This is a genomic window from Streptacidiphilus carbonis, from assembly GCF_000787775.1.
Taxonomy (GTDB): Bacteria; Actinomycetota; Actinomycetes; order Streptomycetales; family Streptomycetaceae; genus Streptacidiphilus; species Streptacidiphilus carbonis.
Map to the genome: position 1 here is coordinate 1 of NZ_BBPM01000004.1, position 54,698 is coordinate 54,698.

Sequence of the window (54,698 nt, forward strand, 5' to 3'; positions counted from 1 at the left end):
ACCGGCGCCATCGGCATGGTGCTCACCCTGGTCATCGTCACCGACGAGGGCAGCGCCTACGACGCGCTCAAGGCGGCCGGCGAGGCCTCCCGCGAGCACCCCTCGCGCATCCTCGCGGTCATCCGCAGGCCCGGGCGTTCGCCCCGGGCCCGCGCGGAGGCCCGCCTGGACGCCGAGATCCGGGTCGGCTCCGACGCCGGCACCGGCGAGACCGTGCTGCTCCGGCTGCACGGCGAACTCGCGTCGCAGGCCCAGTCGGTGGTGCTGCCCCTGCTGCTGCCCGACGCCCCCGTGGTCGTCTGGTGGCCGGAGAACGCACCCGAGAACGCCGCCAAGGACCCGCTGGGCGCACTCGCCCAGCGCCGGATCACCGACGCCGTCTCCGCCGAGTCCCCGGTCGAGCAGCTCGGCGTCCGGGCCGCCTCCTACACCCCCGGCGACACCGACCTCGCCTGGACCCGGATCACCCCCTGGCGCTCCATGCTGGCGGCGGCCCTGGACCAGCGGCGGGTCAAGGTCGCCTCGGCGGTCGTCGAGGGCGAGTCCTACAACCCCAGCGCGGAACTGCTGGCGCTGTGGCTCGCCGACCGGCTGAACATCAAGGTGGACCGGGTCGTCACCGACGGCCCCGGCCTGACCGCCGTACGCCTGCACACCGCGGGCGGCGACGTCACCCTGGAGCGTTCGGACGGCCTGCTGGCCAAGCTCTCCATGCCGGACCAGCCGGACCGGATGGTGGCGCTCAAGCGCCGCGAGACGGCCGAGCTGATCGCCGAGGAGCTGCGCCGGCTAGACCCGGACGACATCTACGCGGCGGCGGTGCGCTACGGCGTGGAGAAGCTGCACCAGGACGGTTCGCCGGTCGGGCACGAGGTCGTCGACGCCAGGACCGCGGCCGGTCAGGCCCGGTCCGAGCAGGCGGAGGCGAAGTCGGCGGAGAAGGCAGCCGCCAAGCCCGCCACCATGGCCCCGGCCAAGAAGTCCGCCGCCTCGGCGAACCGGACCCAGAAGTGACAGCGCCGCAACTGGTGGTCCACCGCGACAAGGAGCTCATGGCCCTTGCCGCGGCGGCCCGGCTGATCACCCGGATCGTGGACGCCCAGTCCGCCCGCGGCACCGCCTCGGTGGTGCTGACGGGCGGCCGCAACGGCAACGCGCTGCTCGCGGCGCTGGCGTCGTCACCGGCCCGGGACGCGGTGGACTGGTCCAGGCTCGACCTGTGGTGGGGCGACGAACGCTTCCTGCCGGAGGGCGACCCGGAGCGCAATGTCACCCAGGCCCGCGACGAACTGCTCGACGCGGTGCCGCTCGACCCGGCGCGGGTGCATGCCATGCCCGCGTCGGGCGGGGTGGACGGCGACAACGCGGAGGCGGCGGCGGAACGATACGCCGCCGAACTCGCCAAGGCGGCACGGCCGGGTGACCACGCGGGCGTGCCCAGCTTCGACGTGCTGCTGCTGGGTGTCGGCCCCGACACCCACATCGCCTCGCTGTTCCCCGAACACCCCGGCGTGCGGGAGACCTCCCGCACCGTGGTGGGCGTCCGGGGAGCGCCCAAGCCCCCGCCGGTCCGGGTCTCGCTGACTCTGCCGGCGATCCGGGCGGCACGCGAGGTGTGGCTGCTCGCCGCGGGCGAGGACAAGGCCGAGGCCGTCGCCCTGGCCCTGAGCAGCCCCGGCGAGATCCAGGCCCCCGCCTCCGGCGCCTACGGCCAGCAGCGCACGCTCTGGCTGCTGGACCGGGCGGCGGCGGCGAAGATCCCGGCGGAGATGTACCCACCGGCTTCCGCCTGACGGCTCGTCAAAACCCTGATGGCCCGGTGCCGCCGTGAACGGCGGTCGCCGGGCCGTCGGCGTTTCCGCCCCGTCGACAGCTCGACCGCGCCGCGCCTACGATCGGGCCATGGGGGATTCAGGGATCACCGTCCGTCCGGCCGTCGAGTCCGACATCGAGGAGGCGGCCGGGACGCTGGCACTGGCCTTCCACGACGATCCGCAGTGGTTCTGGTCGCTGCCGGACGATCGGACCAGGCCGAGGCGGCTCCGCGGGATCTTCCGGACCATGCTGCGCCACGAGGTGCTGAAGCACGGCGGGGTCGAGGTGGCCTGCGACGAGGGCGGCCGGATCGTCGGCGCAGCGCTCTGGCTGCCGCCGGGGAAGGCCAGACCCAGCACGCCGGACCAGCTCGCCGCCGTCCCCGGCTACCTGCGCGCCTACGGACGCCGGATCCGGTACGGCGACGCCCTGCAGTCCGCCTGCTTCAAGGCCCACCCGCAGGACGAGCCGCACTGGTACCTCTTCATCCTCGGCGTCGAGCCCGACCTGCACGGCAAAGGCGTGGGCGCGGCCCTGCTGCGCTCCCGGCTGGACCGGGTGGACCAGGAGGGCCTGGCCGCCTACCTGGAGTCCAGCAACCCGGCCAACGTCCCGCTGTACGAGCACTTCGGCTTCCAGGTCACCGGCGCCCTCAAGCTCCCGAAGCACGCCCCCCGGATGGACACCATGTGGCGGCCCGGACGGTAGGTCGGTGCCCTCGCTGCTGGGGGTGAGCGGTCATCTGCTGACTGTTGCCGTGCATTACTGATTATCAATCAACTACCTTTCGGTCATGGGTAGATCAGCTACCGGACCGATGCTTGGACTACGATCCGAGCATGAAGCCTCCAGCCACCCAAGGCACGACATGGGACCTCCTCACCGAGGCGCACCAGGCACTGCGCACCGCTGTCATGGGCATCCCGGCCGACGGCTGGGACCGCCCCACCCCCGCCGAGGCCTGGAATGTCACCCAGGTGCTGCAGCACGCGGCGGGTGACCAACTGGCCTACGCGTCAGCCCTGACCGGTGGGCCGAAGCCGGCGGAAGACCCCTTCTCGCCCTCCGGGTCGTTCGAGGGCAGCCCGGCCGAACTGCTGGAGCCGGCGCTGGCCGCCGTCGTCGCGGCGTTCGGGACGGTGGACTCCCCGGACACCGAGATCGGCGTGCCGCTGCCGCCGTTCAAGCTGCCCGCCGGGGTGGGCGTGGCAGCGGCCTCGCTGGACGCGGCGATCCATGCCTGGGACATCGCGGTGGCCACCGGGCAGCCCTCCCCGCTGCGGCCGGGGCTCGCGCTCGCGCTGCGGCCGGCCGCCGACGCCCTGGTGGAGCCGCTGCGCGGGTTCGCCTTCGGCCCGGCGATCGAGCCGGCCATCGACGCGGACGAGGCCGACTCGCTGCTCAACTTCCTGGGCCGCAGGGCGGACTGGAGGGCCTGAGGGTTCGGACTAGGACTTGCGCGCCCCGTAGACCGGCGCGGGCGGTTCGGCTGCTGCCAGCAGCTTCCGGGCCGCCTCGCCCGCCTCGACCGGGGTCCAGCGACCGGCGTTGCGCGCGGCGGGGCCGGCCCGCCAGCCCTCCATCACCGTGATCCTACCCCCCTCCACCTCGAGCACCCGCCCGGTGACCCCGGCGCTGGCGTCGCTGCCGAGCCACACCACCAGCGGGGACACGTCCTCGGGTTCGGGCAGCGCGGTGGCGATCGCACCCTCGGTCATCCTGGTCCTGGCGGACGGCGCGATCGCGTTGACCTGCACGCCGTAGCCGGCGAACTCGGCCGCGGCGACGAAGGTCAGCCCGAGGATCCCGGCCTTGGCGGCGGAGTAGTTGCCCTGGCCGACACTCCCCTGCAGCCCGGCCCCGGAGCTGGTGTTGACGATCCGTCCGGCCACCGGCCGCCCGGCCTTGGCCTCGGCCCGCCAGTGCGCGGCGGCCTGCCGCAGCGGCAGGAAGTGGCCGCGCAGATGGACCCGCATCACCGCGTCCCAGTCGTCGGCGTCCAGGTTGACCAGCATCCGGTCGCGAAGGAACCCGGCGTTGTTGACCAGGGTGTCCAAGCGGCCATAGGTGTCGAGGGCGAGGGCGACCAGGTCGGCGGCGCCCTGCTCGGTGGTGATGTCGCCGCCGTGGGCGACCGCCCGGCCGCCGAGCGCCTCGATCTCGGCGACCACGGCTGCGGCGGGGCTGTCCGGGTCCGGGGTCCCGTCCCTGCCGACGCCCAGGTCGTTGACCACGACCGCAGCGCCCTCGGCAGCGAAGGCGAGCGCATGGGCGCGGCCGAGCCCGCGCCCCGCGCCGGTGACGATGACGGTACGGCCCTCGGCCAGTCCTGGCATGGCGGGAGACTCCTTCGGGAGTGGGAGGTCAGTGGTTGGCGGTGGCGGCGTCGAGGAAGGCGGGGCGTTCGCCGCCGCCGTGCAGCAGCAGCGAGGCGCCGCTGATGTAGCCTGCCCGGGGCGAGGCCAGGAAGACCACCGCCTCGCCGACCTCGTCCGGCTCGGCGAGGCGGCCCAGCGGGACGGTCCGGCCGACCGCGGCGACTCCCTCCTCGTCCCCGTAGTGCAGCGCCGAGGCCTCGGTCCGCACCATGCCGAGGACCAGGGTGTTCACCCGCACCGCCGGGGCCCACTCCACGGCGAGGGTGCGGGCGAGGTGGTCGAGTCCGGCCTTGGCCGCGCCGTAGGCGGCGCTGCCGGGCGAGGGGCGCGAGCCGCTGACGCTGCCGATCATGACGATCGATCCGCCGTCGGGCTGCTTGCGCATCACCGCGTGCGCGGCCCGCGACAGCAGCAGCGGCGCGATCAGGTTCAGCTCCAGGACCCGGCGGTGCCGTTCGGCATCGCCCTCGGCCAGCGGCAGGTAGGGCGTCCCGCCGGCGTTGTTGACCAGCAGGTCCAACCGGCCGTGGTCGGCGGCGACCTGCGCCAGCAGCGCCGCCCCGGCCTTCGGGTCGCGTACGTCCAGCGCACGGAACTCGGCCTTGCCGCCCGGCACTTCGACGCTGGTCGCCGGGGGCCTGCGGGACGCGGCGACCACGACCGCACCGGCCGCGAGCAGCGACCTGGCAATGCCTGCGCCCACCCCGCGGGTGCCCCCGGTGACCACGGCGACACGGCCGGACAGTTCCTGACGGTGTGTCATCCGGGGCTCCCCTACCGCTGGTTGCACTGCTACCGTCGACCCTGACGTACCTAACTAACGTTTGGTGGAAAGGTAGCCGAGAATCCCATGGGTGTCTCCACCTCGATCGCCGACAGCACCGGACCGGACGCCGGCATCGCCGTCGTCACCGTCTCCTACCCGCCCGTCAACGCCCTGCCGGTGGCCGGCTGGTACGAGCTCGCCCAGGCGCTTCGGGAGGCCGGGCAGGACCCCGCCGTCCGGGTGGTGCTGCTGGAGGCGCCCGGGCGGGGGTTCAACGCCGGGGTCGACATCAAGGAGATCCAGCGCGACCCCGGACCGCAGGCGCTGATCGGCGCCAACCGGGGCTGCGCCGAGGCCTTCGCCGCCGTCTACGAGTGCCAGGTGCCGGTCGTCGCCGCGGTCCAGGGGTTCTGCCTCGGCGGCGGGATCGGCCTGGTCGGCAACGCCGACGCGATCGTCGCCTCAGAGGACGCCGTCTTCGGCCTGCCCGAGCTCGACCGCGGCGCGCTGGGCGCGGCCACCCATCTGGCCCGGCTGGTGCCACCGCACCTGATGCGCCCGATGTACTTCACCGGACGGACCGTCAGCGCCCAGGAGCTGCACCGCTTCGGGACGGTCTGGGAGGTGGTCCCGCGCGAGCGGCTGCAGGACGCCGCCTTGGCCCTGGCCCGGCAGATCGCCGCCAAGGACGGCTATCTGCTGCGGCTGGCCAAGGAGGCCATCAACGGCATCGACCCGGTCGACGTCCGCCGCAGCTACCGCTTCGAGCAGGGGTTCACCTTCGAGGCCAACCTCGCCGGCGCCTCGGACGCCCACCGCGAGGCCTTCATCGCGACCGGGACGAGGGGCGAGTGAGCGCCATGGACAAGAGGATGAACGCCGACGAGGCCGTCTCCCGGCTCAGCAGCGGAATGACCGTGGGGATCGGTGGCTGGGGTTCACGGCGCAAGCCGATGGCCCTGGTCAGGGCCATCCTGCGGGCCGGCCTGCGGGATCTCACCGTGGTCTCCTACGGCGGCCCCGACATCGGCCTGCTGGCCGCGGCCGGACGGATCCAGCACCTGGTCACCGCCTTCGTCACGCTGGACTCGATCCCGCTGGAGCCGCACTTCCGGGCCGCCCGGGAGAGCGGGGCGCTGGAGCGGCTGACCGAGTACGACGAGGGCATGCTGCTGCAGGGGCTGACCGCCGCCGCCCACCGGCTCCCCTTCCTGCCGACCCGGGCCGGCCTGGGCTCGGACGTGCTGCGGGTCAACCCGGAGCTGCGGACCGTCGTCTCGCCCTACCCCGACGGCGAGGAACTGGTCGCCGTACCGGCGCTGCGGCTGGACGCCGCGCTGGTCCACCTCAACCGCGCGGACCGGCTCGGCAACGGCCAGTGCCTGGGCCCCGACCCCTACATGGACGACCTGTTCTGCGCGGCCGCCGACACCGCCTACCTCAGCTGCGAGCGGCTGGTCGACACCGCCGAGCTGCAGAAGGAGGGTCCGCCGGGATCCGTGCTGGTCCCCCGCTGGTCGGTCACCGGCGTGGTGGAGGCGCCCGGCGGCGCCCACTTCACCTCCTGCGCCCCCGACTACGACCGCGACGAGTCCTTCCAGCGCGCCTACGCCCAGGCCGCCGCGGACCCCTCGGCGTGGGCGGCCTTCGAGCAGCGCTTCCTCTCCGGGGACGAGCAGGACTACCGGGCCGCCGTGGCGGCCCTGCGGGCGGAGGCGAACCGGTGACCACGTCGACGACCGGCACCGAACCAGGAGTGAGCAGGGCCGAGTACTGCGTGATCGCCTGCGCCGAGGCCTGGCGCGGGGACGGCGAGGTGCTGGCCGCGGCGATGGGGGTGGTGCCGACCCTGGGCGCCCGGCTGGCCAAGCTCACCTTCGAACCGGACCTGCTGATCACCGACGGCGAGGCGCTGCTCGCGGCCGACGTCCCCGCGCTCGGCGCGACCCCGGCGGCGGTGGAGGGCGCGCTGCCCTACCGGAAGCACCTGGAGCTGGTGGCGATGGGCCACCGTCATGTGATGATGGGCGCCGGCCAGCTGGACCGGCACGGCAACCAGAACATCTCCGCCATCGGCGACTGGTCCCGGCCGGCCCGGCAACTGCTGGGCGTGCGCGGCGCTCCCGGGAACACCGTCAACAACCCCACCAGCTACTGGATCCCGCGCCACAGCACCCGGGTGTTCGTAACCGGACGGGTGGACGTGGTGAGCGGAGTCGGACACGGGCGGCTGCACGGTACCGCGGGGCGGTTCCAGGACCTCCGACGGATCGTCACCGACCTGGCCGTACTGGACTTCGGCGGCCCGGAGCGGGCGATCCGGCTGGTCTCGGTGCACCCGGGAGCGACGGTCGAACAGGTGGTGGCCGCGACCGGCTTCCCCCTGGTCCTGCCGGATGCGGTTCCGTCCACCCGCGAACCCTCCGCCGAGGAGCTCCGGCTGATCCGGGACGTACTCGACCCGCGCGGGGCCCGCGATCGGGAGGTGCGCGGATGACCCCGGCCTCCCCGTTCCGGCTGGACACCCCGCTCACCCGGCTGGCCGGAATCCGCCACCCCGTCGTCCAGACCGGTATGGGCTGGGTCGCCGGCCCCCGCCTGGTCACCGCGACGGCCCGGGCCGGCGGGCTGGGGATCCTCGCCTCGGCGACCATGACGCCTGATCAACTACGTTCCGCAGTACGAGAGGTGAAGGCCCGCACGGATGCGCCTTTCGGGGTGAACCTGCGCGCCGACACGGGCGACGCGGCCGAACGCGCCGAGATCATCGCCACGGAGGGCGTCCGGATCGCCTCCTTCGCGCTGGCGCCCTCGCGCGAGCTGATCGCCAGGCTCAAGGACGCCGGGGTGGTCGTCATCCCCAGCATCGGCGCGCGCCGGCACGCCGAGAAGGTCGCCGCCTGGGGCGCGGACGCCGTCCTGGTCCAGGGCGGCGAGGGCGGCGGGCACACCGGCGCGGTCGCCACCACCGTGCTGCTCCCCCAGGTCGTGGACGCCGTCGACATCCCGGTCATCGCCGCAGGCGGCTTCCGTGACGGCCGGGGCCTGGTAGCCGCGCTCGCCTTCGGCGCGGCCGGCATCGCCATGGGCACCCGCTTCCTGCTCACCTCCGACAGCACCGTCCCCGACGCGGTCAAGTCCCGCTACCTCGCCGCCGGAGTCCATGACGTCACCGTCACCACCAAGGTGGACGGCCTGCCGCACCGGATGCTCCGCAGCGACCTGGTCACCGCCCTGGAGCAGGCGGGCCGCACCCGCGCACTGGCCCGGGCGCTGCGGCACGCCGCCGCGTTCCGCGCCGTCTCGGGGCTCTCCTGGTCCGCGATGATCCGCGACGGCCTGGCCATGAAGCACGGGCAGCAGCTGAGCTGGAGCCAGGTGCTGCTCGCCGCCAACACCCCGATGCTGCTCAAGGCCGCCATGGTCGACGGCCGCACCGACCTCGGCGTGATGGCCTCCGGCCAGGTCGCCGGACTGATCGAGGACCTGCCCTCGGTACGGGAGCTGATGGACCGCATCATGGGGGAGGCGGAGGCCGCGCTGTCGGGTGTGGCGGGGGCGGTGGTGACTGTGTAGTCCTTCGGGCGCGGCCTGTGCCTGGTCGATCGCGCAGTTCCCCGCGCCCCTGGGGGCTGCAACTGACCCACGGCGGGCAAGTTGCACTATCAGGGGCGCGGGGAACGGCGCGACCAGCCATGCACGGCCCGCACCCGAAGGCTCAACCCAGCAGCCCGTCCCCCGCCTCGGTCCGCCGGTACACCACCCGCCGTCCGACCCTGGTACCCACGACCAGTTCGGCCTCCCGCAGAACGCCGAGGTGACCGCCGATCGTGCCGAGCGACTGCCCCAGCTGTACAGCGAGCTCGCTGCTCGTGGCCGGCCGGTCCAGCTCCCGCAGGATCCCCGCACGACCGGCGCCGATCAGCCGGTCCAGAGCCCGCCGGGGCCGGCCCTCCACGGGGCCCGAGGCCGCCCCGCGGGCCGGGTAGACCAGGGCGTACCGGTCGTCCGCGCTCTCGCAGAGCCAGGTGCCGCGGGACAGGGTCACCGGGACGAACAGGATGCCGTCGTCGCCGATCATGCGGTCGGGGTAGGTCTGGCGGCTGAAGCGGATCGCGTCGGCGCCGACCCAGGCGCTCTGGCGGCTCATGAACTCCAGCGCCCGGGGCCAGCCGTAGGCGGCCAGCAGCCCGGCCCGGTAGGTGACGTCCCGCTCCAGCAGCGCACGCCGTCGCGGCCAGTCAGGTTCCACGTAGGTGGTCCATACGTGACGGAACACCTCGACGGCGCGGTCGAACCAGTCCCGGCCGGTGAGCCAGCGCGACAGGTCGTGCTGCTCCCAGCTCTTCGCCACCGACTCCTCCAGTTCGGCACGTACCTGCTGGTCGGAGAAGGGCGGGAGGGCCGCGACCTCGTCGTCGAAGGCGGTGCGCATCCCGCCGCGCGGCGGCGCTACGACGAAGCCGGGCAGCCACTTGGTGGAGCTGATCAGCCGGACGAAGCCCTTGGCGAACGGGTCCGCGTCCAGGACGGCCGTGAACGCGTCGTGATGGCGGGTGTACCAGGCCGCCATCCACGGGTCGCAGTGGTCCGCGTGCAGCACCTTGATCGAGCCCAGCGTCTCGGCCAGCGGGGACAGTGCGAACCGGGACCGCGACAGGGCCAGCGGGGTCAGCCGCAGCAGGGTCATCTTTCGCCTCCTGCCGAAACAATAGTGCGCGTCCCTCCGGGCCCCGCAGACTGCCGCCCATGCCCTCCCTCTCCCTCCAGCGCTTCGCCCTGCTCGGGCTGCCGAACTTCCGCTGGTTCTTCAGCGCACAGCTGGTGTCCCTGCTGGGTTCGTCGATGGCGCCGGTCGCACTGGCGTTCGCGGTGCTCAACGCCTCGGGGAGCACCGGCGACCTCGGCATCGTCGTCACCGCCCGGATGGTCCCGCTGCTGGGCTTCCTGCTGCTCGGCGGTGCCGTCGCCGACCGGTTCCCGCGCCGGACGGTGCTGCTGACCGCCAACCTCGGTTCGGGGGTCACCCAGGGCGGGGTGGCCGTGCTGCTGCTGACCGGGCGCTACTCACTGGCTCCGATCGCCGTACTGAGCCTGCTCAACGGCGTCCTGGACGCCTTCACCACCCCGGCGCTGCGCGGGGTGGTGCCGCAGTTGGTGGGCCGGGGCCAGCTGCGGCAGGCCAATGCGCTGCTGGGGTCGATGCGCAATGCCACCAAGATCCTCGGCCCCAGCCTTTCCGGCGTCCTGGTGGTGGCCTTCGGCGGTGGTCCGGCCATCGCCTTCGACGCCCTCACCTTTGTGCTGGCAGCGCTGTGCCTGGTCCGACTCGACCTCAGCGACCGGATGCCGGCCGCGCGGGGCACCGGGATTCTGACGTCCCTGCGCGAGGGCTGGACCGGGTTCCGCCGCATCCGCTGGGTCTGGACGGTGGCGCTGTCCTTCTGTGCGATCAACCTGGTGCAGGTCGGCACCTGGCAGGTCCTCGGCCCCTCGCTCACCAGGCAGGTCAGCGGCGAGGCCGCCTGGGGCTTCGTGCTCAGCGCCCGGGGCGTCGGGCTGCTGCTGACCAGCGCGCTGATGTACCGGTTGACGGTCCGTCACCTGCTGCGGCTGGGGCAGTCGGTGACGGTCCTGGGGGCGCTGCCGCTGCTGGCGCTGGGTGCCGGGCTGCACGCCCCATGGCTGATCGCGGCCTCGTTCGTCGCCGGTCTGAGCGCCTCCGTGGTCGGCATCGGCTGGGACACCTCGCTGCAGGAGCACGTCCCGCCCGAGGTGCTGTCCCGGGTCTCCTCCTACGACGATCTGCTGTCCTATCTGGCCATTCCGATCGGCCAGTTGAGTGTGGGACCGCTGGCGCACGCCTTCGGCGGCTTCCGGGTGGCCACCGTCGCGGGCATCGTCTACGCCCTCGCGGCCGTGGCCCCGCTCGGCTCGGCCGCCGTGCGGCGGCTGCCGCACGGCATGGCGAAGGACTCCGGTGGAACGGCCGCCGAACCGCCGACGGCCTCGCTGCCTACAACCGCTCGATAATGGTCACATTGGCCTGGCCGCCGCCCTCGCACATGGTCTGCAGGCCGTAGCGGCCGCCGGTGCGCTCCAACTCGTGCAGCAGGGTGGTCATCAGCCGCACGCCGGTCGCACCCAGCGGGTGCCCCAGGGCGATGGCGCCGCCGTTGACGTTCACCCGGGCCGGATCGGCGCCGGTCTCCTTGAGCCAGGCCAGCACGACCGGGGCGAAGGCCTCGTTGATCTCCACCAGGTCCATGTCGTCGATGGTCATGCCGGCCTTCTTCAGCGCGTACGCGGTGGCCGGGATGGGGGCGGAGAGCATCCGGATCGGGTCCTCGCCGCGCACCGAGAGGTGGTGCACCCGGGCGCGCGGGGTCAGGCCGTACTCGGCGACGGCGCGCTCGGAGGCGATCAGCATCGCCGAGGCGCCGTCGGAGACCTGGGAGGAGACGGCGGCGGTCAGGCGGCCGCCCTCGGTCAGCGGCTTCAGTCCGGCCATCTTCTCCAGGGTGGTGTCCCGGCGCGGGCCCTCGTCCTGCCGGACCTCCCCGTACGGGGCGATCTGGCGGTCGAAGCGGCCCTCGTCGATGGCGCGGGCAGCCCGCTGGTGCGACTGCAGGGCGAAGCGCTCCATCTCCTCGCGGGAGATGTCCCACTTCTCGGCGATCATCTCGGCGCCGTGGAACTGGTCCACCGGCTGGTCGCCGTAGCGCTCACGCCAGCCGATCGAGCCGGCGTACGGGCCCTCGGTGAGCCCCAGCGGCAGGGCGGCCTCGCGCGAGGAGTAGGCGATCGGGATCTGCGACATGCTCTGGGTGCCGCCGGCCACCACCAGGTCGCTGGTCCCCGACATCACGGCCTGCGCGGCGAAGTGCACCGCCTGCTGCGAGGAGCCGCACTGGCGGTCGATGGTCACACCGGGCACCTCCTCGGGCAGCCCGGCCGCCAGCCAGCTGGTCCGGGCGATGTCCCCGGCCTGCGGGCCGACGGTGTCCAGGCAGCCGAAGACCACGTCCTCGACCAGCGCCGGGTCCACTCCCGACCGCTGGACCAGCGCCTTCAGCACATGGGCGCCCAGGTCGGCGGGGTGGGCGGACGCCAGGCCGCCGCGGCGACGGCCGACGGGGGTGCGGACGGCTTCGACGATGTAGGCCTCGGGCATGGTGGTCGTTCCTCCTGCTGGGTGGGGGCTGTGGGCTGGGACGGGGGGCTGCGGCCGGGGCTGCGGCCGGGGGCTGGGACGGTCTCAGGGGCGGGTCGTCGTCGAGATGCCGTCGAGCAGCATGCTCAGGTACTGCCGGGCGATCTCGGCGGCGTCGTGGCGGCCGCCCGGCCGGTACCAGGAGGCGGCCACCCACACCGTGTCGCGGACGAAGCGGTACACCAACCGTAGGTCGAGGTCGGCCCGGAAGGCCCCCTCGGCGACGCCACGCTCCAGCGTCCCCTGCCAGGCGGCCTCGAAGCGGTTCATCGAGTCGGTCAGGTAGCCGAACCTCGGCTGCCCGGCGAGATGGCGTTCGCGCTGGTAGATGGCGACGGCGTCGCGGTGCCGGTCGATCTCCCGGAACGACTCGACGACCAGTGCCTCCAGGGTCTCCCGGGGGCCGAGACCTGCCGAGAGCACCGCGTCGTAGCCGGTCCAGAGCTCGTCGAGGAAGCCGGAGAGGATCTCGTCCAGCATCGACTCCTTGGAGTCGAAGTGGTAGTAGAGGCTGCCGGCCAGCATGCCGGCGGCATCGGCGATCTCGCGAACGGTGGTGGCGTCGTAGCCCTGTCTGGCGAACACCTGAGCGGCTGTGGCCAGCAGCTCGTCCCGCCTGGTGGCCGGGGCGGCCGCTGCCGTTGTCGGCCGGGACGTCGTCATCGCGGGTCTGCTCCTCGTAGCGGGTGCTGGGTCAAGGTTGCTGGGTCACGGGTGCTGGCTGCTGACGGAGACGACCTCGCCCGTCAGATAGGACGAGTATCCGCTCGCCAGGAAGACGATGACGTTCGCCACCTCCCACGGCTCGGCCCAGCGGCCGAAGGCCTCCCGCGCGGTCAGCTCCTCCAGCAGCTCCGGCGTGGTGACCTTGGCCAGGTGCGGGTGCATCGCCAGGCTCGGCGCGACCGCGTTGACCCGTATCCCCAGGTCGGCGGCCTCGACGGCGGCGCAGCGGGTCAGCGCCATCACCCCGGCCTTCGCCGCCGCGTAGTGGGACTGCCCGGCCTGGGCCCGCCAGCCCACCACCGACGCGTTGTTGACGATCACCCCGGCACCCGCCCCGGTACTCGGACCAGTACTCGCTCCGGCGGCGCCGCGGGCCCGGAACCGGCGCAGCGCCGCGCGGGTGCAGCGCATGGTGCCGGTGAGGGTGACGTCCAGGACCCGGTCCCACTGCTCGTCGGTCATCTCCTCCAGGGTCGCGGTGCCGCCCAGGCCGGCGTTGTTGACCAGGATGTCGAGCCGGCCGTGCCGTGCCTCGGCCAGCTCCAGCAGCGCGGCCACCTGCTGCTCGTCGGTGACGTCGCAGACCGTGCCGGCCACCCGGTCCGCGCCGAACTCCCCGGCCAGCGCCTCGACGGTCTCCTTGAGCCGGCGCGCATGGGCGTCGCCGAGGACGACCTCGGCGCCCTCCTCCAGGAACCGCCGCGCGGTGGCGCCGCCGATCCCGGCCCCGGCCGCGGCCGTGACCACGGCGCTGCGACCGTTCAGCAGCCCATGTGCTGACGGGTAGTCAGGTGATGCGTTCGCCACCGGGCCCACCTCTCGACGGCCGACTCCTCGCACGTTAACCTACCAAACACTTGTTAGGGAAGGAGGACCTGCGGTGATGGACCTTCGGATCAGCGGCGCGGACCAGGAGTTCCGCGACGAGGCCAGGGACTGGCTGCGCCGGCACGTCCCCGCGCACCGGCTGCCCTCGCTGGAGACCGGGCCCGGATTCGCCGCCCACCGCGCCTGGGAGCAGGAACTCCACGCGGACCGCTGGTCCGTGGTCTCCTGGCCGCGGCAGTACGGCGGCCGGGACGCCTCGCTGCTGCGCTGGCTGCTCTTCGAGGAGGAGTACTACGCCGCCGGGGCGCCGGGGCGGGTCAGCCAGAACGGCATCAATCTGCTGGCCCCGACCCTGTTCGAGCACGGCACCGGCGAGCAGCGGGCCCGCATCCTCCCGGAGATGGCGAGCGGGGCGACCGTCTGGGCCCAGGCCTGGTCCGAGCCGGGCGCCGGCAGCGACCTGGCCGCGCTGCGCTCCACCGCCCGCCGCGCCGACGGCGGTTGGCTGCTGGACGGGTCCAAGACCTGGTCCTCCCGGGCCGCCTTCGCCGACCGCGCCTTCGGCCTGTTCCGGTCCACCCCGGTCGAGGAGTCCGGGGCCCGGCACCGCGGCCTCACCTATCTGATGTTCCCGCTGGACGCACCGGGGGTGACGGTGCGCCCGATCGGACGGCTGGACGGCAAGCCGGCCTTCGCCGAGATCTTCCTGGACGGCGTGTTCGTGCCGGACCGCGATGTGATCGGCGAGGCCGGGCGGGGCTGGCGGGCCGCGATGAGCACGGCCGGCAACGAGCGCGGACTGACCCTGCGCAGCCCGGGGCGCTTCCTGGCCGCGGCGGACCGGCTGGTGGCTCTGTGGCGCCGGCTCGGCGACCCCGGTGACGCCGCGCTCGCCGAGCGGGTCGCCGACGCCGTGATCGGCGCGCGGGCCTACCAGTTGTCAGCCTTCGCGGCGGCCTCCGGCGAGGGCGGGCCGACCGGGGCCGCGTCCAGCCTCAACAAGCTGCACTGGTCCGAACTGGACCTGACGCTCCATGAGACGGCGCTCGACCTGCTGGGCCCGGAGGGCGAGTTGGCCGATGCGGAGGAGTGGTCCGAGGGCTATGTCTTCGCCCTCGCGGGGCCGATCTACGGCGGCACCAACGAGATCCAGCGGGACATCGTCGCCGAGCGGCTGCTCGGCCTGCCGAAGGGACGGCGCGGATGAGGTTCCTCCTCGACGCCGAGCAGCGGGGCTTCGCCGCCAGCCTGGACGCGCTGCTCTCCGCCGCCGACGTCCCCGCCGTGATCCGGTCCCGCGCGGCGGGCGACGACGCACCGCTGCGGGCGCTCTGGCGGCGGCTGGCCGACGTCGGGGTGTTCGCGCTCGCGGTGCCCGAGACGTACGGCGGCACCGGGCTGCTGCCGGTCGAACTGGTGCTCAGCTGCGTCGAACTGGGACGCCACGGGATGCCGGGACCGCTGGCCGAGACCTTCGCCGCGAGCACCCTGCTGGAGTCGGTCGGGCAGACGGCGCTGCTCCCCGGGGTGGCGTCGGGGCAGGTGATCCTTTCCCTGGCGGCCGAGGGCGGCTACGCGGCCGACCCCGACCTGGCGGACGCGGTGCTGCGCGTCGGCGAAGGAAAGGCACCGCTGCGGCAGTCCCTGGACCCGGCCCGCCGGGTCGGACTGCCCGAGGACGCGATCGCCGTGGAGTCCGGCGCCGAACGCGCCACCGGGCTGGCCGCCCTCTGTACCGCGGCGCTCGCCCTGGGGACCGGGCGCCACCTGCTCGCCGCGACCGTCGAGTACGCCAGGACCCGCACCCAGTTCGGCACCCCCATCGGCGGCTTCCAGGCGGTCAAGCACCGGCTCGCCGACGTACTGCTCCAACTCGACTTCGCCGAACCGCTGTTGTACGGCGCGGCGGTGGCCCTGCAGGATGCCCTGCCGAGCGCCGGCAGCGATATCGCCGCGGCGAAGGCCGCCTGCGGCGAGGCCGGCTATGCCGCCGCCCGGGCCGCGCTGCAACTGCACGGCGCGATCGGCTACACCGACGAGTTCGACCTCTCGCTGTGGATCCGCCGGGCCCGGGTGCTGCGCAACGCCTGGGGCACGCCGTCCGCCTGCCGCCGCAGGGTCCTGGCCGGCCGGATCGACGGATGAGCGGAAAAGCCACAGGGGCTCCGGCCCGGACCGCCTGGTGAGGTAGGTGTCCGGGGCGGCGCCCCTGCGTCAGTCCTGCTTACCGCTGTTGCTGCTTGCCCTTGTTGCTGCTTGCCGCTGCTCAGATCTCCCCGCGCAGCTTCGCCAGCGCCTCAGCGAGGATCGCCTCGCCGTCGGCGTCGCTGCGGCGCTCGCGGACATACGCGAGGTGCGTCTTGTACGGCTCGGTACGCGGCGGGGCCGGCGGGTTCTCCTCGTCCTGCCCGGCCGGGAATCCGCAGCGCGGGCAGTCCCAGGTGTCCGGGATCTGTGCGTCGGAGGCGAACGACGGGCGGGTCTCATGCCCGTTGGCACACCAGAAGGAGATACGGAGCCGAGGAGCGGACTCGCCGCGCTCGGCTTCCCCCATGGGGCCTGCCCCGACCCTGCTGCCACGGATGGCGTTGCCACTTGCCACGGTCTGACTCCCTGCGTGCTGGTGCGTTGCGATAGTCACGTGGGAGGAATCCGCGCCCCCGAGGCCCGGCCCCCACAGTGTCCCGTCGCCCCCCTTCTCCGACGGAGTCGTCCCAGTGTACGGACCGCATAAGTACCGCCCGACACCGCCACCGGTGACAACTGTCACTCATGATAGGCGGCCGGGCGACACTCCGTCAGCTTTCGGGGCAGGGGTGCTCCGCAGACGTTCTGCCGCCAGCGGGCTGATCAGCCGTTCTTGGCCTTCAGCAGCAGCGACAGAATGATGATGCAGGCGAACCAACCGACACCCATGAAGATGGTGATGCGGTCGAGGTTGCGCTCGGCGACGGCGGAGCCACCGCCGGTGGAGGACATACCGCCACCGAACATGTCGGAAAGGCCGCCGCCCTTGCCCTTGTGCAGCAGGACGAGGACGACCATCATCACGCTGAAGAAGATCAACGCGATCGAGAAGCCGAGGATCACGGCGGGACCAATCTCTCGTAATCGATGTGTGGAGTTGTACTCCAATGTGCCACAGGGCCGGGTCGGCAGGCACCGCCTGTCCGTCCCGGCCCTGCATACTCTAGACCGAGGTCAGCCTACTGCCTGGTCCCGGTAGCGAACGATCTTCACGAACTCCTCCGGGTCCAGCGCCGCGCCGCCGATCAGGGCGCCGTCGACGTCCGGCTTGGCCATGATCCCGGCCGCGTTCGAGGCCTTCACCGATCCGCCGTAGAGCACCCGGACCTTGTCCGCCAGCTCCTGGCTGTAGAGCTCGGCCAGCCGGCCCCGGATCGCGCCGCAGACCTCCTGGGCGTCCTCGGGGGTGGCGACCTCGCCGGTGCCGATGGCCCACACCGGCTCGTAGGCCACCACGATCGACTCGGCGTCCTCGGCCGGCACGCCGTCGAGGGCGCCGTCCAGCTGCGCCAGGGTGTAGGCGACCTGGTTGCCGGCCTTGCGCACGTCCAGGCCCTCGCCGACGCAGAGGATCGGCACGATGCCGTTCCGGAACGCGGCCTTGACCTTGGCGTTGACGATCGCGTCGGTCTCGCCGTGGTACTCGCGCCGCTCCGAGTGGCCGATGGCCACGTAGCTGCACTTCAGCTTGGCCAGCATCGGCCCGGAGATCTCACCGGTGTAGGCGCCGGAGTCCTGGGCGGAGATGTCCTGGGCACCGTACTTGATCTTCATCTTGTCACCGTCGACCAGGGTCTGCACCGAGCGCAGATCCGTGAACGGCGGCAGGACGCAGACCTCGACGGCCGCGTGGTCCTTGTCGTTGAGCGCGAAGAAGAGCTTCTGGGCGTGGGCGATGGCCTCGAGGTGGTTGAGGTTCATCTTCCAGTTGCCCGCCATCAGCGGGGTGCGTGCATCAGTCATGTGCTTCAGTTCTCCAGTGCGGCCAGGCCGGGGAGGGTCTTGCCCTCCAGGTACTCGAGGCTGGCGCCGCCACCCGTCGAGATGTGTCCGAACTTCTTCTCGTCGAAGCCCAGGATGCGGACGGCTGCGGCCGAGTCGCCGCCGCCGACCACCGAGAACGCGTCGCCGTCGGCCAGCGCCTCGGCGACGGCCCGGGTGCCCGCGGCGAAGTCCGGGTGCTCGAAGACGCCCATCGGGCCGTTCCAGAACACCGTCGCCGCGTCCGCCAGCTTGGCCGCGAACAGCTCGCCGGTGGCCGGGCCGAGGTCCAGGCCGATCTTGCCGGCCGGCATCGCGTCGGCGGCGACCACCTCGAAGTCCTCGACCGGGGTCTTGGCCTTCAGATCGGGGAAGCTCGCGGAGACCGCGACGTCGACGGGGAGCACGAACTCCACGCCGTTCTTCTCGGCGCGCGCCAGGTACTCCAGCACGACCGGGATCTGGTCCTCCTGCAGCAGGCTGCTGCCGACGTCGTGGCCCTGCGCCTTGAGGAAGGTGAAGGCCATGCCGCCGCCGATGAGGATCCGGTCGGCCTTGCCCAGCAGGTTGTCGATCACGCCGAGCTTGTCGGAGACCTTGGAGCCGCCGAGCACCACCACGTAGGGGCGCTCGACCTGCTCGGTGAGCCGCTTGAGCACGCCGACCTCGGTGGCGATCAGCAGGCCGACGGCGTGCGGCAGCCGGGCCGGCAGGTCGAAGACGGAGGCGTGCTTGCGGTGCACGGCGCCGAAGCCGTCGCCGACGTAGAGGTCCGCCAGGGCCGCCAGCCGGTCCGCGAAGGCGCCGCGCTCGGCGTCGTCCTTGCTGGTCTCGCCCGCGTTGAAGCGCAGGTTCTCCAGCAGCGCGACCTGGCCGTCCTTGAGGGCGGCCGTGGTGGCGGCGGCGCTGTCGCCGACGGTGTCGGTCGCGAAGGCGACGTCCTGGCCGAGGATGGCGCCTAGGCGCACCGCGACCGGCGCCAGGCTGTACTGCGGGTCGGGCGCGCCCTTGGGACGGCCCAGGTGGGAGGCGACGATCACCTTGGCGCCGGCCGCGGCCAGCTTGGCGATGGTCGGCGCGACGGCGCGGATCCGGCCGTCGTCGGTGATGTCGGTGCCGGACAGCGGCACATTGAGGTCGGCGCGGACGAACACCCGCTTGCCTGCGACGTCGAGGTCGTCGATGGTCTGCACGTCAGAACGCTCCTGGGGAGGTGGTACGACGGATGGAGGTGGGTCATGAGAACAGGACCCGGACCTTTCGAAGTCCGGGTCCTGCTCCGTCTACTTCTCTTCCGCGCAGCTCGTCAGAGCTGGCCACCGACGAGGGTGGTCAGGTTGACGAGGCGGTTGGAGTAGCCCCACTCGTTGTCGTACCAGCCGAAGATCTTCACCTGGTTGCCCTGGACCATGGTCAGCGGGGCGTCGAAGATGCAGGAGAACGGCGAGTTGACGATGTCGCGGGAGACGATCGGGTCCTCGTTGTAGTACAGGTAGCCCTTGAGCGAGCCCTCGGACGCCTTCTGGAAGGCGGCGTTGACCTCGTCCTTGGTGACCTCGCGCTCCAGGTCCACGACCAGGTCGGTGATGGAGCCGGTGGGGACCGGGACGCGCAGCGACGTGCCGTCCAGCTTGCCCTTGAGCTCCGGAAGCACCAGCGCGGTGGCCTTGGCGGCACCGGTGGAGGTCGGGATGATGCTCAGGGCCGCGGCGCGGGCGCGACGCAGGTCCTTGTGCGGGAAGTCCAGGGTGACCTGGTCGTTGGTGTACGCGTGCACCGTCGTCATCATGCCCTTGACGATGCCGAAGGCCTCGTGGATGACCTTGGCCATCGGCGCCACGCAGTTGGTGGTGCAGGAGGCGTTGGAGATGATGGTGTGCTTGGCGACGTCGAGCTTGTCGTCGTTGACGCCCATCACCACGGTGATGTCCTCGTCGCTGGCCGGAGCCGAGATCAGGACCTTCTTGGCGCCGCCGACCAGGTGCTTCTTGGCCTGCTCGGCCTTGGTGAAGAAGCCGGTCGACTCGATCACGATGTCGGCGCCCAGCTCGCCCCACTTGAGGGCGGCGGGGTCGCGCTCGGCGGTGACCTTGAAGCTCTTGCCGTCGACGGTGATGCTGTCGTCGGTGTGGGTCACCTCGGCGTGCAGGGTGCCCAGGGTCGAGTCGTACTTGAGCAGGTGCGCCAGGGTCTTGGTGTCGGTCAGGTCGTTGACACCGACGATCTCGATGTCCGCGCCCTGGGCGATAACCGCACGGAAGAAGTTACGACCAATGCGGCCGAACCCGTTGATGCCTACCCGGATCGTCACGAACCGATCTCCTCGCTGGTACGTCGGCGCTGTACGCCGACGAGCTGGAATGGGATGTCCCCGACCGCTTAAAACCCTACCCCGCGCCAGTGGCGGAGAGCACATCAGACCTGCCTGACACGACGACGCCGCCCCTGGACGTCGAGTCCAGGGGCGGCATTCACCCCGGTTTCACGGGGATTTCACCGGTATTTCCGTGGATTACCGCGGTGCCCGATGCGCGAACGGGTGTACGTCGGCCTCAGTGCGCGGCCAGCTCCTGTGCGCCGTAGGCGCCGGACCGGTGCGGCTCGCCGCCGTACCCGTCGCCGCCGTAGGAGTCGCCACCGTAGGAGTCGCCCTCGGAGAGGTTGTGCTCGGTGCTGGGCAGCCCCAGCTCCGAGGCCCGTTTGTCGGCCATCGCCAGCAGCCGGCGGATCCGCCCGGCCACCGCGTCCTTGGTCAGCGGCGGGTCGGCCAGCGAGCCCAGCTCCTCCAGCGAGGCCTGCTTGTGCTCCATCCGCAGCCGTCCGGCGGCGGCCAGGTGCTCCGGGACCTCCTCGCCGAGGATCTCCAGCGCCCGCTGCACCCGCGCGCCGGCGGCCACCGCGGCACGGGCCGAGCGGCGCAGGTTGGCGTCGTCGAAGTTGGCCAGCCGGTTGGCGGTCGCCCGGACCTCGCGGCGCATCCGCCGCTCCTCCCAGGCCAGCACCGACTCGTGCGCGCCCAGCCGGGTCAGCAGCGCGCCGATGGCGTCGCCGTCCCTGATCACCACCCGGTCCACCCCGCGCACCTCGCGGGCCTTGGCCGGGATGCCGAGCCGCCGCGCCGCGCCGACCAGGGCCAGCGCCGCCTCGGAGCCGGGGCAGGTGATCTCCAGCGAGGAGGACCTGCCGGGCTCGGTGAGCGAGCCGTGCGCCAGGAAGGCTCCGCGCCAGGCCGCCTCGGCGTCGCAGGTCGCCCCGGACACCACCGCCGGGGGGAGGCCCCGGATCGGCCGTCCGCGCCCGTCCACCAGCCCGGTCTGCCGGGCCAGCAGATCGCCGTCCTTCACCACCCGCACCACGTACCGGCTGCCGCGTCGCAGACCGCCGGGGGCCATCACCACCAGGTCGGAGGAGTGTCCGAAGATCTCCAACAGGTCCTTGCGCAACCGCCGTGCCGCAACGCCGGTGTCCAGCTCCGCCTCGATCACGATGCGTCCGCTCACCAGGTGCAGACCGCCCGCGAACCGCAGGATCGCCGACACCTCCGCCTTGCGGCAACAGGCCCGGGTGACGGGGAGCCGGCTGATTTCGTCCTTCACCGCTGCCGTCATCGCCATGGCGCGATCCTTCCATGCATCCTGAAGATCCGGTCGTACGCTGCGGCCAGAAGCTCCGGGTCGTGTCGCCCGGAGGAGCCGTCCGTGGCTGCGACGTTGTCGAGTACCAGTTCGGCTCCGAGACGCTTGGCCGCGCTGCGCAGAGCCTCGGGGTCGGCCACCGTGCCCGCGTTGGCGAGCACGAAGTCCACGGTGAGGTCCGGGGCGTGGGCCCCGAGCACCTCCAGGTGGCGCTGCGGCGAGAAGCCCTCGGTCTCCCCCGGCTGCGCCACCAGGTTGAGCGCCAGCACCTTCCGGGACCGGGTCTGCACCAGGGCGTCCCGCAGGTCCGGGACCATCAGGTGCGGCAGCACGCTGGTGAACCACGAGCCCGGGCCGAGCACCACCCAGTCCGCCTGGAGCACCGCGGCCACCGCCTCGGGCACCGCCGGCGGGTCCTGCGGCAGCAGCCGCACCGACTCCACCTCCCCCGGGGTGACCGCGACTTCGGCCTGCCCGCGGACGGTGGAGAGCCGCTCGGGACGGTCCGGGTCCAGGCCGCGCACGGTGGCCTCGATGTCCAGCGGCACCGCGGACATGGGCAGCACCCGGCCGTGCGCGCCGAGCAGTCTGCCGACGTACGCCAGCGCCTCGACCGGGTCGCCGAGCTTCTCCCACAGGGCCACGATCAGCAGGTTCCCCACCGCGTGGCCGTGCAGTTCGCCGTCGCTCTGGAAGCGGTGCTGGATCACCTCGGACCAGGTCCGGCCCCAGTCGTCGTCGCCGCACAGCGCGGCCAGCGCCTTGCGCAGGTCACCGGGCGGCAGCACGCCCAACTCGGCACGCAGGCGCCCGCTGGAGCCGCCGTCGTCGGCGACGGTGACCACCGCGGTGAGGTCGCCGGTCAGTCTCCGCAGGGCCCGCAGCGAGGCCGCCAGACCCTGACCGCCGCCCAGGGCGGTGATCATCGGAGCGCCCCGGCGTCGCGCCTGCTGCCGTCCAGCAACGATGTGTGACGCCACTCGTGCCCCTCGTCCGTCCGCGCTGCAGTTTTCTTCGGGGCCGTGCCCGGGCTCCGGCCGCTACTCGCGCCCCATGTCCCGGTGCACCAGCACCGTCTCCAGCCCGTCGGCGATCAAGCGCTTCGCCAGCCGCTCCGACATCGCCACACTGCGGTGCTTCCCTCCGGTGCAGCCTACGGCAAGTGTCATATAGCGCTTGCCTTCCCGGCGATAGCCCTCGGTGACGATCCGGAGCAGATCCGCGTACTGGTCCAGGAACTCCTTGGCGCCCGGCTGGTCGAAGACGTAGCGGGCCACCTCCTCGTCCGTGCCGGTGCGCGGGCGCAGTTCGGGGACCCAGTGCGGATTGGGCAGGAAGCGGCAGTCCACCACCAGGTCGGCGTCGACCGGCAGGCCGTACTTGAAGCCGAAGGACATCACCGTGGCCCGGAGCTGCGGCTCCTGGTCGTCGGAGAACTGGGCGTCCATCTTGGCGCGCAGCTCATGGACGTTGAGGCTGGAGGTGTCGATCACCAGGTCGGCCTCGCCGCGCAGGTCGCGCAGCAGGGTGCGCTCCTGTTCGATGCCGTCCACGATCCGGCCGTCGCCCTGCAGCGGGTGCGGCCGGCGCACGCTCTCGAAACGGCGCACCAGGGCGTCGTCGGAGGCCTCCAGGAAGAGCACCCGCAACCGGACGCCGCGCCGCTCCAGGTCCTCCAGGGAGGCCAGCAGGTCGTCGAAGAAGCTGCGGCCGCGCACATCCACGACGGCGCCTATCCGCGCCACCGCGCCCTGCGAGCGCGCGCCGAGGTCGACCATCGTCGGTATCAGCGACGGCGGCAGGTTGTCGACGACGAACCAACCGAGGTCCTCCAGGCACTTCGCGGCCGTACTGCGGCCGGCCCCGGACATACCGGAGATGATCACCAGCTCGGGTACGTTCTCACCGCCGGACTCACTCACGTGGGCTCCCCTGTTTCGGACATGTCGTCCTTCTTCTCATTGGTGTCAACGCCCGGCACGGGCTCCGGCTTCCCGTTTTCACTCGCATGAGTGACATGGTCACCGGGTTCCTCGAGGATCTCACCGGTCGCCGTGTTGACCGCAGGGGCCGAAGGCCGCTTCTCGGCCAGCGCCGCGGCCACCGCCTCGGCGGTCCGCCGGCCGACGCCGGGGACCTCGCAGATCTCCTCCACTGTCGCCGCCCTGAGCCGCTTCAGCGACCCGAAGTGCTTGAGCAGCGCCTGCCGCCGGCTCTCCCCGAGCCCCGGCACCGAATCCAGGGCGCCGGTGGTGAGCCGCTTGGCGCGCTTCTGCCGCTGGTAGCTGATCGCGAAGCGGTGCGCCTCGTCCCGGACCCGCTGCAGCAGGTAGAGGCCCTCGCTGCTGCGCGGCAGCACCACCGGGTCGTCCTCGTCCGGCAGCCAGACCTCCTCCAGCCGCTTGGCCAGGCCGCAGAGCGCCACATCGGTGACGCCCAGCTCGGTCAGCGCCCGCTGGGCCGCCGCGACCTGCGGCTCGCCGCCGTCCACCACGATCAGCTGCGGCGGGTAGGCGAACCGGCGCGGCTTGCCGGTCTCCTCGTCCCGCTCGCTCGGCTGCTCCTGGTGCCGGAAGCGGCGGGTGATCACCTCGTGCATCGAGCGGACGTCGTCCTGGCCCTCGAAGCCCTTGATGGCGAACCGGCGGTACTCGGACTTGCGGGCCAGCCCGTCCTCGAACACCACCATGGAGGCGACCACGTCCTGCCCCTGGAGGTGGGAGATGTCGTAGCACTCGATCCGCAGCGGAGCGGTCTCGAGATCGAGCGCGTCGGCGATCTCCTGGAGTGCGACGCTGCGGGTGGTCAGGTCCGCGGCGCGCTTGGTCTTGTGCAGGGCCAGGGCCTGGGCGGCGTTGCGCTCCACGGTGACCATCAGCTCGCGCTTGTCGCCGCGCTGCGGCACCCGCAGGTCCACCGCGCCGCCCCGGCGTTCGCCCAGCCACACCGCCACCGGCTCCAGCGGCTGCGGCAGCGCCGGCACCAGCACCTCGCGCGGGACGGCCTCGCCGGTCTCCTCCCCGTACAGCTGCAGCAGCGCGTGCTCGACCAGGCCGGCCGTGTCGACGTTCTCGACCTTGTCGGTGACCCAGCCGCGCTGCCCCCTGACCCGGCCGCCGCGGACGTGGAAGATCTGGACCGCGGCCTCGAGTTCGTCCTCGGCGATGGCCAGCAGGTCGGCGTCGGTGCCGTCGGAGAGCACGACCGCGTTCTTCTCCATGGCGCGGTTCAGCGCCTCGATGTCGTCGCGCAGCCGTCCGGCCCGCTCGTACTCCATCTCGGCGGCGGCCTCCTTCATCTCCCGTTCCAGCCGGCGGAGATAGGTGCCGGTGCGGCCGGCCATGAAGTCGCAGAACTCCTCGGCGAGTTCACGGTGCTGCTCCGGGGTGACCCGGCCCACGCAGGGCGCCGAGCACTTCCCGATGTAGCCCAGCAGGCAGGGCCGGCCGACCTGTTCCGCACGCTTGAACACCCCGGCGGAACAGGTGCGCACCGGGAAGACCCGCAGCAACAGGTCCACCGTCTCCCGGATCGCCCAGGCGTGACCGTACGGGCCGAAATAGCGCACCCCGCGCTTCTTGGGCCCGCGCATCACCTGCACCCGGGGGAACTCCTCGTTCAGCGTCACCGCCAGCGAGGGGTAGCTCTTGTCGTCGCGGTACTTGACGTTGAAGCGCGGGTCGAACTCCTTGATCCAGCTGTACTCCAGCTGCAGCGCCTCGACCTCGGTGCCGACCACGGTCCACTCCACCGAGGCGGCGGTGGTGACCATCTGCCGGGTACGCGGGTGCAGGTTGGCCAGGTCCTGGAAGTAGGAGGACAGCCTGGGCCGCAGGCTCTTCGCCTTGCCGACGTAGATCACCCGCGAGTTGGCGTCACGGAACTTGTAGACGCCGGGCGACGTCGGAATCTGCCCCGGTGCTGGACGGTACGTGGACGGGTCGGCCATGGGATTACCGTACCTACTGGCGGTGACATTCCCGCTTGTCCACCCTGCACAGAGCGCGGGGGTCCTGATAGGACGGTCAGGACGTTCAGGCGGTGACGACCAGCTTGCCGTTCTGCACGGCCACTGTCCTGGCGGGGAGCGCGCTGGTCGCCGGGCCGTTGGCGACGGAGCCGTCGGCGATCTTGAACTGGCTGCCGTGGCAGGGACACTGGATGGTGCCGTCCTGCACGCCGTCGACCAGGCAGCCGGCGTGGGTGCAGACGGCGCTGAACGCCTTGAACCGGCCGGAAGTCGGCTGGGTGACCACGACCTTCTCGTCCTTGTAGACCTTGCCGCCGCCCACCGGGACGTCGCTGGTCGGGCCCAGCGTGGTCGGCCCGGAGGCGGCGTTGGTGCTGCCGGAGGAGGACGAGCAGGCGGCGAGCGCCAGGCCGGCGACACCGGCCACGCCCACCGCGGCGGCGCCGCGCAGCAGTCCGCGCCGGTCGGTGCCGCAGCCCTCGCAGGCGGCGGTCTCCTGGGCAGGGGCGGGGGCGGCGTCGAACTGGGTCATGATCGTGGGGCTCCGTCGGCAGGTGCGGCGGTGCACCACGCCCAACGCGGTGCACCCGGGGCGGCTTGCGGCCCCGGGTGCACCCTATGCGGCGTTGCTGTGACTACTTCTTACCGGAGGAGGCCTTCTTGGCGACGGCCTTCTTCGCCGGCGTCTTCTTCGCCGGCGCCTTCCTGGCGGGTGCCGCCTTCTTGGCCGCCGGGGCCTGCTGCTTCGCCGCCGCGGCCTCCTCCTCCGCGAAGACCCGGTCCCCCAGGATGTCGCGCAGGAACTTGCCGGTGTGGCTCTCGGCCACCGTCGCGATGTGCTCAGGGGTGCCCTCGGCGACCACCAGGCCGCCGCCACTGCCGCCCTCGGGACCCATGTCCACGACCCAGTCGGCGGTCTTGATCACATCCAGGTTGTGCTCGATCACGATCACCGTGTTGCCCTTGTCGACCAGACCGGTCAGCACCTGGATCAGCTTGCTGATGTCCTCGAAGTGCAGCCCGGTGGTGGGCTCGTCCAGGACGTAGACGGTGCGCCCGGTGGAGCGCTTCTGCAGCTCGGAGGCCAGCTTGACGCGCTGCGCCTCACCCCCGGAGAGCGTCGGCGCGGGCTGGCCGAGCCGGACGTAGCCGAGGCCGACGTCGGTGAGGGTGCGCAGATGGCGGGCGATCGGCGGCACGGCCTGGAAGAACTCCAGGCCCTCCTCGATCGGCATGTCCAGCACCTCGGCGATGGACTTCCCTTTGAAGTGGACGTCCAGGGTCTCCCGGTTGTAGCGCGCCCCGTGGCACACCTCGCAGGGGACGTAGACGTCCGGCAGGAAGTTCATCTCGATCTTGATGGTGCCGTCGCCGGCGCAGTTCTCGCAGCGGCCGCCCTTGACGTTGAAGGAGAAGCGGCCCGGCAGGTAGCCGCGCACCTTGGCCTCGGTGGTCTCCGCGAACAGCTTGCGGACGTGGTCGAAGACACCGGTGTAGGTCGCCGGGTTGGACCGCGGGGTGCGGCCGATCGGCGACTGGTCGACATGGACCACCTTGTCGACCAGGTCGGTGCCGGTGACCCGGGTGTGCCGGCCCGGCACACTGCGGGCGCCGTTGAGCTCGCGCGCCAGGTGGGTGTAGAGGATGTCGTTGACCAGCGTGGACTTGCCGGATCCGGAGACGCCGGTGATCGCGGTCAGGGTGCCCAGCGGGAAGCTGACGTCCACGTCCTGCAGGTTGTGCTCGCGGGCGCCCTGGACGGTGATGTGCCGCTTGGGATCGATCGGGCGGCGCACCTCCGGGGTGGGGATGGAGCGGCGGCCGGAGAGGTAGGCGCCGGTCAGCGACCGCTCGTTGGCCAGCAGGCCCTCGCGCGATCCCGAGTGCACCACAAGGCCGCCGTGCTCCCCCGCGCCCGGGCCGATGTCCACCACCCAGTCCGCGGTGCGGATGGTGTCCTCGTCGTGCTCCACCACGATCAGGGTGTTGCCCAGGTCGCGCAGCCGCACCAGGGTCTCGATCAGCCGGTGGTTGTCGCGCTGGTGCAGCCCGATCGAGGGCTCGTCCAGCACATAGAGCACGCCGACCAGGCCGGAGCCGATCTGGGTGGCCAGCCGGATCCGCTGCGCCTCGCCGCCGGACAGCGTCCCCGCGGCGCGGTTCAGCGAGAGGTAGTCCAGGCCCACGTCGACCAGGAACTTCAGCCGCTCGTTGACCTCCTTGAGGACCCGTTCGGCGATGGTCTTCTCCCGGTCGGAGAGCTCCATCGCACCGAGGAAGTCGGCGCAGTCGCTGATCGACATCGAGGAGACCTCGGCGATGGACTTCCCCGCCATGGTCACCGCGAGCACCACCGGCTTGAGCCGGGTGCCGTGGCAGGCCGGGCAGTCCACCTCGCGCATGTAGCCCTCGAAGCGCTCGCGGCTGCTGTCGGTCTCGGACTCCGAGTGCCGGCGCTGGACGAAGGGCACCGCGCCCTCGAAGCCGGTGATGTAGGAGCGCTCACGGCCGAAGCGGTTCCGGAACTTCACCTCCACCTGGGAGTTGTGCCCGTACAGCAACGCCTTCCTGGCGCGCTGCGGCAGCCCGGCCCAGGGGATGTCGGTGCGGAAGCCCAACTCCTTGGCCAGCGCGCTGATCAGCCGCTGGTGGTACTCCCGGGTGTGGCCCAGCGACCAGGGGTGGATGGCGCCCTCGTCCAGGGTCTTCTCCTCGTCGGGGACGACCAGCTCCGGGTCCACCTCCATCCGGGAACCGAGTCCGGTGCACTCCGGGCAGGCGCCGAAGGGCGAGTTGAAGGAGAAGGAGCGCGGCTCCATCTCCTCGTAGGAGATGTCGTCGAAGGTGCAGTAGAGGTGCTCGGAGTACATCCGCTCACGCTCGGGGTCGTCCGCGGGCAGGTCCACGAAGTCCAGCACGACCGTGCCGCCGGAGAGCTTGAGCGCGGTCTCGACCGAGTCGGTGAGCCGGCGCTGGGCGCTCTTCTTCACGGTGAGGCGGTCGATGACCACCTCGATGGTGTGCTTCTCCTGCTTCTTGAGCACCGGCGGCTCGGTCAGCTGGACCGTCGCGCCGTCGACCCTGGCCCGGGAGTAGCCCTTGGTCTGCAGATCGGCGAAGAGGTCGACGAACTCGCCCTTGCGGGCCCGGACCAGCGGGCTGAGCAGCTGGAACCGGGTGCCCTCGGGCAGCTCCAGCACCTTGTCCACGATCTGCTGCGGCGACTGCCGGGCGATCGGGCGCCCGCAGACCGGGCAGTGCGGGTGGCCGATGCGGGCGAACAGCAGCCGGAGGTAGTCGTAGACCTCGGTGATGGTGCCGACGGTGGAGCGGGGGTTGCGCGAGGTGGACTTCTGGTCGATCGAGACGGCCGGGGAGAGGCCCTCGATGAAGTCGACGTCGGGCTTGTCCATCTGCCCGAGGAACTGCCGGGCGTAGGAGGACAGCGACTCGACGTAGCGGCGCTGGCCCTCGGCGAAGATGGTGTCGAAGGCCAGCGACGACTTGCCCGACCCGGAGAGGCCGGTGAACACGATGAGGGAGTCACGCGGCAGGTCGAGCGAGACGTTCTTGAGGTTGTGCTCGCGAGCACCGCGGACGATGAGGCGGTCTGCCACGCTTCTGCGCCTTCCGGATTGTGTGGGGACGTCGGGCGGCTCTGGATGGGGCGATCCGGCACCGCCCGACGCTCAGACTCTATGGGAGCACGTGTTCGATTTCTGAGGCAATCGAGAACCGTCACCCGAAGGGATGAACACGACGCTAGCGTGAGACCTTCCCCACCGTGGGAAACGAGAGAAAACGAAGCGGGACACGCACACCCGGACCCGCACCGGACGTGACGGGAGACACAATGACCGCCCCCGACCGAATCCCCACCCGGACCATGGCCCAGGCCGCCGAGTCCGCGGCACGACTGCTGCGCAGCGTCGAGGAGATGGCCCCCGAGCAGGTCCAGCAGCGCTCCGCACTGCCCGGCTGGACCCGCGGCCATGTGCTCACCCACATCTCGCGCAACGCCGACGCGCTCTGCAACCTGCTGCGCGGTGCGCGCATCTCGCAGTCCGTCCCGATGTACCCGAGCCCGGAGGCTCGCGAGCGCGACATCGAGGACGGCGCCAAGCGGCCGCCGGCCGACCAGTTGGCCGACCTGCGCGCCTCCGGGCTGCGTTTCACCGCCGCCACCGAGGCGATGCCGGACGAGGCCTGGTCGTTCGAGGTCCCGCACCGGCTCGGCCCCTTCCCCGCCTTCGGCGTCCCGTACAAGCGGGTCTCCGAGATCGAGTACCACCATGTCGACCTGGGCCTGGACTACACCCCGGCGCACTGGCCGACCGAATTCGTCACCCGTGAGCTGACCTCGCTCACCAACCGCTTCCGCGACTCCGCGGACCTGCCGTCGCTGCGGCTGCACGACTCCGACGCCGACACCACCTACCGCATCGGCGCCGGTCCGCAGCAGGGACCCGAGCCGCTGCGGCTCTCCGGACCGGCCCGGGCGCTGGTCGCCTGGCTCTCCGGCCGCGCCGACGGCTCCGCGCTGGGCGCGGCCGCCGCCGACCTGCCGGCGCTCCCGCCGCTAGGCTGACGCCATGTCGTACCACGGAGCGGTGAAGGTCGGCGGGACACCCGCGGTGCGGGAGCTCCCGCAGCTCATGATCACCAAAGTGGCCGTCGGGCCCATGAACAACAACGCGTACCTGCTACGCTGCCGGTCCACCGACCAGCAGTTGCTGATCGACGCCGCCGCGGACGCACCGGTCCTGCTGGAGACCGTCGGCGGCAGCCTCTCCACCGTGGTCACCACCCACCGGCACCAGGACCACTGGAACGCCCTCGCCGCCGTCGTCCAGGCCACCGGCGCCCGCACGGCGGCCGGCCGCCTGGATGCCGAGGGCATCCCGGTCCCCACCGACCTGCTCCTCGACGACGGCGACGCACTCCGCTTCGGCGAGGTCGAGCTCGCCGTCCACCACCTGGCGGGCCACACCCCGGGCGCGATCGCCCTGGTCTACGACGACCCCAAGGGCCACCCCCACCTCTTCACCGGCGACTGCCTCTTCCCCGGCGGCATCGGCAACACCTGGGGCGACCCCGCGGCCTTCACCAGGCTCCTCGACGGCGTCGAGGCCAAACTCTTCGCCCGCCTCCCCGACGAGACCTGGGTCTACCCCGGCCACGGCGACGACACCACCCTCGGCACCGAACGCCCCCACCTCACCGAATGGCGCACCCGCGGCTGGTAGCCGCTCCGCGAGCGCCTGCAGCAGCCCTCGCAACCCCCGGGACGGTGCCCCGCATCCACGCGACCCGGGGCACCGGTACGCGACCGGGGGATGCGCGCACACCAAGATCTTGTCCATGCTCCGGCAATTTATGCACGGCAGTACTGCCATGGTTGCCGCGGCAGCCGTCCGGCTGTCCGGAGCGCGCCTCCGCTAGGCTCTGACGTGCCGCCTCGCTGACACATGCGCGGGGAATATATATTGAGACGTGTACACGCCATGCTTGCTTCAACTACCTTGCTCCAGTCACCGTTGGCGCATCGGAGATGACATGGGCACCCGTTCAGACATAGCCGTACTCCTGATGGACGGCTCCAGGACCGCAGAGGTCATGCTCACCGGCCGCGTTGACCGGCGGGCCGACGCGATGCTGGCCGAAGCCCTGGAGCTGCTGCTCACCGATCCGCAGGTGGAGCGCATCGAGATCGACACCGCCATGGTGAACTTCTGCGACCGCGGGGGGCTCACCGTGTTCATCCGGGCGCAGCGCCAGGCCGCCCACTTCGGGGTCCCGCTGTACATCGTCCGGGCGGCGCCGCTGGTGCAGCACGTGCTGATGTCCACCGGGCTGACCGCCATGCTCACGTCGGCCTAGACCGCGGCGGCGCGTGGAGCCCGGGCCGCCCGACAGGCGGGAACGCGGCGGCGGAGGGACGATGGCTGCCACCGCAACTGCCGCGCGAGAGGTTGCCGACCATGAGCGTCTCCTCCGATCCGTACTCCGGTCCGCATCGTGACCGTCCCGCTGCGGGCACCCGTTCGGGGCTCACGGTGGAGGCCCTGGCCAACGCCGCCTGGCAGGTGCTGGCGGCCGCCGGCGCGGCCTCGATCGTCCTGGGCGTCCTGGTCCTGGTGTGGCCGCACGTCACCCTCGCCGTCGTCGGCATCCTCTTCGGTATCTACCTGCTGGCCAGCGGCGTCTTCCAGATCGCCGGGGCGTTCGGCAACCATGTGCCGGGTGCACTGCGCGCTGTCGGCTTCGTCAGCGGCGCGATCTGCATCATGCTGGGTCTGATCTGCTTCCGCGGTGCCGCCGAGTCCACCTTTCTGCTGGGGCTGTGGATCGGCTTCGGCTGGCTGCTGCAGGGCGTCATGCTGACGGCCGTCGCGCTGTCCACCGAGGGACTGCCGGCCCGCGGCTGGCAGCTGTTCCTGGGCGTGATCACCGCCGCCGCCGGCATCGTGCTGATCGTCGCCCCGTTCCACTCGCTGACCGTGCTCACCGTGGTGGCCGGGATCTGGCTACTGGTGCTGGGCGCTACCGGCATCGTCCACGCGTTCCAGCTGCGCTCGCTCACCAGGTCGCTCAGCGGATCGCTCAGCGGATCCTGAACACCCGTCAGCACGGCCGCCCGGCCCGGGCCCTGGCCGCGGCCTTTCGCCGAACCATCGATCGTCATATGCTGACTGCGCTGCCTCGGACCCCGACTGTGCGCACCTGAAGGGCGTGGATGCCCAGCCTGGCGGGACCAGGAGGAGAAGGCAGCCCTGCACGGCGGCACCTTCTGTCACCCGGTTCCACTCCACCGCTTCGGCGGCCGGGGAGGCGCGTCCGCTTGCGGGTGCGGCCCGAGGTATTCGCGCCCGAGCGCCCTGACGCTGATGGGTTCTCCCGTCGGGGCCGCCTCCGGCCGCCGCCCCAGGGCACGCGGCGGCAGATGGTCCGCACCGGTCCGGCCACCGGTGCGGACCATCCCGACCGGCACCGCCTCCGCCGACACCACCGCGACCGCCCGGTCCACCGCCGAGACCGGCTCCGCGGGCACCCTGCCAGCCCCTGATGGAACAGTGAATCGTGCCGTCATGGGCGTAGTGCCCGGACCGCCCGGTTTCCTACGATGATCGCCGCAAGGGCCCGTTCTGCCCCTGTGCGGCCCCGGCGGCCCCGAACGCCATGCTGATACGGAGCATTCGCGCGATGACAGCTCTGCACTGGCGAACCGCGCGCGAACTGCGCCTGATCGCCAAGATCATCCCCGACCCGGGCCACCCCGGCGAGTGCCTCGACCGGCTCGCCGACGTCCGGGTCGCCGCGCTCGGGCCGGTCCTCTACGTGGACGCCCGGCCGACCGGGACGCGCGACCCGGACGCGGCGGAGCCGGGGGTCTACGCCATACCCAGCTCCTCGGTGGTCTTCCTGTCCTTCCGCTGACAGCCGACCGCTACTCGCCGGCGTCCCCGCCCCAGAAGCCGGGACCGCCGCCGACCCAGGCCACCGCGTCGGACTGGGCCACGTCGACGTCCTCCAGCCCGGCCCTGCGGGCGAACTCCTCCACGTCGGCCACGTTGTAGGCCTTCCCGACCACGGTGCCGAGGATCTCGACGCCGCGGTAGGGCGGGCGCGTGGTCATCGTCGGCGGGTGGACCACGATGTGGGCGGAGTGAGCGGACCGGCCGCTGTGCTCGGTGCTGTCGCTGTGGTTCATGCCCTCCATCCTGCCGCCCGCACCCGGCGAAAGCGCGCCGTCGACATGGCGCGGCGTTGAACCGCGACCGTCCCCGCCGCGTACCCCTGGACGGACCGCCGAACCAGTCGCGGGCGGCCGAGGCGGAGCGGAGTGGCTCATGTGGGTACGCGGGGTCGGAGGGGTGCTGCTCATCGTGCTGGGGGCGGTCTGGGTCGCCCAGGGCACGGGGGCCGTGCACGGTTCGATGATGAGCGGCAACAGCCAGTACGCGGCGCTCGGGGCGCTGGTGATCGTGGTGGGGGTCGCGCTGCTCGGATGGGCCTGGCGGGTCCGGGCAGGACGGTCCCGCGGCGGACGCTGACCGCCGCGGGACCGCACGCGCACAACGCGGAACGCCCCGCACCGGTGGAACCGGTGCGGGGCGTTCGCTGGTCGTTCGCGGTCGGGGCCTGCGGCCCCTGGAGCGGAGGACCTTACAGCGGGCGGATGTTCTCGGCCTGCGGGCCCTTCTGGCCCTGCGTGACGTCGAACTCGACCTTCTGGCCCTCGAGCAGCTCGCGGAAGCCCTGGGCGTTGATGTTGGAGTAGTGGGCGAAGACGTCGGCGCCGCCGCCGTCCTGCTCGATGAAGCCGAAGCCCTTTTCGGCGTTGAACCACTTGACGGTACCGGTGGCCATGTCTCTCGTTCTCCTCTGTAGTCGTGCAGGAGAACCGCACCGTGCGGACTCCGAGTACTCGATCCGCACGCCCGTGCCATGAATGAGGGGTGACCTCGGACAGCAAAAAGGCCCGCGATCGGGATCACGGGCGTACAAACGTCGAGAACCACGACTACTACAGGGCAAAACCGTACACGATGCGCGCCCTCGCGACCACGCGACGCGACAACCGGCGCGTGTCGCGCGTCGCCTCGGGCGGCGCATCCTCGGCGCGGCCCTCCGCGCGGCACGCCGGAGAGACCGGGATCCGAGATCCGGGATCTGTTGACGCCACCCGGTACGCACCCTGTATTCTCTAGATCAGTTGCAGTGCGTGGTTCCCTAAGTTTTGGCCGCCCGTGATCGCGATCACGGGCGTTCGTGCTTTTGCAGGTCCCTTTCGTGACCAGGGTGATCATTCCGGCGACACAGGGTCCGTACCGTGCGGATCCTGGCACCAGCCCCTGACAGAAGGAGACCAATATGGCCACCGGTACCGTGAAGTGGTTCAACGCCGAAAAGGGTTTCGGCTTCATTGAGCAGGACGGCGGCGGCGCCGACGTCTTCGCTCACTACTCGAACATCAACGCGCAGGGCTTCCGCGAGCTCCTCGAGGGCCAGAAGGTCGAGTTCGACGTCACGCAGGGCCAGAAGGGCCCGCAGGCCGAGAACATCCGCACGATCTGACGATCGCCGCGCGTCGAGGACGCCCCCGCACTTCGGTGCGGGGGCGTCCTTGCGTTCACCCTGCGGGTCACCGTTCGCGGGGCGCTCCTTGCTACGCGATGAGGGAGCGGTCAGCCGCACGGGCCGCCGCCTCGGCCGCTACGGTCCCGGCTCCGATTCCGGTTCCGATTCCGGTTCCGGCCCCCGCCCCCGCCCCGGCGGCCTCGCGCGCGGTCCGGCGCTCCAGGGCCGAGGAGAGCAGGGCCAGCCCCAGGGCGGCCGCGGCGAAGGCGGCGCCGACCCAGTTGGGGGCGGTGTAGCCGAGGCCGCCCGAGATCGCCAGGCCGCCCGCCCAGGCGGCCAGCGCGTTGCCGAGGTTGAAGGCGCCGATGTTCAGGGCCGAGGCCAGCGTGGGCGCGCCGGCCGCCTGGTCCAGCACCCACTTCTGCAGCGGCGGTACGGTCGCGAAGCCGAGGGCGCCGATCAGGAAGACGGTGACGGTGGCCGTGACCTCGTCGTGCGCGGTCACCGTGAACAGCGCCAGCACCACAGCCAGTGCGCCGAGCGCGACATAGAGCATCCGCATCAGCGAACGGTCCGCGTAGCGGCCGCCAACCAGGTTCCCGGCCACCATGCCCAGGCCGAACAGGGCCATCAGCCAGGTCACCGAGGCGTCCGCGAATCCGGCCACCTCGGTCATCATCGGCGCCACATACGTGATCGCGGCGAACACCCCGCCGAAGCCCAGCACGGTCATCGCCATCGCCAGCAGCACCTGCGGATTGCGCAGCACCGCCAGCTCGTGGCGCAGCCGCACCTCCCCCGAGCGCGCCTGCTCCGGAATCAGCCGGGCCACGCCCAGCAGGCCCAGCACGCCCAGTCCGGCGATGAACAGGAATGTGGCGCGCCAGCCGAGGTGCTGCCCGACCAGGGTGCCCAGCGGCACACCGACCACATTGGCGACGGTCAGCCCGGTGAACATCATGGCGATGGCTCCGGCCTTCTTCTGCGGCGCCACCAGGTCGGCGGCGACCACCGAGCCGATGCCGAAGAAGGCCCCGTGCGCCAGCGAGGCGACGATCCGTCCGGCCAGCATCACCCCGAAGGAGGGGGCCAGCGCGGAGACGGTGTTGCCGATCACGAACAGGCCCATGAGCAGCATCAGCATCCGCTTGCGCGGTATCCGGGTGCCCAGCACGGTCATCAGGGGGGCTCCGGCCACCACGCCCAGCGCATAGCCGGTGACCAGCAGGCCCGCGGTGGGGACGGCGACGCCGAAGGAGTCGCCGATCTGCGGCAGCAGCCCCATCACCACGAATTCGGTGGTGCCGATGCCGAAGGCCCCGATGGCGAGGGCCAGGAGTGCGAGAGGCATGGTCTGCCTTCCAGGAGTGCGGGCTTCCCAGGATTCGGAAGCGGGTACCTGGACGACATTAGTTGCACGCGCTGGTTAGTTGCAAACGCTGGTTATTGCAGCGGTGCCGTATCATCGAGGCATGACCGCAACGGACCCAGACCTCACAGCGCTGGCCCAGGGCTGGTGCGCCCTCTCGCTGCTGCACGGACGGATCGAGTCGCACATCGAGCAGGCCCTGCAGTCCGGGCACGACCTCAGCGTGCGGGAGTACTCACTGCTGGACGTCCTGAGCCGGCAGCACAGCGGCACCGGCGGCCACCTGCGGATGTCCCAGGTGGCCGAGGCCGTGGTGCTGAGCCAGAGCGCGACGACCCGGCTGGTCTCCCGCCTGGAGGACCGCGGACTGCTGGCCCGCTACCTCTGCCCCACGGACCGGCGCGGCATCTACACCGATGTCACCGAGGCGGGGCTGGCACTGCTGGAGCAGGCGCGGCCCACCAATGAGCGGACTCTGCGCGAGGCGCTGGACGCGGCGGGGCAGAACCCCGAACTGGCCCCGCTGGTGCGCGCCGTCAGCACGCTCCACGCCGTCCACGCGTAGGAGGTTCCGTCCGGCCTTCGGGTGCGGGTCGTGCGTGGCTTGTCGCGCAGTCCCCCGCGCCCCTACGGAGGTGCAACCGTCCCGCCGCGGTTCAGTTGCAGCCCCCTGGGGGCGCGGGGGACTGCGCGACAAGCCACGCACCGCCCGCACCCGAAAGTGCTACCCCAGCCCCCGGCGGGCGTCCTCGGCGAGCTCGTCCGCACCGCACCCCTCGGCCAGCGCCAGGGCCGTACGGAACCGTTCGGCCGCTTCCGCCTCGCGACCGTCCTCGCGCAGCGCCGTCGCCAGGTCGATTACGGCCCGGCTGTGCTCGTAGGGGGCCACGCAGCCCTCGAACCGGTCGACCGCCCTGCGCAGCAGCTCGACTTTGGCCCTGCGGTCCTCCGCGAACTCGGCGACCGCCCGCAGCGCCGTGCCGACGGCGGAGTCGGTGCCGAACCGTTCCGCCCGGACCAGCTGGTCCGCGGCCAGGGCCCGGGCCGTCCCGAGATCGCCCGACTGGGCGTGGGCCTGGGCCAGTGCCCGCTGCCACCCGCACCAGCCCGGGTTGCTCATCTCCCGGTGGTCCAACCGCTCCCCGGCGGCGGTGAGTTCGGCCAACGCCCCCTCCGCGTCGCCGAGCGCGAGCAGCAGCCCGCCGCGTACCGTCTGCGAGTCCGGGAAGACCACGGCCGCCGAGTACGGGGCCTGGAAGCGGTAGCGCTCGACCAGTTCGCGGGCGTCCGCCACCTTGCCGCGCGCCATCAGCACCGCCGCCAGTGTCCCCACCGCGAACCAGTGCACCGGCACGCCCTCGCCGCCGACGCGGTTGGCGATGGCCAGCCCCTCGCGGGCGCTGAGCTCGGCATCGGCCAGGCTGCCGGTGCGGTAGCGGATGTAGCCGAGGATGGTGTGCCCGAAGGCGAGATGGGCGCCGCGCCACCCGGCCTCCTCGTACTCGGCGATGCCCTGGGCGAACAGCTCCTCGGCGCGCTCGGGCAGGTCGGCGAACATGTAGACCAGCGACGCCAGGGTCGGCACCTCGAAGGCCCACTCCTGGTCGGTCCAGCTCAGCCCCTCCTCCTGGGCGAGGTCGGCGTAGTGCACGGCGGTGGCCACCGGCTCGCCGCGTACCACGGCGTCCCAGGCGCGCAGCCCGAACACATAGCGCTCCGCGGTGCCGATGGTCTGCTCGCCGCGCTCCAGCAGCAGAGCGAGGTCGGCCAGGCGTTCGGAGCGGTCCGCCGACCCCTCCTCGGCGGCGTCGAAGGCGCACCACATGAAGTTCCAGACCAGAAGCCGCAGCCGGGTCTGGTCGGATTCCGCCAGCGCGGCCGCCTCCGCGGTGGTCCGCGACGCCTCCAGCAGGCTGTTGCTGTGCGCCAGCGACTGGGCCAACCGGACGGTGATGCCCTCGTGCAGTTGGTCCGGCAGCTGCGGCTGCTCCAGCGCGGCCCGCAGATGGCCCACGGTCTGGGCCGGGTCGTAGAGCAGGGTGGAGCAGCCCAGCTCGAACAGCACCTCGGCCCGCTGGGCCGACGACGGGGGCTCCCGCAGCGCCCTGGCCAGGCAGCGCTGCGCCGTCTCCGGGGCGCCGGCCTGCATGAACGCCCTTGCCGCCGCGCGCAGTTGCTCGACCACCGCGGTGTCGCCCTGCGGCGGGATCTCCAGCCAGTGCCGGGCCGCGGTGATCGGGCCCTTGCCTGCGCCGAGGACGATCCAGCCGGCCCGGCCGTGCATACCGGTGCGCAGGTCGTCCGGGATGCCCCGGTAGACCGAGGTGGCGACCAGCGGGTGGATGAACTCCAGGATCTGATGGCCGGTCAGAATGCGGGCCTCGCGCAGCCGGTCGGCCGCCTCGGCGGCGTCGGCGGGGGTCAGTGCGGCGGTGGCGGCGGCGAGTTCCAGTGGGGTGTGGATGCCCAGCACCGACACCGCCCAGGCCAGTCGCACCGAGGAGGCGCCGAGCCGCTCCAGCCGCGCCAGCAGACCGCTGCCCTTGGTGGCCGCGGCCACGTCGCGCAGCAGCGGGCAGGACTCCTCGACCGGGGCCAGCCCGCGCTCCTGGGACTTGGCCAGCAGTTCGACCGTCTCGAAGGGGTTGCCGCCGGTCACCGCCCAGACCTCGCGGCAGAAGGCGTCCTCGACCCGTACCGGCGGGCTGCCGAACATCCTGCGCACCAGCGCCGCCACCGCGTCCGGGGTCAGCGCGGTGAGCCCCAGCGGCGTGGCCCCGTTGGCCCCGGCCATGGTGCGGAAGGAGGCCGGGTTGTCCGGGAGTTCGTCCGGGCGGTAGGCGGTGACCAGCAGCACCGGCAGGCCGTCGACCCGGGTCGCGAAGGAGGCCAGCCAGCTCAGCGACTCCGCGTCGGCCCAGTGCGCGTCGTCCACCACCAGGACCAGCGGGCCCCGGGAGACGGCGAGGTTGGTGACCACCCAGTCCAGACCGTCCCGGACGCCCTGCGGGTCGGGGGCGGCGGAGGCGGCCGCCTCGTCGTCCTGGGCCAGGCCGATCGCCGGGCCGACGATGTCCATCCAGCCGCCCAGGAGATCGCGCCGCTGCTGCTCACCGAGGCCGGCCAGCATCGGTTTCAGCAGCGCGCGGACCACGTGGAAGGCGGACAACTGCTCCTGCTCGCCGCCTCGGGCCGCCAGCACCAGCAGCCCGCGGTCAGCCGCCTCCTGGCGCACGGCTGCCAGCAGGCTGGTCTTGCCGAGGCCGGCGGCGCCCGTGTAGACGAGCAGCCGCTCGCCCGGCCGTGCGGGGACCGCACTGGCCGCCAGGCTGTCCAACGCGCCGCGAGCGGCTTCGAGTTCGACGCCGCGTTCCAGCAGAACGCCGCCGCCACCTGCATGCCTCTGCTCCGCCACGGTCCGAGCCTAGCGTCAACACGCCTGACGGGCGGGCCCCTTGCCGGAACCCGCCCGCCATCGAACTGCAGGAATCTTTGACGCTCCGTCACGGTTCCTACACAAACGGAGCTGTGACCCCGCTGTCTCCCGGTGGCGCCGCCGCGGCTACTGCTTCTGCAGCTCGCGCTCCGGCAGGGACTGCTCCTCCTTGCGGGAGGCGACCAGGCTGGTGACCGTGGTCACCGCCAGCACCACCACGATGAAGCCGAGCGAGAACGGGATGCCGATCTCCGGGGCCCAGTGCGCACCGGCCTCATGCAGGGCGTGCAGCAGCAGCTTCACGCCGATGAAGCCGAGGATCACCGAGAGGCCGTAGGAGAGGTGGACCAGCTTCTTCAGCAGACCGCCGATCAGGAAGTACAGCTGGCGCAGGCCCATCAGCGCGAAGGCGTTCGCGGTGAAGACGATGTAGGCGTCCTGGGTGAGGCCGAAGATGGCCGGGATGGAGTCCATCGCGAACAGGACGTCGGTGGTACCGATGGCCAGCATCACGATCAGCATCGGGGTGATCAGCCGCTTGCCGTTCTGCACCACCAGGAGCTTGGTGCCGTGGTAGCGGTCGGTCGCCGGGAAGCGGTTCTCGACGGCCCTGAGGAGCCGGTTCTCCTCGAACTCCTCCTCCGCACCGGCCCCGGCCTCCTTGATGAGCTTCCAGGCGGTCCAGATCAGGAAGGCACCGAAGATGAAGAAGACCCAGGAGAAGCCGGCGATGATCGCGGCGCCGGCGGCGATGAAGGCCGCCCGCAGCACCAGCGCGATCAGCACCCCGACCATCAGCACCCGCTGCTGGTAGATGCTGGGCACGGCGAACTTGGCCATGATCAGGATGAAGACGAACAGGTTGTCGACGCTCAGCGACTTCTCGGTGATGTACCCGGCGAAGAACTGCCCGGCAGGGGCCGAGCCGGAGTGCCACCAGAGGAAGCCGCCGAAGGCGACGGCCAGCAGGACCCAGACGGCCGTCCAGGTCCCCGCCTCCTTGAGCGAGACGTCGTGCGGCTTGCGTCCGCCGATGAAGAAATCTGCGGCGATCAGGGCGACCAGCACCCCGATGGTGGTGGCCCACATGGCCATGGAAACGTCCACGAACTGCTCCTTCGGCAAGTCGGATGGGCTGGCCGAAGGTCTCCTCCGCCCCGCCGCCATGGCGAACGGGGCCGATATTTCCGGGCGCGGTACGGACCGCCGCCGTGTTGACGGAAACATCGTTCTAGGGAGTACTCCCCTTCGAGATCCCATCATCCTCAGCGCTTGGTAAAACGCTGGTAAAGGAGGTGCATCTCGAAGGAAAGTGCAGGTCAGGGGCGTGTGCGCCGAGGTCTGAGCTGCAGGATCAGAGGTAGGGGGCGATGGCCGGGAGCATGTCCTGGAAGGTGCGGCCGCGGGCCGGCGCGCCGATGGCCGACATCTGCCAGCCGCCGCCGGAGTCCCGCTGCACCTTGGCCATCACCTGGCCGGTGTGCGCGCCGCCGCCGGTGAGGCTGTAGCGGGCCAGCTCCTGGCCGGTGCTCTCGTCGACCAGGCGGCAGTGCGCGTTCTCGACCTCCTGGAAGGTCTGGCCGGTGTAGGAGTTCACCGTGAACACGATCTGGTTGACGTGCTCGGGAACCCTGGAGAGGTCCACCAGGATCGACTCGTCGTCCTCGCCGCCGGCGCCACCGGTGAGGTTGTCGCCGGTGTGCCGCACCGAGCCGTCATTGCTCACCAGATGCTGGAAGAAGACCACATCGGCCAGTTGGTGGTCGGCGAAGAGCACCGCCGAGGCGTCCAGGTCGATCTGCCGGGCGCGCCGGCCGAACAGCCCCTTGCGCGGAGCGGCCTGCCAGCCCAGGCCCATCCGCACCACCGTGAGCGTGCCCCCGCCCGCCTTCTCCAGGCTGACGCTCTGACCCTTGTTCAGACTTACCGACATGACGGACATCCTCCCCGTTCCCGACGCGCTCAGACGCCTTGAAAGCAAGCCCGGCCGTCCAAAAGCAACCACGGCCTTCCAAAGACAAGCACTGACGCCCGACAGCAAACTCTACGCATGGAACGGGCGCGACGCTCACGCCATTCCGGCCTCGCGCATCTGGCGCAACTCCTTCTTCAGTTCGTTGACTTCGTCGCGCAGTCTGGCCGCCACCTCGAACTGCAGCTCGGCGGCGGCGGTGTGCATCCGGTCGGTCAGCTCGGCGATGAGCTCGGCGAGCTCGGCCGCGGGCAGTCCCTTGGCGTCGGCGGCGCCGCGCTTGCCGGCCGCGCCGAGCGCCGGGACCGGCGCCTTCGCTCCCCGGCCGCCCTTCACTCCGCCCGGCTGGCGGTAGCCGGTGCTCAGCAGCTCGCCGGTGTCGATGTCCTCGCGGGCGATGGAGTCGAGGATGTCGCCGATCTTCTTCCGCAGCGGCTGCGGGTCGATGCCGTGTTCGGCGTTGTAGGCCTGCTGGATCTCGCGGCGGCGGTTGGTCTCCTCGATCGCCTTCTCCATCCCCGGGGTGATCCGGTCCGCGTACATGTGGACCTGGCCGGAGACATTGCGGGCGGCGCGGCCGATGGTCTGGATCAGCGAGGTGCCGGAGCGCAGGAAGCCCTCCTTGTCCGCGTCCAGGATCGCCACCAGCGAGACCTCGGGCAGGTCCAGGCCCTCACGGAGCAGGTTGATGCCGACCAGGACGTCGTACTCGCCGGCCCGCAGCTCGCGCAGCAGCTCCACCCGGCGCAGGGTGTCGATGTCGCTGTGCAGGTACCGGACCCGGATGTCCAGGTCGAGCATGTAGTCGGTGAGGTCCTCGGCCATCTTCTTGGTGAGGGTGGTGACCAGGATCCGCTCGTCCTTCTCGGTGCGCAGCCGGATCTCGTGGATCAGGTCGTCGATCTGGCCCTCGGTGGGCTTGACCACGACCTCCGGGTCGATCAGGCCGGTCGGACGGATGATCTGGTCGACCTGGCCGTCGCCGCGCGCCAGCTCGAACTTGCCCGGCGTCGCCGAGAGGTAGACGGTCTGGCCGATCCGCTCCAGGAACTCCTCCCACTTCAGCGGGCGGTTGTCCATCGCCGAGGGCAGCCGGAAGCCGTGCTCGACCAGGGCGCGCTTGCGGGAGGCATCGCCCTCGTACATCGCGCCGATCTGCGGGACGGTGACATGGGACTCGTCGATGACCAGGAGGAAGTCCTCCGGGAAGAAGTCCAGCAGGGTGTTGGGCGCGGTGCCCGCGTCACGGCCGTCGATGTGCCGGGAGTAGTTCTCGATGCCCGCGCAGGTGCCGATCTGACGCATCATCTCGATGTCGTACGTGGTGCGCATCCGCAGCCGCTGGGCCTCCAGCAGCTTGCCCTGCTTGTCCATGGTGGCCAGGGTCTGCTCCAGCTCCGCCTCGATCCCGGCGATGGCGCGCTCCATCCGCTCCGGGCCCGCGACGTAGTGCGAGGCCGGGAAGACGTAGAGCTCCTGGTCCTCGCTGATGACCTCGCCGGTGAGCGGGTGCAGGGTGGTCAGCGCCTCGATCTCGTCGCCGAACATCTCGATCCGGACCGCGAGCTCCTCGTACACCGGGAAGATCTCGATGGTGTCGCCGCGGACCCGGAAGGTGCCGCGGGTGAAGGCGACGTCGTTGCGGGTGTACTGGATGTCGACGAAACGGCGCAGCAGCGCGTCCCGGTCGAACTCCTGGCCGACCTTGAGCTGCACCATCCGGTCGACGTACTCCTGGGGCGTGCCCAGGCCGTAGATGCAGGACACCGAGGCGACCACGATCACGTCGCGACGGGTCAGCAGCGAGTTGGTGGTGGAGTGCCGCAGCCGCTCCACCTCCTCGTTGATGGAGGAGTCCTTCTCGATGTAGGTGTCGGTCTGGGCGATGTACGCCTCGGGCTGGTAGTAGTCGTAGTACGAGACGAAGTACTCGACCGCGTTGTTGGGGAACAGCTCGCGGAACTCGTTGGCCAGCTGCGCGGCCAGGGTCTTGTTGGGCGCCATCACCAGAGTCGGCCGCTGGAGCTTCTCGACCATCCAGGCGGTGGTGGCGGACTTGCCGGTACCGGTGGCGCCGAGCAGGACGACATCCTTCTCACCTGCGCGGATACGGCGTTCCAGCTCGGCGATCGCGGTCGGCTGGTCGCCGCTGGGCTGGTAGGGACTGACGACCTCGAAGGGCGCCACTGTTCGCTCTAGATCGGTGATGGGTCTCACGGAACCAACCGTACGGCCCGGCACTGACAATCCGGCTCCGCCCGCCTGATTCCCGCTCGCGGTCGGCGCGGCCGGCCGCCCGCAGCCGATCCCCCCTCGGTCCCCGCCGCCGGTTCCGCCGTCAGCGCACCTTGGCGCTGTCGCGCGCCAGCGCCACCAGCCGGGACACCGCCCGCAGGTACTTCTTGCGGTAGCCGCCGTTCAGCATCTCCTCGCTGAATATCCGGTCGAACGGCAGCCCGGAGGCCACCACCGGCAGCTCCCGGTCGTACATCCGGTCGGCCAGCACCACCAGTCGCAGCGCGGTGCTCTGGTCCGCCACCGGGACCACCCCGGTCAGGCAGACCGCCCCGACGCCGTCCAGCAGGGCGCCGTACCGGCTGGGGTGCACGGCCGCCAGGTGCGCCAGCAGCTCCTCGAAGCCGTCCAGGGAGGCGGACCCGCCGAGCCCGGCGGCGACCGCGCCGACCTCCGCGTCGCTGTACGGCGCCGGGGCCTCGGGCAGACCGCGGTGCCGATAGTCCTGGCCGTCGATCCGGACGCTGTGGAACCGCGAGGACAGGCCCTGTATCTCGCGCAGGAAGTCGGCGGCGGCGAAGCGGCCCTCGCCGAGTTTGCCGGGCAGCGTGTTGGAGGTCGCCGCGAGCTTCACGCCGGCCTCGGCCAGCCGGCTCAGCAGCGTGGACACCAGCACGGTGTCGCCCGGGTCGTCCAGCTCGAACTCGTCGATGCACAGCAGCCGGTGCCCGGACAGCGCCTGGACGGCCTGCTGGAAGCCCAGCGCGCCGACCAGGTTGGTCAGCTCCACAAACGTGCCGAAGGCCTTGGGGCCGGGCGCGGCATGCCACAGCGAGGCCAGCAGGTGGGTCTTGCCGACGCCGTAGCCGCCGTCGAGGTAGATGCCGCCGGGACCGGCCGGGACCGGGATGGGGCGGCCGAACCAGCGCTTCTTCCCCGCCTGACCCTGCTTGGCCTGCTTGCCCTGCAGCATCGCGCCGGCGAAGGACTCCAGCACCCGGACCGCCTCGGCCTGGCTGGGCTGGGCCGGGTCGGGGATGTACGTGCTGAAGCGCGCGCCCTGGAACCGCGGCGGGGGCACCATCTCGGCGACCATCCGGTCGGCGGGCACCACCGGGCTGCGCGAGGTCAGCGAGGCGGGGCGCAGCTCCACCGTGGCGGAGGCCGTGGCGCAGGGGGTGGCGGAGGCCATGGCGTGCGCGGTGGCGGGGGCGGGCGTTTCAGCAGTCGGCACAGCTCCCAAGCGTACGGTCCCCCCACCCGTGGAAGACTCACGACTATGCGCCGACTGCTGCCGGAGACCCCGGATGTGACAGACCTCACCAGCCTGGCCGGGCTGGCCGAGGCCTACGCCTACCCCGAACCGCCCGGCCTGCCGTGGCTGCGCGCCAACATGGTGTCCAGCCTGGACGGCGCCTCGCGGCTGGAGGGCCTCTCCGACGGCCTCTCCTCCGAGGGCGACAAACGGGTCTTCGGGGTGCTGCGGGCGCTGGCCGACGTGGTCCTGGTGGGCGCGCAGACCGTACGCGCCGAGGGCTACCGTCCGGCCAGGGCCCGGGACGACTTCGCCGAGGCCAGGGCGGCCCGGGGCCAGCAGCCCGCCGCCGCGATCGCCGTCGTCACCCGCAGCCTGGACCTGGACCTGGACCAGCCGCTGTTCACCGAGCCGCTGGTGCCGACGGTGGTGGTCACCTGCGCGGGCGCCCCGGCGGACGCGCTCAAGGCGGCCGGCAGGGTGACCGAGGTGATCGTCGCCGGGGAGCAGCAGGTCGATCTGGCGGCAGCGGTCACCGCACTGGCCGAACGCGGCTGGACCAGGCAGCTCACCGAGGGCGGCCCGCGGCTGCTGGGCCAGCTCGTGGAGGCCGGCCTGCTGGACGAGCTGTGCCTCACCCTGGGGCCGCTGCTCTCGCCCGGGGACGCGCCCAGGATCACCGTTGGCCCGCCGGGTCTCACCCGGCCGATGGAACTGGTGGCTCTGCTTGAGGAGAAAGGTTTCCTCTTCGCCCGATACGCCCGTAGCGTGAACAGTCGTACCTAACGGAAGCGGATCATCCGCCTGCGAAGCGTGTCGGTCGTGCCATTCGTACCAGCGGTGCCGGGGGAAGCAGAAGGAGAAGGGGACGCGCGTGTTCACCACCGTACTTTTGATCGAGAAGGCTCTCTCCGCCGCCGATGTCGAACTGCTGACCACCTTGCACGGCGAGGAGCCGGTCTCCTTCCATGTGCTGATGCAGCCGCGTGGACGGCAGGACGAGTTCCTGCGCGCCGTCGACGACGTGGCCTTCGGCTACCTGGACCGGGCCGCCCACGAACGCGACGAGCCGCACGGCGCCGATGCCGTGGACACCGCGGCCGCGGGGCTCGCACACACCCTGGAGGAACTGCGGGCGGCCGGTGCCGAGGCCACCGGGCGGGTGGTCGAGAAGAACCCGCTGCAGGACCTCAGGGCCCTGGTCGCCGACGTGTCGGCGGACGAGGTCATCGTGCTGGCCGCGCCGCACTGGATCGAGGGGCTGTTCCACCGCGACTGGGCCTCGCAGGCCCGGCACAAGGTCGGCGTCCCGGTGCTGCAGCTCTTCGCCCAGCAGGACTGACGCCGGACCGCCGGCCGCCGGACTGCTGGCAGAATCGTGCCAGCCCGTCCCGCCGCAACCCCCGGAGAGCACCAGTGACGTCCCCTGCCCCCGCCAGTGCCGCCGACCTCGCCGCACCGCACTTCATCGGGATCGGCGGCGCGGGCATGTCCGGCCTGGCCAAGATCCTGGCGCTGCGCGGGGCGAAGGTCTCCGGCAGCGACGCCAAGGAGTCCACCGTCGTGCTGGCGCTCAAGCAGCTCGGCGCCGAGGTCTTCGTCGGACACGCGGCCGAGCACGTTCCGGCCGGGGCGAGCTGCATCGTCGTCTCCAGCGCCATCCGCGAGGACAACCCGGAGCTGGTCGCCGCGCACGAGCGCGGGCTGCCGGTGATCCACCGCGCGGACGCGCTGGCCGCGCTGATGCGGGACCGCCGCGCGCTGGCGATCGCCGGCACCCACGGCAAGACCACCACCACCAGCATGCTCGCGGTCAGCCTCACCGCCCTCGGCCTGGACCCCTCCTTCGCCATCGGCGGGGACCTCAACGAACCCGGCAGCAACGCCCACGACGGCACCGGCGAGATCTTCGTCGCCGAGGCAGACGAGAGCGACCGCAGCTTCCAGAAGTACTCCCCCGAGGTCGCCGTCGTCCTCAACGTGGAGCTGGACCACCACGCCAACTACGCCTCCATGGACGAGATCTACGAGTCCTTCGAGGCCTTCGTCGCCCGGATCGTGCCCGGCGGCACCCTGGTCGTGGACACCGACCACGCGGGCGCGGCGGAGCTCGCGGCGCGGGTGTCCGGCCGCGAGGACCTGACCGTGGTCCGGGTCGGCGAGTCCGAGGGCGCCGACGTCCGCATCCTGTCGATCGCCGCCCGCGGAATGACCAGCGAGGTCACCGTACGGCTCGACGGCCGCGAGCTGGTGTTCACCGTCTCCGTCCCCGGCCGCCACTACGCCCACAACGCCGTAGCCGCGCTGGCCGCGGGCGTCGCGCTGGGCGTGCCGGCCGCCGAGCTGGCCCAGGCCCTCAGCAGCTACCAGGGCGTGCGCCGCCGACTCCAGCTCAAGGGCGAGGCCCGCGGCGTCCAGGTGATCGACTCCTATGCCCACCACCCCACCGAGATCGCCGCCGACCTGGAGGCCATCAACGCCGCAGCCGGCGCCGGCCGGGTCCTGGTGGTCTTCCAGCCGCACCTGTTCAGCCGCACCCAGCAGCTCGGCGCCGAGATGGGCGAGGCGCTGTCGCACGCCGACGCCGCGGTCGTCCTGGACATCTACCCGGCCCGCGAGGACCCGGTCCCCGGTGTCACCAGCGACCTGGTCATCGCCGCCGCCCGGGCCCACGGCGCCGACGTCATCCCGGCCCACTCGCTCGCGGACGTGCCCGACCTGGTCGCGGGAATGGCCAAGGAGGGCGACCTTGTTCTCACCATGGGCGCCGGCGACGTCACGTTCCTCGGCCCCGAGATCCTCGCCCGCCTCGCCTGAAAGGCAGGACATCTGATGTCGTACGAGATCGAGAAGACCGACGCGGAGTGGCGCGAGCAGCTCACCCCTGCCGAGTACGCCGTCCTGCGCGAGGCCGGGACCGAGCGCCCGGGGGTCGGCGAGTACACCGACACCAAGACCGAGGGCGTCTACTCCTGTCGCGCCTGCGGCAACGAGCTGTTCAGCTCCGAGACCAAGTTCGACAGCCACTGCGGCTGGCCCAGCTACTTCTCCCCCCTCGCCGAGGACCGGGTGCAGTACATCGAGGACACCACCATGGGCATGCGCCGCGTCGAGGTCCGCTGCGCCAAGTGCGGTTCCCACCTCGGCCACGTCTTCGAGGGCGAGGGCTACGACACCCCCACCGACCAGCGCTACTGCATCAACAGCATCTCCCTGAAACTGCGCCCCGCCGGGGAGTGACCACGGGGGCACCCACGAAGTACCACCGCTTGTTGGAGCCTCCCGTGCTGCGACCGCAGCAGGGGAGGTTCCCGGCCGCTCGGCCCTTTCGTGGTGGCCGGGAAGGGCGGCTGTCGCACCGTGGAGAGGGTCAGCGCTGCTCCCACTGCTCCGGCCATCGTCTCGGCCCGGACCATGCGCAGGCCGAGGGCGCGGCGAACAGGCCGAGATCGCCGTTCCGCTTCTCGTAACCCGCGATGACGAACGGCAGTTGGCGTTCGCGGACGATGTCCGGGGCGGTCGCCCAACGGCTTTCCGCCGACACCGTCCCTGACGCTTGCGGCGCTCGGCGCGATGCCGCTGCCTGCGGCGGCATCGACCGCGGTCAGGTGTCGAGCCAGTGGCGGCGGCCGATGCTGATCAGGCGGAGTTGTCGGCGGGCGGTGGCGACTATGCGCTGTTCGGTGTCGCGGTCGCCGTCGGCTTCCAGGAGGGCGGCGACCGTGGTGACCGTGTGGTCCGCGTAGAGGTCGGCCAGCATCCGCAGGTCCGCCTGGTCCCAGCCGGCCGACTGGGGTTGCGCGGCGAGGTCGTCGGCCAGGTCATCTGCGAACTGGCGGATCCGGGCGGCGATGGCGTCGCGTACCGGGCGCACGCCGCCGTGCCGCTCGCGGATCAGGAAGCGGAGGCGCGCGCGGTGCTCGTGGACGTACCGGGCGACCACGTCGATGCTGCGGTCGATCACCTCGTCGGCGTCGGCCTGCTCGGAGCGGATGGCCCGGACCATCGTGCGCAGGCTGCCGAAGGACTCCTCGACCAGCGCCATGCCGAACGCGGGCAGGTCGGGGAAGTGCCGGTAGAAGCCGCTGGGGGTGAGGCCGGCCTCCCGGGTGACCTCGCGCAGGCCCAGGCTGCTCAGGCCCTGGTGCTCCAGCAGTCGCAGCCCGGCGTCCAGGAGGGACTGCCGGGTCTGCTGCTTCTGGGACTGTCGCGGACCTAGGGTGTGGCTCATCTCATACAGTAAACAACTGTTCTCCGACGTTGGCGAATGCGGGGCAACGGTACGATCGAGTCATTCAGTGAACGACTGTGCTCTGAATTCTCGCGAAGGAAGCACCGTGGTCCTCCTCCTTGCCCTTCTCGCCCTGAGCACCACGCTCTGGGGCGCCGCCTCCTACCTCAGTCCCTCCGCCCTGGCCCTCGGCTGCACCGTGATCGGCTGCTGGCTGCTGGTCTTCGCCGTCCGCGAGCGGATCGCCCGGACCCGCCGTCGCACCGACCTGGAGGGCTGACCCATGACCGCAGTACGTGCGCAGGCCGCATCGACGCACAGCCGGGAGGGCGACGACACCGCCGTCGCATCGTTCGTCCTCGGCCTGCTCGGACTGTTCTTCCTCAACATCGCTCTCGGCCCGCTGGCGATCGCCCTGGGCGGCGTCTCCCTGGCCCGTGGGACCGGCCGCCGCGGCCGCGCCCTGCTGGGCCTGGCCCTCGGCATCGCCGACCTGGCGGTGCTCGCCGCGGTGATCGGCATGCACCAGGGCGGCGTCAGCTGGAGCACCATCGTCTGACCGCGGGGCCCGTCCCTTCAGGACGACGGGTCGAGGTCGTGGGCGAGGCGGCGGAGGCGGGGGCCGTAGTCGGGGTGGGCCAGGGCGTGGGCGAACTGGGCGACGAGGTAGTCGGCGGGGTTGCCGGTGTCGTACCACCGGCCCTGGATGACCTGGCCGTAGGCGGCGCGGGTGGCGGCGTAGGCGTTGACGGCATCGGTGAGGTAGATCTCGCCGGTGCGGTGCTCGTACCAGCGGCGGGTCAGCTCGCGCAACTCGTCGACGATGCCCGGGGTGATCACATAGCCGCCGATCGCCGCGTAGGAGCTGGGCGCCTGCTCCGGGTCGGGTTTCTCGACCAGGGCGTTGATCCGCAGCAGGCCCCCGCCCAGATCCTCCTTGACCTGCGGGACGCCGTAGCGGCCGGCCTCGGACGGGTCGATCGGCAGCAGCGCCAGGACCGGGCAGCCGGTCTGCTCGTGGGCGCGGATCAGTTGCTGGGCGCGGGGCACCTCCGCCACGAAGACGTCGTCCGGCCAGAGCACCAGCACCGGCTCGTCGCCGAACGAGCGGGCGGCGTTGAGCACCGGGGTGCCGTTGCCGTACGGGCCGTGCTGGTCCAGGTAGGTGATGTGGCCGCGCCGGGCCAGCTCCGCGACCTCCTCCACCGCGTCGGCGAAGGCCGCCTTCCCGTCCGACCGCAACTGCTGCACCAGTGCCGGGTTCGGCCGGAAGTGGTCCTGGATCAGCGACTTGCCGCCGCTCACCACGATGGTGATGTCGGTGATCCCGGAGGCCACCAGCTCCCGTACCGTGTGCTCGATCACCGGCTTGTCGCCGACCGGCAGCATCTCCTTCGGCGTCGCCTTGGTCAGCGGCAGCAGGCGCGAGCCCAGCCCGGCGGCGGGAATCACCGCCCTACGGATCGTCGTGGCCATCAGCAGTCCCCTTGCTCGACAGGGTCTTGCCCGGCAGGACCGGGCCGGTCGGCACAGCCCCGGCGACGCTACCAACCCGGCCCGGTGTGCGGCACCCGGCTAGCGGTAGCGGAGCTCGGCGAGTTCGGTGGTGAGCTTGGTGCGGACGGCCGGGATCCGGGCCAGAACCGGGAGCAGGGCGTTGCGCGCGGCCCTGGCCAGCGGGTTGCGGGTGGTCGCGACGCGGGTCATCCGGTCGGTGAAGGCGACCACCCGCAGGGCGACCGGGCGGCGCTGCGGCTCGTAGCGGTCCGGCTCGGCCTCGGCCAGGGCCCGGCCGAGGGCGTAGGCGTCCTGGATGCCCGTGTTCATGCCCTGGCCGCCCGCAGGGCTGTGCACATGGGCGGCGTCGCCGGCCAGGAACAGGCGTCCGGCCCGGTAGTGGTCGGCGACCCGGTGGTGCACCCGGAACCGCGAGGACCAGGCGACAGCGGTGACCTTGGCCTGCCCGGGGGCCCGCTCGTCGAGCAGTTGCTGGACGAAGGGCAGGCCGGGCTCGGCCGGGGCCTCGTCCACGGTCGCGACCACGCGGTAGTGGCCACCGGGGAGCGGGGCGACCACGCTGATCCCGAGGACGCCGAAGTTCAGCGAGACCTCCTCGCGACCGGGGGCCCAGTCCATCTCGACGTCGGCGAGGACGAAGGACTCGCCGTAGGCGGAGCCGGCGAAGCCGATCCCGGCCGCCTCCCTGACCGCGCTGTGCATGCCGTCCGCGCCGACGGCGTAGGCGGCGCGCAGGGTCTCGCCGGTGCTGGTGGTGACGGTCACGCCGTCCTCGTCCTGCTGCACGTCGCTGACCTCGTACGGGCGGTGGACGTCGCCGCCGAGCTCGCGCAGCCGGGCCAGGAGCACTGCCTCGGTCTGGTCCTGAGGCACCATCAGCGCGTACGGGTAGGCCGTCGGCAGCTTGCCGAAGGTGGTGCCGACCAGCTCGCGGGCGCCGTCGCGGACGGTGAACCGGTCGATCTTCAACCCGCGGGCGACCAGTTCCCGGTCCGCACCGAGTTCGTGCAGCACCTCCAGGGTGCGGGCGTGGACCACGGCGGCGCGGGAGGTGTTTGCCCCCTCGGCCAGCCGGTCCAGCAGGACGTAGTCGATGCCGGCCCCGGCCAGCGTGACGGCGAGCGCGAGGCCGGTAGGACCGGTCCCGACGATGGCGACCGTGGTGCTTGCGGGAAGAGCTGTGGCGTTCATCCGAGCCTCCGAGTGTCGTGCCAACGTCTGTTGGCATTACTGTCCCGCAGCCTCCGCTTGAATGTCAACAGGTGTTGGCCTACGTTTGTTGGCATGACTTCCGCACAAGATCCTCAAGCACCCCGCCCTGCGGAGAAGCGCTCCGACCGCACCAAGGCCGTCATCCTCCGCGCGGCCCGCGACCGCTTCGCCTCCGACGGCTACGAGCGCACCACCATCCGCGCCGTGGCGGCCGACGCCGCCATCGACCCGTCGATGGTGATGCGTTACTTCGGCAGCAAGGAGCGGCTGTTCGACGCGGCCCTCGCCATCGACCTGCGCCTGCCGGACCTCACCGCCGTCGCCCCGCAGGATCTGGCCCGCACGCTGGTCCGGCACTTCCTCGACCGCTGGGAGAGCGACCCGGCCGACGACGCGCTGCTGGTGCTGCTGCGCTCGGCGGTCACCAATGAGCGGGCCGCGCTGCGGATGCACGAGATCTTCGCGACCCAGGTGGCCCCCGCCCTGGGGGCCGCGCTGGGACCGCAGGCCGCGGCGGTCGCCCCGGTGCTGACCACGCAGTTGCTCGGCCTGGCCCTGACCCGCTATCTGATCCGGCTGCCCGCGATCACCGCGCTCGCCCCGGAGCAGCTCGTCGACGCCCTGGCACCGGCCGTGCAGGCAACGGTGCTCGCGGCGGCGGACGCGGCGCAGGCCGGCTCCCGGTCGGCGGTCCCACGGTCGGCCGACCCGCGCTGACCCCGGTGCGGCGAATCGGGCGAACGGAGCAAGTCGCGCGCCACGCCGCCGGAAAGCTCAAATCTAGCTCTGAGAATGGTGGCCGGGGCTTCCCCCTTCGGCGGCCCGGGGAGATGCTCAGCACCATGGAGCCGGGTGCGGGGGACCCGGCTCCTCTGCCTTTTGGAGGTGCGGGGTGAGCCTTGACGTCTCGTTCACCGTCTCCGGGGCCGCTGTAGGGGCGGCCTCGTTGAATCTGCTCAGGTGCGCGGTCCGTGAGCGGGGGCGGAACCGCCCCTGGTCGGAGCCGCCCGCGCTGCCGGAACCGTCGGAGCGGTCCGGGCGGGCCACCGCCAACCGGCTGATGGCCTGGGCCCTGCTGCTGACACTCGCGTTGGGCACGGTGGCGACGCTCGGCTGGGCCGACGACAGCATCCAGGGCACCCAGGGGCTGGACCGCGATCCGCCGCTGCTGGGGACCGCGGTGCTGTGCGCGGCCGGCACGGTCGTGCTGATCGCGGTCAACGCCTTGGCCCGCAGGGTCCCTGACCGACCGTCAGCAGGCCGCGGCGCCGTGGCCGGACGCCAGGACCGGTGGAGATCCGTGTCCGGCGTCGGCCGCTGACCAAAGCCCCCCGCTTCCGCCCGGCACTTCGGCCCGGGACGGCACCGCGGCCCGGGCCGGTGCGGCTCAGGCCAGTCCGGCCAGCAGCTCCGCGATCGGCCTGCGGCGCCCGGTGAAGAAGGGCACCTCCTCGCGGACGTGCCGCCGGGTCTCCGAGGCGCGCAGGTCGCGCATCAGGTCGACGATCCGGTAGAGGTCGTTCGCCTCGAACGCCAGCAGCCACTCGTAGTCGCCGAGCGCGAAGGAGGCGACCGTGTTGGCCCGGACGTCGGGGTAGCCGCGGGCCAGCATCCCGTGCTCCATCAGCAGCCGGCGGCGCTCGGTGTCCTCCAGCAGGTACCACTCGTAGGAGCGGACGAAGGGGTAGACGCAGATGTAGTCGCGCGGGGTCTCGTCCGCGAGGAACGCCGGGACGTGCGACTTGTTGAACTCGGCGGGGCGGTGCAGCGCCATGCTCGACCAGACCGGCTCCAGTGCGCGGCCCAGCCGGGTGCGGCGGAAGCGGTTGTACGCCTCCTGCAGGTCGTCGCTGTCCTCGGCGTGCCACCAGATCATCAGGTCGGCGTCGGCGCGCAGCCCGGAGACGTCGTAGGTGCCGCGGACGGTGACGTCCTTCTCGGCGAGCTGCGCGAACAGCTCCTCGACCTCGGCCGCGTGGGCGGTGCGGTCGTCCGGGAGCACGTCCCTGAGCCGGAACACCGACCACAGGGTGTACCGGATGACCTTGTTGAGGTCGCGTGCCTTCGGCTTGTTCTCACTGCTTTCGGTCATGCGCCCATTGTCCCTTCCCGGGCGAGCGCCCCCTGCACCAGGGTTGCCGCCCGCCAGGCACTGGCGATGCAGGCGGGGATGCCGACGCCCTGGTACGCAGCGCCGCACAGGGCCAGCCCCGGCAGTCCGGCGATTTGCTTCTCGATCCGGTCGACCCGGTCGAGATGGCCCACCGGGTACTGCGGCAGGCCGGCCCGCCAGCGGGTGACCGTACTGGCCCGCGGCACGGCGGTGATGCCGGCGGCCTCGGCCAGGTCCCGCAGTGAGCGGGCGACCAGGTCGGCGTCGTCCCGGTCCAGGTCCTGCTCCTCGTTGTGCCGCCCGACCGAGGTGCGCAGCACGAAGGTGTCGGGGGCGGCCTCGGCCAGCCAGCGCCACTTGTTGCTGGAGAAGGTGGAGGCCTTGATCGAGCGTCCGTCGACCGGCGGCACCAGGAAGCCGCTGCCGGCCGGCTCGCCGAGCTCGGAGCGGTCGAAGGCCAGCGTGACCAGCGCCATCCCGGCGTACTCCACCTCGGCCAGCTCGGCGGCGGCGGCCGGTGCCTCGGCGGCCAGCAGTCGCGCCGCGGCCGGGGCCGGAACGGCCAGCACGACGGCGTCGGCCGCCAGCAGCTCCTCCCCCGCACCGACCTGCCAGCCGTCGGGGGTACGGCTGAGCGAGCGCACCTCGGTACCGAGACGCAGCTCGACCCCGGCGGCACGGCAGGCCTCCGCGACGGCGAGCGGGAGGCGGCCGATTCCGCCGTCGATGCCCTGGAAGACCGGGGCGGGGTTGGCCGGAGTGGCCGCCTGCAGCGCCCGCACGCCCTGGACCAGCGAGCCGCCGCCGCGTGCGGTGGCCAGCAGCTGCGGGACCGCGGCGCGCAGCGACAGCTGGTCGGCGTGCCCGGCGTAGACGCCGCCGAGCAGCGGTTCGACCAGCCGGTCGACGACCTCGCGGCCGAGCCGCTCGGCGATGT

58 protein-coding genes (1 of these 58 running past the window's edge) are annotated in these 54,698 nt (G+C 71.8%); 27 read left to right on the top strand and 31 right to left on the bottom strand.

Features of this window, described 5'->3' with window-relative positions; genetic code table 11:
• From opcA to TR46_RS04015, 4 genes are all read left to right on the top strand, one after another.
• A partial coding sequence (gene opcA, locus TR46_RS04000) for a glucose-6-phosphate dehydrogenase assembly protein OpcA (RefSeq protein ID WP_042393460.1) occupies positions 1-1,014 on the top strand: 1,014 nt, incomplete at its 5' end.
• On the top strand, positions 1,011-1,793 hold the full coding sequence (gene pgl / locus TR46_RS04005; protein WP_042393464.1) for a 6-phosphogluconolactonase: 783 nt from the start codon (positions 1,011-1,013) through the stop codon (positions 1,791-1,793). The genes opcA and pgl, both read left to right, overlap by 4 nt.
• Positions 1,794-1,902: 109 nt before the next feature.
• Positions 1,903-2,523 carry a GNAT family N-acetyltransferase gene (locus TR46_RS04010; protein ID WP_042393468.1) on the top strand — a complete coding sequence of 207 codons (621 nt, stop codon included), beginning with the start codon at positions 1,903-1,905 and terminating at the stop codon, positions 2,521-2,523.
• 131 nt (positions 2,524-2,654) lie between these two features.
• Positions 2,655-3,254: a TIGR03086 family metal-binding protein gene (locus TR46_RS04015; RefSeq protein WP_042394078.1), complete on the top strand. Its 600-nt coding sequence runs from the start codon at positions 2,655-2,657 to the stop codon at positions 3,252-3,254.
• A gap of 9 nt (positions 3,255-3,263) precedes the next feature.
• Here TR46_RS04015 and TR46_RS04020 read toward each other — a convergent pair whose 3' ends face one another.
• A complete protein-coding gene (locus TR46_RS04020) occupies positions 3,264-4,151 on the bottom strand; it encodes an SDR family oxidoreductase (RefSeq protein ID WP_042393471.1) in 888 nt (295 codons plus the stop codon).
• A 28-nt stretch (positions 4,152-4,179) separates the two neighbouring features.
• Entirely contained in the window at positions 4,180-4,956 is a 777-nt protein-coding gene (locus TR46_RS04025) for an SDR family oxidoreductase (protein ID WP_042393474.1), read from the bottom strand.
• A gap of 87 nt (positions 4,957-5,043) precedes the next feature.
• On the opposite strand from TR46_RS04025, the gene TR46_RS04030 reads away from it, so the two are divergent.
• From TR46_RS04030 to TR46_RS04045, 4 genes are read left to right on the top strand one after another with little or no spacing between them, the layout of a single operon-like run.
• The gene (locus TR46_RS04030) at positions 5,044-5,814 is read left to right on the top strand and encodes an enoyl-CoA hydratase family protein (RefSeq protein WP_042393476.1); all 771 of its coding nucleotides are present in this window, start codon (positions 5,044-5,046) and stop codon (positions 5,812-5,814) included.
• A 5-nt stretch (positions 5,815-5,819) separates the two neighbouring features.
• Positions 5,820-6,686 (top strand): CoA transferase subunit A, encoded by an 867-nt coding sequence (locus TR46_RS04035; protein ID WP_042394082.1) that lies wholly within the window; start codon positions 5,820-5,822, stop codon positions 6,684-6,686.
• Positions 6,683-7,456, top strand: coding sequence for a CoA-transferase subunit beta (locus tag TR46_RS04040; protein WP_042393491.1), 774 nt, complete (start codon positions 6,683-6,685; stop codon positions 7,454-7,456). Before TR46_RS04035 ends, TR46_RS04040 begins: the two co-directional genes overlap by 4 nt.
• Positions 7,457-7,476: 20 nt before the next feature.
• On the top strand, positions 7,477-8,535 hold the full coding sequence (locus TR46_RS04045; protein ID WP_042394085.1) for an NAD(P)H-dependent flavin oxidoreductase: 1,059 nt from the start codon (positions 7,477-7,479) through the stop codon (positions 8,533-8,535).
• Between the two features lie 142 nt (positions 8,536-8,677).
• On the opposite strand, the gene TR46_RS04050 is transcribed toward TR46_RS04045, so the two are convergent.
• Entirely contained in the window at positions 8,678-9,649 is a 972-nt protein-coding gene (locus tag TR46_RS04050) for a winged helix-turn-helix domain-containing protein (protein ID WP_042393494.1), read from the bottom strand.
• A gap of 59 nt (positions 9,650-9,708) precedes the next feature.
• Here TR46_RS04050 and TR46_RS04055 point away from each other — a divergent pair, with 59 nt between their 5' ends.
• Positions 9,709-10,992: an MFS transporter gene (locus TR46_RS04055; protein WP_042393496.1), complete on the top strand. Its 1,284-nt coding sequence runs from the start codon at positions 9,709-9,711 to the stop codon at positions 10,990-10,992.
• On the opposite strand, the gene TR46_RS04060 is transcribed toward TR46_RS04055, so the two are convergent.
• The 3 genes from TR46_RS04060 to TR46_RS04070 all read right to left on the bottom strand — a co-directional run bounded on the left by TR46_RS04060 (position 10,976) and on the right by TR46_RS04070 (position 13,705).
• On the bottom strand, positions 10,976-12,133 hold the full coding sequence (locus TR46_RS04060; RefSeq protein ID WP_042393499.1) for an acetyl-CoA C-acetyltransferase: 1,158 nt from the start codon (positions 12,131-12,133) through the stop codon (positions 10,976-10,978). The two genes, TR46_RS04055 and TR46_RS04060, sit on opposite strands and share 17 nt — an antisense overlap.
• Before the next feature lie 84 nt (positions 12,134-12,217).
• Positions 12,218-12,835 (bottom strand): TetR/AcrR family transcriptional regulator, encoded by a 618-nt coding sequence (locus tag TR46_RS04065; RefSeq protein WP_042393502.1) that lies wholly within the window; start codon positions 12,833-12,835, stop codon positions 12,218-12,220.
• 45 nt (positions 12,836-12,880) lie between these two features.
• Positions 12,881-13,705 carry an SDR family oxidoreductase gene (locus tag TR46_RS04070; RefSeq protein WP_042394086.1) on the bottom strand — a complete coding sequence of 275 codons (825 nt, stop codon included), beginning with the start codon at positions 13,703-13,705 and terminating at the stop codon, positions 12,881-12,883.
• Between the two features lie 76 nt (positions 13,706-13,781).
• Here TR46_RS04070 and TR46_RS04075 point away from each other — a divergent pair, with 76 nt between their 5' ends.
• Both TR46_RS04075 and TR46_RS04080 read left to right on the top strand, forming a co-directional pair.
• On the top strand, positions 13,782-14,933 hold the full coding sequence (locus TR46_RS04075; protein WP_042393504.1) for an acyl-CoA dehydrogenase family protein: 1,152 nt from the start codon (positions 13,782-13,784) through the stop codon (positions 14,931-14,933).
• The gene (locus tag TR46_RS04080) at positions 14,930-15,871 is read left to right on the top strand and encodes an acyl-CoA dehydrogenase family protein (protein WP_042393506.1); all 942 of its coding nucleotides are present in this window, start codon (positions 14,930-14,932) and stop codon (positions 15,869-15,871) included. The genes TR46_RS04075 and TR46_RS04080 overlap by 4 nt, the downstream gene beginning before the upstream one ends.
• Positions 15,872-15,992: 121 nt before the next feature.
• On the opposite strand, the gene TR46_RS04085 is transcribed toward TR46_RS04080, so the two are convergent.
• From TR46_RS04085 to uvrA, 11 genes are all read right to left on the bottom strand, one after another.
• The gene (locus TR46_RS04085) at positions 15,993-16,328 is read right to left on the bottom strand and encodes an RNA polymerase-binding protein RbpA (protein WP_084714863.1); all 336 of its coding nucleotides are present in this window, start codon (positions 16,326-16,328) and stop codon (positions 15,993-15,995) included.
• Positions 16,329-16,576: 248 nt separating this feature from the next.
• Complete coding sequence (secG, locus tag TR46_RS04090) at positions 16,577-16,816, bottom strand: preprotein translocase subunit SecG (RefSeq protein WP_030258736.1); 240 nt, start codon at positions 16,814-16,816, stop codon at positions 16,577-16,579.
• Positions 16,817-16,927: 111 nt separating this feature from the next.
• Entirely contained in the window at positions 16,928-17,716 is a 789-nt protein-coding gene (gene tpiA, locus TR46_RS04095; RefSeq protein ID WP_042393513.1) for a triose-phosphate isomerase, read from the bottom strand.
• Positions 17,717-17,721: 5 nt separating this feature from the next.
• Entirely contained in the window at positions 17,722-18,927 is a 1,206-nt protein-coding gene (locus TR46_RS04100) for a phosphoglycerate kinase (RefSeq protein ID WP_042393516.1), read from the bottom strand.
• Positions 18,928-19,040: 113 nt separating this feature from the next.
• Complete coding sequence (gene gap / locus TR46_RS04105) at positions 19,041-20,045, bottom strand: type I glyceraldehyde-3-phosphate dehydrogenase (protein WP_042393519.1); 1,005 nt, start codon at positions 20,043-20,045, stop codon at positions 19,041-19,043.
• Between the two features lie 241 nt (positions 20,046-20,286).
• Positions 20,287-21,348: a DNA-binding protein WhiA gene (whiA, locus tag TR46_RS04110; RefSeq protein ID WP_236655196.1), complete on the bottom strand. Its 1,062-nt coding sequence runs from the start codon at positions 21,346-21,348 to the stop codon at positions 20,287-20,289.
• Positions 21,339-22,349 (bottom strand): gluconeogenesis factor YvcK family protein, encoded by a 1,011-nt coding sequence (locus TR46_RS04115; RefSeq protein WP_042393523.1) that lies wholly within the window; start codon positions 22,347-22,349, stop codon positions 21,339-21,341. The genes whiA and TR46_RS04115 overlap by 10 nt, the downstream gene beginning before the upstream one ends.
• Before the next feature lie 60 nt (positions 22,350-22,409).
• On the bottom strand, positions 22,410-23,291 hold the full coding sequence (gene rapZ / locus TR46_RS04120) for an RNase adapter RapZ (protein ID WP_042393534.1): 882 nt from the start codon (positions 23,289-23,291) through the stop codon (positions 22,410-22,412).
• Positions 23,288-25,318 carry an excinuclease ABC subunit UvrC gene (uvrC, locus tag TR46_RS04125; protein ID WP_084717875.1) on the bottom strand — a complete coding sequence of 677 codons (2,031 nt, stop codon included), beginning with the start codon at positions 25,316-25,318 and terminating at the stop codon, positions 23,288-23,290. Before uvrC ends, rapZ begins: the two co-directional genes overlap by 4 nt.
• Before the next feature lie 85 nt (positions 25,319-25,403).
• Complete coding sequence (locus tag TR46_RS04130) at positions 25,404-25,871, bottom strand: Rieske (2Fe-2S) protein (RefSeq protein ID WP_084717877.1); 468 nt, start codon at positions 25,869-25,871, stop codon at positions 25,404-25,406.
• Positions 25,872-25,974: 103 nt separating this feature from the next.
• On the bottom strand, positions 25,975-28,956 hold the full coding sequence (uvrA, locus tag TR46_RS04135; protein WP_042393536.1) for an excinuclease ABC subunit UvrA: 2,982 nt from the start codon (positions 28,954-28,956) through the stop codon (positions 25,975-25,977).
• A 236-nt stretch (positions 28,957-29,192) separates the two neighbouring features.
• On the opposite strand from uvrA, the gene TR46_RS04140 reads away from it, so the two are divergent.
• From TR46_RS04140 to TR46_RS04160, 5 genes are all read left to right on the top strand, one after another.
• Positions 29,193-29,927 (top strand): maleylpyruvate isomerase family mycothiol-dependent enzyme, encoded by a 735-nt coding sequence (locus tag TR46_RS04140; protein WP_042393540.1) that lies wholly within the window; start codon positions 29,193-29,195, stop codon positions 29,925-29,927.
• A 4-nt stretch (positions 29,928-29,931) separates the two neighbouring features.
• The gene (locus tag TR46_RS04145; RefSeq protein WP_042393543.1) at positions 29,932-30,585 is read left to right on the top strand and encodes an MBL fold metallo-hydrolase; all 654 of its coding nucleotides are present in this window, start codon (positions 29,932-29,934) and stop codon (positions 30,583-30,585) included.
• A 310-nt stretch (positions 30,586-30,895) separates the two neighbouring features.
• Positions 30,896-31,219, top strand: coding sequence for an STAS domain-containing protein (locus tag TR46_RS04150; protein WP_084717879.1), 324 nt, complete (start codon positions 30,896-30,898; stop codon positions 31,217-31,219).
• A 101-nt stretch (positions 31,220-31,320) separates the two neighbouring features.
• Positions 31,321-31,956 (top strand): HdeD family acid-resistance protein, encoded by a 636-nt coding sequence (locus tag TR46_RS04155; protein ID WP_042393549.1) that lies wholly within the window; start codon positions 31,321-31,323, stop codon positions 31,954-31,956.
• Between the two features lie 586 nt (positions 31,957-32,542).
• Positions 32,543-32,776, top strand: coding sequence for a hypothetical protein (locus TR46_RS04160; protein ID WP_042393559.1), 234 nt, complete (start codon positions 32,543-32,545; stop codon positions 32,774-32,776).
• Between the two features lie 10 nt (positions 32,777-32,786).
• On the opposite strand, the gene TR46_RS04165 is transcribed toward TR46_RS04160, so the two are convergent.
• Entirely contained in the window at positions 32,787-33,050 is a 264-nt protein-coding gene (locus TR46_RS04165; protein ID WP_042393562.1) for a hypothetical protein, read from the bottom strand.
• A 139-nt stretch (positions 33,051-33,189) separates the two neighbouring features.
• Here TR46_RS04165 and TR46_RS04170 point away from each other — a divergent pair, with 139 nt between their 5' ends.
• Entirely contained in the window at positions 33,190-33,393 is a 204-nt protein-coding gene (locus tag TR46_RS04170; protein WP_042393564.1) for a hypothetical protein, read from the top strand.
• Positions 33,394-33,505: 112 nt separating this feature from the next.
• On the opposite strand, the gene TR46_RS04175 is transcribed toward TR46_RS04170, so the two are convergent.
• Positions 33,506-33,709 carry a cold-shock protein gene (locus TR46_RS04175; protein ID WP_034090357.1) on the bottom strand — a complete coding sequence of 68 codons (204 nt, stop codon included), beginning with the start codon at positions 33,707-33,709 and terminating at the stop codon, positions 33,506-33,508.
• A gap of 504 nt (positions 33,710-34,213) precedes the next feature.
• On the opposite strand from TR46_RS04175, the gene TR46_RS04180 reads away from it, so the two are divergent.
• A complete protein-coding gene (locus TR46_RS04180; protein ID WP_030258797.1) occupies positions 34,214-34,417 on the top strand; it encodes a cold-shock protein in 204 nt (67 codons plus the stop codon).
• 91 nt (positions 34,418-34,508) lie between these two features.
• Here the strand turns inward: TR46_RS04180 and TR46_RS04185 are convergent, their stop codons facing one another.
• Positions 34,509-35,771, bottom strand: a complete 1,263-nt coding sequence (locus tag TR46_RS04185) for an MFS transporter (protein ID WP_042393567.1) — start codon at positions 35,769-35,771, stop codon at positions 34,509-34,511.
• A gap of 121 nt (positions 35,772-35,892) precedes the next feature.
• Between TR46_RS04185 and TR46_RS04190 the strand changes: the two genes are divergently transcribed.
• A complete protein-coding gene (locus tag TR46_RS04190) occupies positions 35,893-36,354 on the top strand; it encodes a MarR family winged helix-turn-helix transcriptional regulator (RefSeq protein WP_042393579.1) in 462 nt (153 codons plus the stop codon).
• 159 nt (positions 36,355-36,513) lie between these two features.
• Here the strand turns inward: TR46_RS04190 and TR46_RS04195 are convergent, their stop codons facing one another.
• The 5 genes from TR46_RS04195 to zapE all read right to left on the bottom strand — a co-directional run bounded on the left by TR46_RS04195 (position 36,514) and on the right by zapE (position 44,624).
• The gene (locus tag TR46_RS04195) at positions 36,514-39,204 is read right to left on the bottom strand and encodes an ATP-binding protein (protein WP_042393582.1); all 2,691 of its coding nucleotides are present in this window, start codon (positions 39,202-39,204) and stop codon (positions 36,514-36,516) included.
• 147 nt (positions 39,205-39,351) lie between these two features.
• Positions 39,352-40,320 (bottom strand): TerC family protein, encoded by a 969-nt coding sequence (locus TR46_RS04200; RefSeq protein WP_439654340.1) that lies wholly within the window; start codon positions 40,318-40,320, stop codon positions 39,352-39,354.
• Between the two features lie 259 nt (positions 40,321-40,579).
• Positions 40,580-41,158, bottom strand: a complete 579-nt coding sequence (locus tag TR46_RS04205; RefSeq protein ID WP_042393585.1) for a TerD family protein — start codon at positions 41,156-41,158, stop codon at positions 40,580-40,582.
• Between the two features lie 135 nt (positions 41,159-41,293).
• Positions 41,294-43,414, bottom strand: a complete 2,121-nt coding sequence (gene uvrB, locus TR46_RS04210) for an excinuclease ABC subunit UvrB (RefSeq protein ID WP_042393588.1) — start codon at positions 43,412-43,414, stop codon at positions 41,294-41,296.
• Between the two features lie 121 nt (positions 43,415-43,535).
• Positions 43,536-44,624 carry a cell division protein ZapE gene (gene zapE, locus TR46_RS04215; protein ID WP_042393591.1) on the bottom strand — a complete coding sequence of 363 codons (1,089 nt, stop codon included), beginning with the start codon at positions 44,622-44,624 and terminating at the stop codon, positions 43,536-43,538.
• A gap of 87 nt (positions 44,625-44,711) precedes the next feature.
• Here zapE and TR46_RS04220 point away from each other — a divergent pair, with 87 nt between their 5' ends.
• The 4 genes from TR46_RS04220 to msrB all read left to right on the top strand — a co-directional run bounded on the left by TR46_RS04220 (position 44,712) and on the right by msrB (position 47,927).
• Positions 44,712-45,473, top strand: coding sequence for a pyrimidine reductase family protein (locus TR46_RS04220; protein ID WP_042393593.1), 762 nt, complete (start codon positions 44,712-44,714; stop codon positions 45,471-45,473).
• An 88-nt stretch (positions 45,474-45,561) separates the two neighbouring features.
• On the top strand, positions 45,562-46,029 hold the full coding sequence (locus tag TR46_RS04225) for an indole-3-glycerol-phosphate synthase (protein ID WP_042393595.1): 468 nt from the start codon (positions 45,562-45,564) through the stop codon (positions 46,027-46,029).
• A gap of 146 nt (positions 46,030-46,175) precedes the next feature.
• Entirely contained in the window at positions 46,176-47,504 is a 1,329-nt protein-coding gene (gene murC, locus TR46_RS04230; protein WP_152626298.1) for a UDP-N-acetylmuramate--L-alanine ligase, read from the top strand.
• Positions 47,505-47,519: 15 nt separating this feature from the next.
• Positions 47,520-47,927, top strand: coding sequence for a peptide-methionine (R)-S-oxide reductase MsrB (gene msrB, locus TR46_RS04235; RefSeq protein WP_042393602.1), 408 nt, complete (start codon positions 47,520-47,522; stop codon positions 47,925-47,927).
• Positions 47,928-48,057: 130 nt separating this feature from the next.
• Here msrB and TR46_RS43380 read toward each other — a convergent pair whose 3' ends face one another.
• Together TR46_RS43380 and TR46_RS04240 are read right to left on the bottom strand one after the other, a co-directional pair.
• A complete protein-coding gene (locus TR46_RS43380; RefSeq protein WP_174505087.1) occupies positions 48,058-48,231 on the bottom strand; it encodes a hypothetical protein in 174 nt (57 codons plus the stop codon).
• A gap of 60 nt (positions 48,232-48,291) precedes the next feature.
• Positions 48,292-48,918 (bottom strand): TetR family transcriptional regulator, encoded by a 627-nt coding sequence (locus TR46_RS04240; protein ID WP_042393606.1) that lies wholly within the window; start codon positions 48,916-48,918, stop codon positions 48,292-48,294.
• A gap of 106 nt (positions 48,919-49,024) precedes the next feature.
• Between TR46_RS04240 and TR46_RS43015 the strand changes: the two genes are divergently transcribed.
• A complete protein-coding gene (locus TR46_RS43015) occupies positions 49,025-49,198 on the top strand; it encodes a hypothetical protein (protein WP_169790629.1) in 174 nt (57 codons plus the stop codon).
• A 3-nt stretch (positions 49,199-49,201) separates the two neighbouring features.
• Complete coding sequence (locus tag TR46_RS04245; RefSeq protein WP_042393611.1) at positions 49,202-49,477, top strand: hypothetical protein; 276 nt, start codon at positions 49,202-49,204, stop codon at positions 49,475-49,477.
• Positions 49,478-49,494: 17 nt separating this feature from the next.
• Here TR46_RS04245 and TR46_RS04250 read toward each other — a convergent pair whose 3' ends face one another.
• Together TR46_RS04250 and TR46_RS04255 are read right to left on the bottom strand one after the other, a co-directional pair.
• Complete coding sequence (locus tag TR46_RS04250) at positions 49,495-50,394, bottom strand: UTP--glucose-1-phosphate uridylyltransferase (RefSeq protein ID WP_042393615.1); 900 nt, start codon at positions 50,392-50,394, stop codon at positions 49,495-49,497.
• Positions 50,395-50,493: 99 nt separating this feature from the next.
• Positions 50,494-51,627, bottom strand: coding sequence for an FAD-dependent oxidoreductase (locus TR46_RS04255; protein WP_042393629.1), 1,134 nt, complete (start codon positions 51,625-51,627; stop codon positions 50,494-50,496).
• Positions 51,628-51,720: 93 nt separating this feature from the next.
• Between TR46_RS04255 and TR46_RS04260 the strand changes: the two genes are divergently transcribed.
• Together TR46_RS04260 and TR46_RS04265 are read left to right on the top strand one after the other, a co-directional pair.
• A complete protein-coding gene (locus TR46_RS04260) occupies positions 51,721-52,365 on the top strand; it encodes a TetR/AcrR family transcriptional regulator (RefSeq protein WP_042393633.1) in 645 nt (214 codons plus the stop codon).
• Between the two features lie 175 nt (positions 52,366-52,540).
• Positions 52,541-52,969: a hypothetical protein gene (locus TR46_RS04265; protein ID WP_042393636.1), complete on the top strand. Its 429-nt coding sequence runs from the start codon at positions 52,541-52,543 to the stop codon at positions 52,967-52,969.
• Positions 52,970-53,035: 66 nt separating this feature from the next.
• On the opposite strand, the gene hemQ is transcribed toward TR46_RS04265, so the two are convergent.
• Positions 53,036-53,740, bottom strand: coding sequence for a hydrogen peroxide-dependent heme synthase (gene hemQ / locus TR46_RS04270; RefSeq protein WP_042393649.1), 705 nt, complete (start codon positions 53,738-53,740; stop codon positions 53,036-53,038).
• On the bottom strand, positions 53,737-54,698 hold the 3' portion of the coding sequence (gene hemG, locus TR46_RS04275) for a protoporphyrinogen oxidase (RefSeq protein WP_042393652.1). The gene runs 472 nt beyond the window's last position; only the last 962 of its 1,434 coding nucleotides appear in the window; the start codon falls outside the window, past its right edge — the gene reads right to left on this strand; the stop codon is at positions 53,737-53,739. Before hemG ends, hemQ begins: the two co-directional genes overlap by 4 nt.

Coding starts and splice junctions, on each gene's coding strand:
- TR46_RS04010 (WP_042393468.1), top strand. CDS start 1,903: ATGGGGGATTCAGGGATCACCGTCCGTCCGGCCGTCGAGTCCGACATC.
- TR46_RS04015 (WP_042394078.1), top strand. CDS start 2,655: ATGAAGCCTCCAGCCACCCAAGGCACGACATGGGACCTCCTCACCGAG.
- TR46_RS04020 (WP_042393471.1), bottom strand. CDS start 4,151: ATGCCAGGACTGGCCGAGGGCCGTACCGTCATCGTCACCGGCGCGGGG.
- TR46_RS04025 (WP_042393474.1), bottom strand. CDS start 4,956: ATGACACACCGTCAGGAACTGTCCGGCCGTGTCGCCGTGGTCACCGGG.
- TR46_RS04030 (WP_042393476.1), top strand. CDS start 5,044: ATGGGTGTCTCCACCTCGATCGCCGACAGCACCGGACCGGACGCCGGC.
- TR46_RS04035 (WP_042394082.1), top strand. CDS start 5,820: ATGGACAAGAGGATGAACGCCGACGAGGCCGTCTCCCGGCTCAGCAGC.
- TR46_RS04050 (WP_042393494.1), bottom strand. CDS start 9,649: ATGACCCTGCTGCGGCTGACCCCGCTGGCCCTGTCGCGGTCCCGGTTC.
- TR46_RS04055 (WP_042393496.1), top strand. CDS start 9,709: ATGCCCTCCCTCTCCCTCCAGCGCTTCGCCCTGCTCGGGCTGCCGAAC.
- TR46_RS04060 (WP_042393499.1), bottom strand. CDS start 12,133: ATGCCCGAGGCCTACATCGTCGAAGCCGTCCGCACCCCCGTCGGCCGT.
- TR46_RS04065 (WP_042393502.1), bottom strand. CDS start 12,835: ATGACGACGTCCCGGCCGACAACGGCAGCGGCCGCCCCGGCCACCAGG.
- TR46_RS04075 (WP_042393504.1), top strand. CDS start 13,782: ATGGACCTTCGGATCAGCGGCGCGGACCAGGAGTTCCGCGACGAGGCC.
- TR46_RS04080 (WP_042393506.1), top strand. CDS start 14,930: ATGAGGTTCCTCCTCGACGCCGAGCAGCGGGGCTTCGCCGCCAGCCTG.
- tpiA (WP_042393513.1), bottom strand. CDS start 17,716: ATGACTGATGCACGCACCCCGCTGATGGCGGGCAACTGGAAGATGAAC.
- whiA (WP_236655196.1), bottom strand. CDS start 21,348: ATGGCGATGACGGCAGCGGTGAAGGACGAAATCAGCCGGCTCCCCGTC.
- uvrC (WP_084717875.1), bottom strand. CDS start 25,318: ATGGCCGACCCGTCCACGTACCGTCCAGCACCGGGGCAGATTCCGACG.
- TR46_RS04130 (WP_084717877.1), bottom strand. CDS start 25,871: ATGACCCAGTTCGACGCCGCCCCCGCCCCTGCCCAGGAGACCGCCGCC.
- TR46_RS04140 (WP_042393540.1), top strand. CDS start 29,193: ATGACCGCCCCCGACCGAATCCCCACCCGGACCATGGCCCAGGCCGCC.
- TR46_RS04145 (WP_042393543.1), top strand. CDS start 29,932: ATGTCGTACCACGGAGCGGTGAAGGTCGGCGGGACACCCGCGGTGCGG.
- TR46_RS04150 (WP_084717879.1), top strand. CDS start 30,896: ATGGGCACCCGTTCAGACATAGCCGTACTCCTGATGGACGGCTCCAGG.
- TR46_RS04155 (WP_042393549.1), top strand. CDS start 31,321: ATGAGCGTCTCCTCCGATCCGTACTCCGGTCCGCATCGTGACCGTCCC.
- TR46_RS04160 (WP_042393559.1), top strand. CDS start 32,543: ATGACAGCTCTGCACTGGCGAACCGCGCGCGAACTGCGCCTGATCGCC.
- TR46_RS04165 (WP_042393562.1), bottom strand. CDS start 33,050: ATGAACCACAGCGACAGCACCGAGCACAGCGGCCGGTCCGCTCACTCC.
- TR46_RS04170 (WP_042393564.1), top strand. CDS start 33,190: ATGTGGGTACGCGGGGTCGGAGGGGTGCTGCTCATCGTGCTGGGGGCG.
- TR46_RS04175 (WP_034090357.1), bottom strand. CDS start 33,709: ATGGCCACCGGTACCGTCAAGTGGTTCAACGCCGAAAAGGGCTTCGGC.
- TR46_RS04180 (WP_030258797.1), top strand. CDS start 34,214: ATGGCCACCGGTACCGTGAAGTGGTTCAACGCCGAAAAGGGTTTCGGC.
- TR46_RS04185 (WP_042393567.1), bottom strand. CDS start 35,771: ATGCCTCTCGCACTCCTGGCCCTCGCCATCGGGGCCTTCGGCATCGGC.
- TR46_RS04190 (WP_042393579.1), top strand. CDS start 35,893: ATGACCGCAACGGACCCAGACCTCACAGCGCTGGCCCAGGGCTGGTGC.
- TR46_RS04200 (WP_439654340.1), bottom strand. CDS start 40,320: ATGGCCATGTGGGCCACCACCATCGGGGTGCTGGTCGCCCTGATCGCC.
- TR46_RS04205 (WP_042393585.1), bottom strand. CDS start 41,158: ATGTCGGTAAGTCTGAACAAGGGTCAGAGCGTCAGCCTGGAGAAGGCG.
- zapE (WP_042393591.1), bottom strand. CDS start 44,624: ATGGCCTCCGCCACCCCCTGCGCCACGGCCTCCGCCACGGTGGAGCTG.
- TR46_RS04220 (WP_042393593.1), top strand. CDS start 44,712: ATGCGCCGACTGCTGCCGGAGACCCCGGATGTGACAGACCTCACCAGC.
- murC (WP_152626298.1), top strand. CDS start 46,176: ATGTCCGGCCTGGCCAAGATCCTGGCGCTGCGCGGGGCGAAGGTCTCC.
- msrB (WP_042393602.1), top strand. CDS start 47,520: ATGTCGTACGAGATCGAGAAGACCGACGCGGAGTGGCGCGAGCAGCTC.
- TR46_RS04240 (WP_042393606.1), bottom strand. CDS start 48,918: ATGAGCCACACCCTAGGTCCGCGACAGTCCCAGAAGCAGCAGACCCGG.
- TR46_RS04245 (WP_042393611.1), top strand. CDS start 49,202: ATGACCGCAGTACGTGCGCAGGCCGCATCGACGCACAGCCGGGAGGGC.
- TR46_RS04250 (WP_042393615.1), bottom strand. CDS start 50,394: ATGGCCACGACGATCCGTAGGGCGGTGATTCCCGCCGCCGGGCTGGGC.
- TR46_RS04255 (WP_042393629.1), bottom strand. CDS start 51,627: ATGAACGCCACAGCTCTTCCCGCAAGCACCACGGTCGCCATCGTCGGG.
- TR46_RS04260 (WP_042393633.1), top strand. CDS start 51,721: ATGACTTCCGCACAAGATCCTCAAGCACCCCGCCCTGCGGAGAAGCGC.
- hemQ (WP_042393649.1), bottom strand. CDS start 53,740: ATGACCGAAAGCAGTGAGAACAAGCCGAAGGCACGCGACCTCAACAAG.